Consider the following 56,250-nt stretch of genomic DNA (forward strand, 5'->3'; position numbering starts at 1 on the left):
CACCAGATTGTAGGCGGCGGCCGTGAAGGTGAAGGCCCATCCGACCCGGTCACGGCCGCGGAACTTCGTCTTGTCCTGGCCGGCGATGCTCTTGATCCAGCCGAACGCCTCCTCGATGCGCTTGCGGATGCGCTGGCTGACGGCATAGCGGCCGTGCCGGGTCGTGCGCCCATCGATCGCCGAACTTCGGCCGCTCGTGTTCTGCGCCACGTGCGGCGTCACCCTCATCGAGCGCAGTTCGTTGACGAAGTCCTCCACATCATATGCCTTGTCGGCGCCGAGCGTGATCGCCTGCGGCCGGTCGGCACGGGGCTCGATCATATGTAGCGCGGCCACCCGCTCGGCATGTCCGTAGGCCAGTGTCAGGCAGGCCTCGACCAGCAGGCCGTGACGGTTCTCCATTAGCCCGTGCCTCATGAAGCACAGCTTAGCCTCCTTGCCTTTGCCCTTGCGGTAGAGCCTGGCGTCGGGATCGGTGGTCGAGGCATGCGTCTCGTTCAATCGCTTCTGGCCGTGGAAGTCCGCTTCGGCGTTGCGCCCACCGCCTTCTGCCGGCGGCTCCTCCGGCCCGTCCTTTGGCCTGACGCTCTTCATCGAGGCCCAAGCCTCGATCAGCGTGCCGTCGATCGAGAAGTGGTCCGTAGATAGAAGCCTCTTCACCTTGGGCTGGGCGGCCAGCACCGCGCTCAGGAACTTCGCCGCGATGTCGCCTTCCAGCAGCCGGTCGCGGTTCTTCGAAAAAACCGAATGGTCTCAGGCCGCATTATCCATCCCGACGCCGACGAACCAGCGGAACAGGAGGTCGTATTCCAGCCGCTCCATCAAAAGCCGCTCCGAGCGGATCGAATAGAACGCCTGCAGCAGCATCGCCCTGAGCAGCTTCTCCGGCGGAATCGACGGCCTCCCGATCGGCGAATACATCGCCGCGAAATCCTGCTCCAGCGCCGACAGCGCCTCGTTCACGATCCTCCGGATCGCGTGCAACGGATGATCGCGCCGAACCCGCGCCTCAAGATCCACATAGCTGAACAACTCGCCCGTCCGATTGTCGTCGCCGCGCACCCACCACCCTCCGAATCTCCTTGGAGCCAATGAATCATGGTCTGAGATCGGCGGCGAACGACTTTTTCAACAGCCTGCTAGTCTTACTGTGTCATAAACCTGTTTTGGCAGCATGGACATCGTGGCAGCCGCCGCGCCACGGCGCGGGCGAGTCTAATCCGGATGGTGGCGATGGAATTGCCGACGTGGCGTTCGGGACGGAGCGGCGGCGCCACGGGGTCGATAATCTTCGGATAGCGCAGGTGCCTTGAGGAACGGCCTGGAGCGTGGGGCTGAGGGGGGAATCAGACTCCGTTCGGAGACCAGGAATCCGTAGGCGGCGATCGCGAGCGTGGCGTGATGATGGAAGCCGCGCCAACCTCGGCCTTCATAATGGCCAAGGCCGATCTCCTGCTTGAGCTCCTGATAATCCCGTTCGATCCGCCACCTCAGCTTGGCCTGATCGACGAGGTCGGCGAGCCCGGTATTTTCCGGCAAGGTCGAGAGCCAGTACTTGGTCGGCTCGACCTCGTCGTGCGGCCACTCGATCAGGAACCATTCCTCGGCTCGTGGCGCGGAGCGCCAGTAATCGCGATGCGCCGGCCGGACGCGGATGGCGGCAAAGCGCGAGGCGAGCGGCGCCTTGGAGCCCTCGCGCCAGGTGACGCGGCCCCAGGCGTCCTCGGGCAGGGTTTGCGCCAGTTCCTTGGCGGAAACCGGCGCGTGCCCGGGCTGGCGCCGGACGAGCGAGGGCGGGCGGCCGCGTCCGCTCCATGGCTTGGGTGGCAGCGGTTGCGTGTCCGGCGGCCACAAGCGGATCGAGGACTGGACGCCGACGACATAGGTCAAGCCCATCTCCGTCAGCCCGGTGCGGAAGGAGGTGTCGTTACCGTAACCGGCATCGGCCAGCACAACGCTCCGCGAGACGCCGGCATCCAGCGCCGCCCGGATCTGCGCGAGGGCGATTTCGGGTTTGGTGCGGAAGATGACATCCTCCGGCACACCTGCCTTGGCGCGCCGATCAGGGTCGTTCGCCCAGCTTTCCGGCAGATAGAGCTGATAGGCGACCGGCAGGCTCGCCTGTTCGGTGGCAACCGACAGACTGACCGCGACCTGGCAGTTGTCCTGCTTGCCGAGCTGGCCGCAATACTGCCGCGCCACGCCGACCGAATGCTTCCCCTTCTTGGGAAAGCCGGTGTCGTCGACGATCCAGGCGCGGATCGGCCCCTGACGCTCAAGCGCCGCCAGAGCCTGCGCCCGCACGACGCCAAGTACGGCATCGTCCGACCAATCCGCTTTCGCCACGAAGTGATGCAGCGACTGGTGTGCCGCCTGAACACGCCCAGGCTCCACCCGCGCCGCCATCGGCTCGACGCTCTTGCGCTCGCCCGGCAAAAGCAGCCCGGTGCAATAGGCCTTCAGCGGCGCCACCCGGTCAGCATGACCCAATGCCGAGGCCAGCGTCTCGACATAGGCCGCAAAACGCGATTCACTCGTTTCGATTCCGTCCTGGAGATCCATCGCTCCCTCCATTTGAAGCTTGAATCTCCATTCTCGCAATCAATCGTTAACAAAGTTTATGACACAGTAAGACTAGAGGGTCATCAGGCTGCAGGTCGACCACATAAAGATTGGTACTCTCGTCACATAGCAGCCTTAGCTCATTCGTGAGAGCAAGCACCTGCTGACTGTCGCCTGGTTTTCGGCTTTCCCATTGTTCAGATGCATGCTGGAACAGTGCGACTGATCGCTTCCGTGTCCCCTGATTTCCCAGGTGGATGGTATTAGTTGGGGATGGAAACGAAAGGCAAATATCACTCGCCGCAGCGCATAGAAGCCAGCGGATCGGCTGGAAATGACGGCCGCAACTTGGGTCCCGAATCTCTCCGGTCAGGACGTTCTGAGACGGTGGATTTCAGAAGCGAGACAGCAACGTTTGCCGCTTATCGCTCGGAGAAACTGCGCAGAAGTCTCGGCTCTAGCGGCATTTTAAGGGCTGCTTCCCACCTTATGCCCGGGTGCGCGAGGAACTGCTGGCAATTACGACAGGCTGCGCGAGGGCGGCGCGTCTGCCGAGTATCTCGACAAGATGGCCGTCGGGCTGGAAAACTGGGTCAAGGCCGCCGACGCCGGCCACCTCGCCTGGGGCATCCAGTTGTTCCGCAAACCGGAATAAGGTGATTCGCCCGGCGCCAGCAGCCAGCGTGCTTGATAGATACTTCTGTCCATTAGAGCCTCCTGAATTTGAAGGTCAACGAGCGGCGGTCTGACCGTGTTCCTTGACGGTTCGTGACAGGCTGCAATGAAACTCAGGAAGCGGGTCTCAAGCGCGTTCTGCTACAGCAAGTCCCAACCGCGGCCTGCGTAAGTGGCGCTTGGTAACCACGCTGTGGCTGCCCATCCCTTCATTCTGTAGTGCTGGAATCCGGGGTGAGTGGATTCTGCTTTCGCTCCTCGGCTTCCGCAGCTGCCTCGGCAATGAGCCGGCGGACATCATCGATGGAAACGCCCATCTTTTTGGCAAGGTTGCTGATTGCTTCCTCGGATAAGTCCGTGAGGTTTTCAGCGGGGCTGTCCTTGTCAGGATCATCTTGCATGGCTTAGCAAACGTCGCTGGCCTTTGCGGGTTCCGTGCTGGAAACCCGCGGCCTGACGCCCTTTGCCGGCACAAAAACCTCACTAATTTGGAACCAAACCAATTTGGGCACCATTCCAGACAATAAACGCAGGTCAAAATCGTCCGCCATGGCCAACGGCACGCTCCTATTTGCGCGCCATCCAACCCGCGGAAAGCGGGGAGCATTTTGGTTGAAGGCTTTCCCGATGCGAGAGCTTTTCAGGGACGACCACCTGCGCGCGGGTCTCCGAGCCAGGCGGCATTGGGGTCGGGGTGGCAAGGGAGCAGACAACGACAACTTAATCGTGTCGCACTTTGACTTGAACGATACTGGCGAGGCGCCAACTTCCGACCCACAACATGGCCGAACCTAGCATTAGAGAATTGCTACGAAGCTTGAAGGGGGTCCAGCTCATCCGTTTGAAACGGACCTGTCCGCCGGGCCCGCGGACCACCCCAATCCATATGCGTATACCGTCCTTATACCGTCCGCTGTTTTGTTGACAAGCTCAGATGTTTCTTAGCTTTGATTGTCCAGACCTGAACAAATTGGCGGCACAAAATGTTGACGAACTCGTTTGTTATCAACAGCTTGCTATATGGTTTCGTCGCTATGTCTACATCGGTCAACATATTGGTTCTGCGTCAATAAGTCAGACACTAGTAATCATAATCCTGGGGTCGGTGGTTCGAGTCCACTTCCCGCTACCATTCATTTTCACTGCCATATCTTTGTTGTCTAGCGGCACTGCCTGCGAGGTCCGCCGCCGTAAGGCTGGTAGCTGTTGTCTTCCGGGCGATACGAGCGATAGCGGCTGAAGCAGTAGTTCACATGTTCCTGCGTGACGTAGTCGCCTCCGCTCGTGTCGGCCGACACGTATTCCGGCTCGAATGAAGGCGCGCCCGCATCTTCCGCATAGCTGTCCTCCGCATCCGGCGGCGGCGAAACATCATCGGACGGGCCGGCGTCGGCCTCCATGTAGGGCGAGACACAGGTCCGCCGGCCCCCACTGTAGGGCGTATAGCTGTTGTCACGGGGACGGTAGGACCGATAGCGGTTCGCACACCATTCGACGTGGGCGGCAGTCAGCCCGGCCGATGGCATTGGGTACTCCTCGCTGCTGGTCGGTTGGACGGAACCGGTCACGGTCGTGTCCAAAGGCTGTGAAGGGAGATCCTCCGCCGCCTCGTTTTCCGCAACTTCCACTTCGAATTCGGTGGAACTGTTCGGATCGGGCGCGACAGGTCGGGCGGGAAGGCGCTCGAAGCCCTGTGCAGCCGTGTCCACCTCACGCGGCTGCACAGTCCAGATTTCCGCCTGATCCATCTTCAGCCCGGCCTCGGGCACCGGCTTGGCGGTGAGGAACCAGGCTGCCACGGCTGCCCCGCTCAGGAATATCGCAAGCGTCAGCACGAAGCCGCCAAGTATCGCCAACAGCGCTTTCATGTCGCCCTCCTTCCGTCGGTCTTACGGAGAATGCAGGGCTGGGGTATCGAGTTCCGATAGAAACGCGCCTTGGTCGTTTCAGAGTGACATTCGTGTCGACGCAGGCCTGCGAAGGCTGCGGCAATTTTGAACCGCTTGACCTACGGCAGGATCATCGCGATGGCGCCCGCCAGGCGATCCACATTCTCCATCCGGCAGGTCTCGCCCATCAAGCCGATGCGCCAGATGCGCCCGGCCAAAGGTCCGAGCCCGCCGCCGATCTCAATGCCGAACTCGTCGAGCAGCCGCCGGCGCGCCGACGCGTCGTCGAGCCCTTCCGGCACCCATACGGTGTTCAGCTGAGGCAGGCGATGCTCCCTGTCGACGACGAAGGCAAAGCCGAGTTCATCGAGCCGCTCAGCCAGCCGCTCATGGGCTGCCCGGTGGCGCGCCCAGGCCGTCTCCAGCCCCTCGTCGAGCAACCGGCGAAGGCTCTCGTGCAGACTGTAAAGCGCGTTGACCGGCGCGGTATGGTGGTAGGAGCGGCCATGCTCGCCGTCCCAATAGCCGAGCATGAGGCCGAGATCGAGAAACCAGCTCTGAATCGGCGTCCTGCGCGACTTTACCGCCGCGACCGCGCCTTCGGAAAAGGTGATCGGCGCCAGACCGGGCGGCGCGGACAGGCATTTCTGCGTGCCCGAATAGACCACGTCGGCCTGCCACTCATCGACGAGGACCGGGATCCCGCCGAGGCCTGTCACCGTGTCGACCACCGACAGCATCCCCGCCCCACGCGCGAGTCCGCACAGCGTGGCCGCATCGGAGCGCGCGCCCGTCGAGGTCTCCGCATGCACGAAGGCGACCAGCTTCGCCCGGGGCGCTTCCCTGATCGCGGCGCGGACCGCCTCGGGATCGACAGGCTTGCCCCATTCGCCGGAAACGAGGCGCACCTCCGCGCCCGCGCGTCTCGCAATCTCGGCCATGCGCCCGCCGAACACGCCGTTCTGCGCGACGATCGCCGTATCCCCACGTTCGAGCAGCGTCACCAGCGCCATTTCCATAGCGAGCGAAGCCGGCGCAGACAGTGGAAAGGTGACGCGGTTTTCCGTCCGCAAGGCGAGTCGGAGCTGGTCCTTGATGATCCCCATCAGCTTGACGAAACCCGGATCGAGATGGCCGATGGTCGGCTTGGCCTGCGCCGCAAGCACCTCTGGCGCAACATTGGAAGGGCCCGGTCCCATCAGCAGGCGTGGCGGCGGCGAAAAAGCGTTCATCCGGAGATTCCTTGGGAGTGAGCCGAGCAGGTGCCAAGGGCAGGATGGCGGGATTGAGGGTGATAAGTAAAGTTTAATGGTTTAACGATCGCAGTTAGTGGAATTTACTGCATGCCTGAACCACTGCCGACGGCGACACTTCCGCTGCGTAGGTCCTCTTGCCAGCCGCAGCGGCTTGGGAAAGAGTGCATTCATCGCGAAATGAGGGGATTGCGATGACCGTCTTGATCCTCGCGCTGCTGATCGGCGTCATAGCCGGCTTGCGGTCAATGACCGCGCCTGCCGCCGTAAGCTGGGCGGCCTATCTCGGCTGGCTGCCGCTCGACAACAGCTGGGCTGCTTTTCTCGGCTATCGCTTCACGCCGTGGATTTTCACTGTTCTCGCCGTAACCGAGCTGATCTCCGACCAGCTTCCGGGCACGCCGAGCCGCAAGGTTCCGCTGGCGTTCGGCACGCGCATCGTCAGCGGCGCGTTTTGCGGCGCGGCGATCGGAACGGCCGGCGGTGCGCTTGTCGGCGGCCTGATCGCTGGCGCGGTCGGCGCGGTGCTGGGCACGCTGGGCGGCTACGAGGCGCGCAAGCGGCTGGTCGCGGCGATTGACGGCAAGGATCTGCCGATCGCCCTTCTCGAAGACGCCGTGGCCATAGTTGGCGCATTTCTGATAGTATCGGCAGCAACATGACCCGAAAGTTCGACGCCATCATCATCGGCGCTGGCCAGGCGGGGCCGTCGCTTGCCGGCCGGCTCACCGCCGCCGGCATGACCGTCGCGCTCGTCGAGCGCAAGTTCATGGGCGGCACCTGCGTCAACACCGGTTGCACGCCGACCAAGGCGATGGTCGCCAGCGCCTACGCCGCCCACCTTTCCCGTCGCGCGGCCGATTACGGTGTGACCGTCGGCGGCCCTGTCGGCGTCGACATGAAGGCGGTCAAGGCCCGCAAGGACAGGATCACGCTCGACTCCCGCGGCAATCTTGAACGCTGGCTAAAAGGTATGGAGAAATGCACGGTTTTCGACGGCCATGCGCGGTTCGAGTCGCCGCGCCAGGTGCGCGTTGGCGACAAGCTGCTTGAGGCGGACCGCATCTTCGTGAATGTCGGCGGACGCGCGCTGGTGCCCGACATGCCGGGCGTCGACCGGATAACATACCTCACCAACAGCTCGATGATGGATGTGGACTTCCTGCCCAGGCACCTCGTGGTGATCGGAGGCAGCTATGTCGGCCTCGAATTCGCGCAGATGTTTCGCCGCTTCGGCAGCGAGGTGACGGTCATCGAAAAAAGTCCGCGCCTGATCGCACGCGAGGACGAGGACATTTCCGCCGCGGTGAAGGACATATTGGAGAAGGAGGGCATCGGAATCCGTCTCAATTCCGAATGCATCAGCTTCGAGCCGCGCGGCGACGATATCTGCGCCGGGGTGGATTGCAGCTCGGGCGACCGCCAGGTGCTCGGCTCGCACGTGCTGCTGGCAGTCGGCCGCCGGCCCAACACCGACGACCTCGGACTGGAGAGAGCCGGCGTCGAAACCGACCGGCACGGCTACATCACCGTCGATGATGAGCTACGCACCAGCGTCCCAGGTATCTGGGCGCTCGGCGACTGCAACGGCAAGGGCGCGTTCACCCACACCTCCTACAATGATTTCGAGATCGTGGCGGCGAACCTGCTCGACGACGACAAACGCCGCGTCAGCGACCGCCTGTCCGCATATGCGCTCTACATCGACCCGCCGCTCGGACGCGCCGGGATGAGCGAGTCCGAGGCCAAGAAATCAGGCCGGAATATCCTCGTCGGCGCGCGTCCGATGACGAGGGTCGCTCGCGCTGTCGAGAAAGGCGAGACGCAAGGCTTCATGAAGATCGTCGCCGACGCGGACAGCAAGGAAATCCTAGGCGCAGCGATCCTGGGAACCGGCGGCGACGAAGCCATCCACTGCATACTGGACACTATGTACGCGAAGGCGCCCTACACGACGCTGCAGAGGGCAGTGCATATCCATCCGACCGTCTCGGAGCTTATCCCGACCGTGCTCGGCGAGATGAAGCCGGCGAACTGACGCTGGCGCCTGACGACCGTCAGGCCTTGCCGTCGATCCAGCTGTCGTAGTCCGACACCAGCAGCCTGAGCGGTGGCTCGTCTTCCTCAATATTGGAGAACCGGCCGATCGGATCGGCGAAGATGTTGTCGGTCAGGTCGTCATTGACGGTCGAGACCTCGCCGATCAGGACGTCGCCGCCCTCGCCCCAGAACGCATGCCAGACGCCCGGAAGCAGGGTTACGCTTTCGCCCGGATCGAGCTTCAGCAGTCCGCCGGCCGGCAGCTTGCGTATGACGCCGTCGGTCGCCACCACGACCTCCGCCTCGCGGTCGATGCCGCCGTCGGCCGCGGGCATGAAGAGCTCAAGCACCAGCTTGCCGCCGCCGCGATTGATGATGTCCTCGGCCTTCACCACGTGCCGGTGCATCGGCGACAACTGGTCCTTGCGCGAGATCATGATCTTTTCGGCGTAGAGCATGCCGGTGCCCCGCGACAGATCCTCGGCGCGGCCATTGCGCACGGTGAACAGGAACAGGCCGAGCTCGTCGAACTTGCCCTGGCCGTAATCGGTGATGTCCCAGCCGAGGCGGGCGTCGACGATGCCTTCCGGCCGGCGCGCCTTCAGATCTTCCGGCGACCAGTAGGCAAAGGGCGGCATGACGTAGCCGAAAGAGCGGATGAAGGCGTCGCCCTCGCGGATGATCTCGTTGATGCGGGAACGTTTCATCAAATTGCTTCTCCCTGGCGGCTGTTCCGGCAATGCCGCGTAATGCCTCGCATGGCAAGGCCTATCGCCGCCCGCTGGACCGCAATTCGGGCGACCACACCCTATGGTTAAATTTTTAGCAATTTCCGGTTTGATGTCTGATTCGTCTGCGTTAGATTAGACCCGAATCAGCCGGTCCGTGGGGGGCTTGGCAACCACCAACAAGTCTGACGACCCGGAGTTTTTCCGGTGCAGGCGCGGCCGGTTTCGCGTGTTCCCCAAGGATTCGGCCGATGGCGCGGTCTCCGTGCCTGTGAAGTGTTTTCGTATCAGTTGATGCGTTTCGGGTTCGGCTGCCGGGCATCCGGCGACCGGCTATTATATCGATTCCGGCAATGAACTTGGAATAATGCCCAGCCTCGCAGAACAGATTCCGGAACCGAAGCCGCTCGCCGTCAGGCTGGCTTCGCGGGGCGATCTGACCAGCTTTCTGATGGAGCTGACCTGCGAGATCAACGCCGACAGCTATATGCTCCTCGCCATCGTCCACGACCGCGACAGGAACGATGCCCGCATCATTGCTTCCAACTGGATCTTCGACGCGATCGAGCTTGCCGGGCACAGGCTGATCGCCAGTCTCGCCCAGAGCCCGCTTGCCGTCGCGCCGGGAATACGGCCGCGCGGCATCGTCACCGCCGAAGCGCCCGCCCTTCCCGAAATCCTGAGCGCCGAAGAGGCAAAACTCCTTGACGTGCTCGGCCACGGCGAAATCTTCGCGCTCAGGCTGAATGTCGGCCGCCAGCGCCTCTTCCTGATGTTTTCGGCTACGGCAGCCGGCCGGATCGAGCCGGCCGACCTGATGCGGGCGCAAATGCAGTGCTGCTACGCCCTTTCGCAGGTGCCCGAACTGCTTGCCGCGGCGGCGCTCCAGGACCCGCTCTCGGACCGCGAGCGCGAATGCCTGTTCTGGGTTTCGGAGGGCAAGACAACCGACGAAGTGGCGGTGATCCTCGGCGTCTCCTCCAATACGGTCAACAGCTACATCACCCACGCCATCCAGAAGTTCTCCGCGCCCAACCGCGCCGCGGCGGTGGCCACCGCGATCAGGAGCGGCATCATTTGAAACCGGAAGAGGTCAAGAGCATCGCGCAGTCGCTGTTCGGCGAGCACCGCAATCCGTTCGGCGCCTTTTCGCTGAGTTCCGACAGCCATCAGGCAGTTACTATACCCGACGCAGTCCGCCGCTGCCGCTGGATCGCCATCGACCTCAACGCCGCCGCCTTCGGGCTGTTCTTCGTCAGCCCTTCCATGGAGCGGTCGCGCCTGGTTCCGTGCTTCGATTCCGACTATCCGCAGGTGTCGGTCCCGACCAAATTCGTGTCCGGAAGCAATGGCGAGGACATCGTCCGCCATGCGCGCATGTCGACGCTGCCCTGCTGGTGGAGCAGCGACGAATTCGCGGCTTCCGCCGACGTATTCAGGGCGCTGGACTGCGCGATCGAAACCGTCGAACTCGTCCCCGGCACGTCGGGCATCGCCTTTCCGGTCTATGCCGAGCGCGGACAGTGCGGCCTGGCCGTCTTCTACGGCCCGGAAATCGCCCTGCCGGCCGACCAGTTGCACGAGATCCACGCGCGCTGCTTTTCGTTGTTCAACGCCGTCTCGCGCATCAGGCCGGGCGAGTTCGGCAAGGCGCCCTCGATCTCCAAACGCGAATTGGAATGCCTGAAGCTGACCGCCAACGGCTACACCAGCGAGGACATCGCCCGGCTGCTGAAACTCTCGGTGCACACCGCCAACCAGTATCTCACCAACACGGCGCAGAAGCTGAACGCCATGAACCGCATGCACGCCGTCGCCAAGGCGCTGCGCATGGGGCTTATCGAGTAGCGGCTTTTATCCCCTTGCGGGGGGAGTTATGATATCGACATTGCCGCTGTCAGCGGTATTTCGAGTTTTCTAAGGCATCACTAGAAAATGGGGCTGTACCAAGTATTATTGCTAAAGCTGTAGTATTTGTCTATGTGATGTACTCTGCAAAACTGTGCTGGTCGCCATCGGGGCTCAGATATGTTTATATTGATGATTTGGCAGGCTTCTAAGTGGCCTACCTGTAGACGGGAAGAAAAACATGACCACGACGCCAACTCTTTGGCTTTCTGAGCAGCAAGCCAACACCGTCGATGCGGGCATTAATGGCAAACATCAGGACGATATCCAACTCGTCGGTCTTGCCAATGGAAACTTCATCGCGTTGTGGGAATCGAACACCGATGAGGGTGCCGGCGTTGATGAGGGGACCGACATTATCGGCCAGCTTTACAATGCCGAGGGCAACGCTATCGGCGGCGAGTTCCAGGCCAACGACTTCTTCGCAACTGATGCATCCAATCACGAAGCCGCAGCACTGCCCAACGGCAACTTTGTTGTCGTCTACGAAGACAGAACCATAGTCGGCGCTTCGCTTGAATACACCATTCGCGATGCCAATGGCGGCCTCGTCACGAGCGGCACAATCGCCCGCGATCGCGGCGACACCGGTCTCGGCGACCCGTCTGTGACTGTCAATGTCGACGGCAGCTTCCTTGTTGCCTATCAGGAGCGAAATTCGGAGGCCAACACCACCGGGACCCTCGGTGTCATAGTCCAGAGCGACGGCATCACGGTGGGCGAGCCGATCTTCGGCGCGGCTGATTCCACCGAAGTGGGTACACCGCAGGTGGATGTTGCAACACTGACCAACGGCAACTACGTCATCATCTCGCGGAGACGGGCGCGGACAATGGCCTGGCCATGCGCATCATCTCATCAACAGGAGCCGACGTGCTCGGCCTCACGAACGTCGCCAACACCATCACCAACGGCGACGATGACTCCGCACCGACGGTCGCTTCGCTCAGCGGCGGCGGCTATGTAGTCGCCTGGCAGAACACCGACGTTTCCGACACCGACATAGAGTACCAGATATTTTCCGCCACTGGCGTGACCGTTGGTAGCGTGCAAACAATCCAGCTTGGCGGCGCTACGGACAATAACACAACGCCCGAACTTGTCGGCTTGTCCGACGGCGGCTTCGCCATGGTATTCGATGACGATGAGGCCGGAAACATCGCCCTGCAGCGTTTTGATTCGACGGGTGCCTTTGTTGGTTCGGAAGTTATCGCGGCGCCCTTGACCGGCACAGATATAAACAGCTCGCCGACAGTCACTCTCTCCGACGACGGCCGCCTGCTTGTCGGCTGGACCGTTTTGGTCGGCGAACCCTCCTTTTTCGACGCCGATGTTCATTTCTCTATCCTCGATCCACGCGAGCGTATCATCAACGGCGATGGCACATCCGAAACAATCACCTCCCGTATCGACGGTGCAACAGTAAATGGCAATGGCGGCAACGATACACTGCTCGGCCAAAACGGCGAGGACACTCTGAACGGGGGCCCCGGCAACGATCTGCTCGACGGCGGGGCCGGCAACGACACGCTGATCGGTGGCACAGGCGACGACATCTACATCGTGGCTGCGGCGGGCGACATCACCACCGAGAACGCCAGCGAAGGCACCGATGCCGTTCGCTCCTACAGGGACTGGGTGCTGGCCGCAAACATCGAGCGGCTAGAACTGCAGGGCTCGAGCAATCTGAACGGCGTGGGCAATACGCTCGCCAACACGCTGATAGGCAATTCCGGTGCCAACAGCCTGAGCGGCGGCGACGGCAACGACATGCTCAACGGCGGCGCGGGCAACGACTCAATGGTGGGCGGCAGAGGCGACGACATCTTTGTAGTAGCGGCAGCCGGAGACACTACGGTCGAGGCGGCTGCCGGCGGCACTGACACGGTTCGTTCCTACATCGACTGGACGCTTGAGGCGGAGGTCGAGCGGCTCGAGCTAAAGGGTCCGACCAGTTTGACCGGAATCGGCAACGCGACGAACAACACGCTGGTTGGAAATTCAGGCAACAATATCCTGAGCGGCCGTGAGGGGAACGACTATATCGCAGCCGGCGCGGGCAACGACTCACTGCACGGCGGGAACGGCAACGACACGTTGATTGGCGGCGCCGGCAGCGATACGCTCCATGGCGTCGCGGGAAATGACCGGTTTGATTTCGACCTGGTTTCCGACAGCCCGGCCGGATCTGCGTCCCGCGACTCGATCCTGGGCGGCTTCAGTCACGGCTTCGATCGCATTGATCTTTCGACAATCGATGCCAATGCGCTTGCTGGCGGCAACCAGGCCTTCTCCTTCATCGGCAGCGCAGCTTTTTCGGGCGTGGCCGGCCAGCTTCGCTATACGAACTACAGCGGGACCGTGATCATCGACGCCGATGTGAACGGCGACTCTACGGCCGATATGCAGATACTGGTCGCCGGCACCAACTTCATGACCGGCACCGATTTCATCCTCTGAGGTCAATCTGGCTCCGCGCGAGGCTGGCAAGCTGGTCTCACGCTGAGTGACCGTCGCTCCCCGCAAAAGGCTGAGTCTGCAGCTGCCGTGGTGGTTCACATGGCAGTAGCCGTTTTCCGAATGCGCGCCGCATCCAGCGCCGCCTCCAGGAAAGCCGTGTTGCGCTCGGGGTCGGGATCGGGCGCGTCGAAGGCGACGTAGTTGACCTCGACGGAGGCGTGCAGCGCCGTCAGCGACAGCGCGAAATAGACGGTCGCACCGCGCGGCCTCAGTTCGAGGTCGAGCACGATGCGCGGATTCTCGGTCCAGCCGACATGCGCCTCGCCGCCATGGCCGAGCCGCAGCGTTTCCGGCATGAAGAACAGCTCCGCGGCGGAATCGACGATGTCGGAAATGCAGGCGAAATGCTCCAGCCTGATGAAGGCGATGTAGTCTGCGACATCGACGAGGCGAAGCTCGCTCACCACCTCCTCGATGGCCTTGGCGACGATGATCTCGCGGGTCGGTGCGTGCGGCTGTCTGTTCATCAGTTCGCTTTGCGCTTGTTGCCGTAGACGATCCGCACGAGTTCCGCGACCGCCTGGTAGAATTGGGCAGGGATGACGCTATCGACCGAAACTTGCTTGTACATGGATCGGGCGAGCGCCACGTCCTCGAAGATCGGGATGTCGTGGGCCACGGCGATTTCGCGGATTTTCAGCGCCACCAGATCCTGGCCCTTGGCGAGCACCACAGGCGCCGAATTCTCCTCGCGCACATAGCGCAGCGCGATCGAGAAGTGGGTCGGGTTGGCGATGATCAGCGTCGCGCGTGGCACCGCCGTCATCATGCGGCGGCGGGCGCGGTCGCGCGCCAGCGAGCGCAGGCGGCCCTTGACGATCGGATCGCCTTCGGACTGCTTCATCTCGTCCTTGACCTCCTGGCGGGTCATGCGGAGTTCCTGCCGCCAGTGGAACCGCGACCACACGAAGTCGATCGCCGCGATCAGCCCCATGACGAAGACGATGGCGACGAGGATGTCGATGGCGATGTCCCGGATCACCAGGCTGAAGGCCGCGGGCGGGGTCATCATGCCGGCCAGAAGCCGGTGGTGGCTTTCCCCGAGCGTGAAGACGAGGACCAGTACGGCCAAGCCGAGTTTGCCGAGCGATTTGAGGAATTCGACGAAACCCTGGATGCCGAACAGGCGCTTCCATCCCGAGCCGAGCGAGATGCGCGACGCCTGCGGCCGGATGCGCTCGCCGACAAATTGCGGCATGTTCTGCAACGCCGACGAACCGATGCCCGCCACCACGAGCAGCACCATCATGACGCCGAGCATCTTGGCGATCTGCATGATGACGCCGCTGTAGAGTTCGATCACGTCGCGCTCGGTGGTGAGCGGCCAGGCCTCCGGCTTCTCCAGGAACATGGCAAGGAAGACGCCGAGTTCGTTGACGCTCTCGCCGGCGAAGAAGACGACGAACACCAGTATCGCCACAAAGGATGCAAGGACCGTCGTTTCCTTCGAGCTGGGCGTCTTGCCCTTGTCGATGGTGTCGCGGATCTTCTTCTCGGTGGCTTCCTCGGTTTTGCTGTCCTTGTCGGCGCTCTCAGACATCTAATGATGGTCCGTTCAGCGCGGTCAGGCCGCGGCGGCTTGGGCGGCGGCCGTGGGCAGTTCGAAGGCTCCTTCATGCGACATGCGGATCGCGGTCGAAGCTACCGACCGGCGCGCCTTGAGAATGTCCGGCATCGCAATACCTTCCGACCCCTGCGAAAGCTCGGATTCGATCATGCGCCGCGAGCGGGCGCCGATCGCCGACAGCACCGCCTCGGTCATGTCCGGCGGCGCGCCCCTCAAACACAGCGTCACGAGTTCGGTCGACAGCCCGTCGAAAAGCGCCACCCGCGCCTTCTGCGTCATCAGCACGATGTCGTCGAACGAGAACAGCCGCGCCCGCACGCCTTCGAGATCGGTCGCGCCGGACTTCTCGAGGTCTTCCATCACCTCGTCCATCTGCGACTTTTCCATCTCGTTGAGCACGCTGGCGACGCGGCTCTGCCCGGCGGAAGTGTCCTTGGTCGTGCTTTCCGACAGCACGCGGCTGCGCAACTGGCCTTCCACGATCCTGGTTGCGGTTTCCGGGATGGAGGTCAGCGCCATCATCCGCTTGATAATCTCGCCGCGCAGGCCCTTTTCCAGCGTCAGAAGCACGTTGGCGGAGGCTTGAGGCGCGAGCTTGGAAAGGATCAGCGCCGATGTCTGCGGGTGCTCGGCGGCGATGAACGCGCCCAACCGCAGCGGATCGGCCTTTTCGAGCTGCGGCCAGATCGGCGGCGGCGCCTTGGCGGCATTGAGAGGCTTGGCGTCGCCCTTGAGCGCCTGCACTTCCTCCGGCGACAGGCCCTCGTTCAATATGTCGTCCATCTTGTCGGCTGAATCGAGCTGCCCCGCGCCCTCGGTGAACTCGGCCTCGAACTCGGCGACGATCTTTTCCAGGTCACTTTGCGGAATGGTCCGCAACTGCCTTGCACCTTCGATCAGCGCCCGCAATTCTTCCTGCTTGAAGAATTTGAGCAGACGGCTCGCCGACGGCTTGCCCATAGCCACCAATATGGCAGCAGCCTTCTGCGGCCGTGTCAGCGTGGCCAGGATCGTCGTCATGCGTCGGACCTTTCGCGGCCGGCGGAAAGCAGAGGCTTGCGCATCAGGCGGGTTTTCCGCTGATGATTTCGGTCAGGCGTATGCCGAAGCGCGACGGATCGTTTTCGAGCACCGTGATCTCTCCGCGCGCGATCTTGCGGCCGTTGACCACGACGTCGACCGGCTCCCCGATGCGCCGGTTGAGCGCGACGGTGGAGCCCTTCTGCAGCGCCATCAGGTCCGAAACCGGCATTTCGGTGCTGCCGAGGACGATCTGGACGTCGACCGGTATGTTCATGATGACGCCGGAATTGCGCATCGAAGCCTCGACCGTCGGGCCACCCTCCGGCTTCGGGTCGTCGTGCAGCACACCGCGCAGTTCCTCGATCGCCCGGTTCAGCTGCTCTTCGGGCAGGTCGGCTTCAGTCGCCGCAGCGTCGGTCTGTGTCATCATGCTCTCCAAGTCCTGGGCGTTCGCCCCGGCGCGACGCTTCGCGTCACCCGGTCATCAGCCCGTCGATAAATTCCTGGCCGGCATCGGACTGATGCCTGATCCTGACGGTGTAGTTCTGTCCGAGTTTGCCGAATTCGCAGACGAACAGCGTCTTCTTGCGCGCCGAAAGCCGGACCTGAGATTGCGCGCCCTCTTCCAGTTCGATCACCTGGCCTTCCTGGAATGCGGCGATATCGCCAAGCGTCATGCGGGCGAGCGGCATTGCCGCCTCGAGCGTCACCGTCGAACGCATGACCTCCTCGCTGAAGCGGGCGCGCCAGTCGGTGACCGCCGGGCCGCCACCAGCGGCATCGGACCCCGTCCGGTGCATCAGCACGCGCTGCGGCATCAGGAGGTGAAGAATTCCCGAGCTGGGGCCGAGCGTGAACTTGAACTCGATGCGCACCGCCGGCCCGTCGCGCAGCACCTTGCCTTTGCGCTTGGACCCGGCGATCGCGGTCGGCAGCGGGAAATGGATGTTGAGCGCGCGAGCGCCCCAGCCGTTCACGGAGGTCGCCACCTCCTGGCACATCATCGTCGCAACCTCGATCTCGGTCGGCGACAGTTCGCGCTCGATCGGCGCCACCGGCATGTCGGGATCGCCGCCGAACAGCGCGCTGACCACGACGGCGATGGCGTCGGGATCGACCAGCATGACCAGCGCGTCCGAAGACATCGGCGAGGAGGCGATCGTCATCGCCTGGTTGCCGGCGGCGTCGGCCTTCACGTCGCCGAGCCGCATCACGTCGATATTGCCGAGTTCGATGGTGAGTGGCGAGGCAAGCGTGGCGTTGAGGCTGTCGGACAGGATCGGCAGAGCGCGCGCACCGAGGCCGCGCGCGGCCTCGATGACGTGCAGGGTCTCGCCCCTGTCGCCGACGAGGCGTTCCAGTATGAAGGCGCGTGTTTCGGCGGGGCTGGCGGGGCTGGCCATCAGCCGATGCTCCGTTCAACCAGCGCCATCGGCTCAGGCCGCCTTCTTGGCGGCGTCGCCGGTAGCGGCGCCGGTGTTCATGGTGCTCTGCTCGACCGCGTCGATCGATGGCCGGTCATAGGAGGAGATGGTCTTCCGGCCGAACTCGATCGCCACCTGCGGCAGCGAACCGTTCATGTAGGCGAGCAGCGTCTGCTTGACGATCACATAGAGGCGGTTGTTCTTGTCCCTGACGATCTTGATCTTGGTGGCGATCGGCCCGACCACGGCATAGGACAGGAAAATGCCGAGAAAGGTGCCGACGAGCGCGGCGCCGATCAGCGCACCCAGGATTTCCGGCGACTGGTCGAGCGCGCCCATCGCCTTCACCACGCCGAGCACCGCTGCGACGATGCCGAGCGCCGGCAGGCCGTCGGCGACCGCGACCAGGGCGTGGTAGGATTTCAGCTTGTCGGAGCGGATGGTGTGGATCTCCTCGTCCATCAGCGCCTCTATCTCATGGCTTCGCGCATTGCCGATGATGATCAGCCGGCAGTAGTCGCAGATGAAATGCGTCAGGTCGTGCCGCTTCAGCACCGTCGGGAATGCCTGGAACACCGCGGACTCGCTCGGATTGTCGATATGCGCTTCGACCTCACTGCGCGACTTGGTGCGCAGCTCGCGCATCAGGCTGTGCAGCACGCCGAGCGTTTCGAGGTAGTCGCGCTCCTTCGGCGTCGCCTGGCGGAAGGCTTCCATGCACGCTTTGCCAGTGTCCTTCACGGTCGCCATCGGGTTGGCGACGAGAAAGGTTCCGAACGCGGCGCCGCCGATAATGACGAATTCCCAAGGCTGCATGAGCACGTCGACGTGACCACCCATGGCCATGAAGCCGCCAAGCACGCAGCCCATCGTCACCACAAGTCCGATCAGTATGCCCACAGTCAGTCCTTCCGCATTCCAACCTACCCGGAAGGCAATACAGCCCGTGCCTTGTGTGAGGCTTGAAAGGGCGGCGGCGATTCAGTTTCGCGCAAGCGTCGCCGCGTAGCTTCGCCGGATAGCTTCGGCCGGAGGCCTGCCCGTGATCAATACCTTCACCAGCTACCACCTTATCGCGAGGGATCTCCCGAAGGCGCTCAATCGCGTCGAAAACCAGCCAATGGTCGACCGCGAAACCAAGTACTACCTCGAGAACATCACCAAGGTGAAAACGATTGACGAGTTCGTCAAGAACGATCGCCTGTTTCGCTACGCGATGAAGGCGCACGGGCTTGAAGATATGGCCTACGCCAAGGCGTTCATGATCAAGGCCCTGAAGGAAGGCGTTTCCGACCCCGAAAGCTTCGCCAACAAGCTGACCGACAAGCGCTATGCCGAGTTCGTCAAGAGCTTCAACTTCGCCGCGCATGGCGAACTGGCGACCGTCTACAATCGCGCGCAGTCCGACGTACCGAAGAACTTCATATTTCAGACGGAGCTGACTACCGGTCAGGCCAACTACGCCCTGGTCGAGGAGGAGACCTCATACTTCCTCGAGAACATCGGCAATGTGAAGTCGGTGGACGACTTCATAGCCAATGAACGCCTGCTGCGATACGCGCTCACTGCCAACGGTCTCTATCTTGGCGACTACGCGACAGACGAAGATCCGAAAGGTGCGGGCTATGTACGCACCATGCTCGAAGGCGGTGTGACCGATCCGCAAAGTCCGGCCAACAAACTTGGCGACAAACGCTTCGCCAACTTTGTCAGCGCCTTCAACTTCGTCGAGTACGGCGCCGAGACAACCTCCCGTCTGGCCGTGCAGACGGGCACGCCGCAGTCTTACATCAATGAATCCGAACTGGTGCTATTCAAGGGAGTGCCGGAGACGCAGCGCGCGGAGGTCGCATACTTCACCGCCAATATCGGCAAGATCACCACGCCAGGCCAATTGATCTCGGACAAGCGCCTGCTCACCTTCGCCCTGGCCGCTTATGGCCTCGACGCTAAGACCGAGCCTCCGGAGCGTGTCTTGCAGATGCTGACCGGCGGTGTCAGCGATCCGCAAAGTCCGGCCAATCAGCTTGCAGACAGGCGCTACGCCGCCTTTGTTTCGGCCTTCAACTTCGCCGAATACGGGACAGCCGCCACGGCACGCGATGAGGCTACCCAAGTCACACCAAAGCGTTACCTGGAAGCGCAAACGGATCCGGAAAGCGCGTACTTCCGCGCCAATATTTCCACCGTGAAATCGGTCGGCGACCTGATAAGCAACGAACGGCTCATCACCTATGCCATGAAGGCGTACGGCCTCGATGCCAAGGTTGAGTCCCGCGTTCTCGTCCGCGACATGCTGCTGGGAGGGATTACCGACCCGCAGAGCCCAGCCAATACGTCGAGCGACAAACGCTGGGCCGCCTTCGTGTCAGCCTTTGACTTCGCCCAGCACGGCGCCGACGCAACGTCGCGCGCCGCCGTCACCGACCAGACGCCAAAGCTCTACGTCGAGAACCTCGACCCGGAGACCGCCTATTTCCGTGCCAACATCGGCAAGGCGACGACGGTCGACAAACTCCTCGCCGACGACCGGCTGCTCACCTATGCCATGGCAGCCTATGGCCTCGACGCTTCGACGCAGAGCAAGGACACGATCCGAAAAATGCTCGAGGGCGGCATAAGTGACCCGAACAGTCCTGCAAACAAGCTGACCGACAAGAGCTATGCCCGTTTCGTCACTGCGTTCGACTTCAAGACGCATGGCGCGAACACGACATCGCGTGCCGCCGTGCTCGAAGCCACGGCGACGCGCTACGACACCATGCGCGATCTTGGCCTCGTCAAATTGCCTGCCGGCTACGTCAAGGCGGAGACCGACTATTACAAGGCCAATGTCGGCAAGCTCGCATCGATCGATGACCTGATGGCCGACAAGCGGCTGTTGAACTACGCCTTGGCTTCCTATGGCTTCGATCCCGCTGACGAGAGCCCGGCAAAGATCCGCGATATGCTCGAGGGCGGCATCAAGGAAGAGGACAGTCCAGCCAACAAGTCCGGCGACAGCCGCTGGGTCGCCTTCGTGTCGGCGTTCAACTTCGTCGAACACGGAGAGCAGGCAACCAGCTTCAGCCTTGCACTGAAGCCGACCGTTGACAAATTTATGCGCCAGACGCTGGAGGAAGACGCCGGGAAGCAGAATGAAGGCGTGCGGCTGGCGCTCTATTTCGAGCGCAAGGCGGCAACCCTCACATCCTTCTATGAAGTCCTGGCCGACCCGGCGCTCGCCAGGGTCGTCCGCACGGCGCTATCGCTGCCGGATTCCTTCGCCTCGGCCGATATCGACAAGCAGGTGCAGCTTTTCGAGAGCAAGCTCAACATCGAGGACTTTTCCGATCCCAAGGAGCTTGGAAAATTCCTCACGCGCTTCACCAGCCTGTGGGAGGTCGACAACCCGACATCGACCGCGCAGACCTCGCTCAGCGTGCTGTTCAGCCAGCCGGTCGAATACGGCATCTCCACCAACACTCTGTTCGCCATCCAGGCGATGAAGCGCTGAGGGTACGGCTATGCAGGATGGTCTTTACGTCGCCCTTTCCTCCCAGATCGCTCTGGAACGCCGGCTGAACACGATCGCCGACAATGTCGCCAACGCTTCGACCGTCGGGTTCCGCGCCACCGGCGTCAAGTTCGAGGACGTGGTGTCCGGGCTCGGCCAGGACGCCGTGTCCTTCGCCTCGGCAGGCGACACCTATCTGTCGGCCAAGTCCGGCTCGTTGCGCGAGACCGGCAACCCGTTCGACTTCGCCATCCAGGGCGACGCCTGGTTCGGCATCGAAACGCCGGCCGGCACGGTGATGACGCGGGACGGTCGCTTCTCGATGCTCGATACCGGCCAACTGGTGACGATCGAGGGTTATCCGGTGCTCGACGCCGGCGGCGCGCCGCTGCAACTCGATCCGCGCAACGGCCCGCCGCAATCGGGCGCAGACGGCGTCCTGCGACAGAACGGCCAGCTCGTCGGCGCCATCGGGTTGTTCAATTTCGAACCCGGCATCAACTTCACCCGCTTCGGCAATTCCGGCATCGTGCCCGTCGGCCAGCCCGAGCCGGTGGTGGATCGCGTCGATGTCGGCGTGGCGCAGGGATTCCTCGAGGATTCCAACGTCAATCCGATGCTCGAAATGACGCGGCTGATAGCAGTGCAGCGCGCCTTCGAGAACATCGCGGCGGCAATGCGCAGCACCGAGCAGACATTCGGCAACGCCATCCAGACGCTCGGCTCCAAGACCTAGCACCGGATGACTGCGCACCCGCCCGCCACGATAGACCGGCCCGTCGCTGCCCACGACACTGCGCTTGCCGCGCTGGAGCGGACATGGCGACGCTTTGCCGACGACCGCACGTTCATCCGGCGCGGCGGGCGCATTACCGAGGTTTCGCAGACGCAGTACCGCGTGCGCGGAATTTCGGATGCTGCACGCCTGGGCGACATCGTCGAGCATCGCGGTAAAACAGGCGCGCGGCGCGGAGAGATCGTCCAGATCGGGCCGGAGGAAGTGCTGGTCGCGCCTTTCGAGCGATCGGCCGATGCGGGCGTCGGCGACGCCGTGTTCAGCCGTGGGCCTTTCACCGTGACGCCGCACGCCTCGTGGCGCGGCCGCGCCATAGATTCGCTCGGCAGGGCGATAGACGGCGGCGCAGCCCTCGCGACCGGCGAAATGCCCGATGCCACCGAAGCCATACCGCCCTCGGCGCTCGCCCGCCAACGTGTCGGCACCTCCTTCCTCACCGGTGTCCGCGTCGTCGACATCTTCACCCCGATCTGCTTCGGGCAGCGGCTGGGCATCTTCGCGGGGTCCGGCGTCGGCAAGTCGACGCTGCTTGCAATGCTCGCGGGAGCCGACGCTTTCGATACGGTCGTGGTGGCGCTGGTCGGCGAACGCGGCCGCGAGGTGCGTGAATTCCTCGAAGACACGGTCGGCGAAAAGAGCATGGCCAAGACGATCGCCGTGGTCGCCACCAGCGACGAGAGCGCGATGATGCGCAAGCGCGCGCCCGATACCGCGATGCGCGTCGCCGAGCATTTCCGCGATCGCGGCGACCGCGTGCTGCTGGTGCTCGATTCCATCACCCGCTTCGCCCATGCGCTGCGCGAAGTGGCGATCGGAGCGGGCGAGCCGCCGATCGCGCGCGGCTATCCGGCGTCGGTATTCACCGACCTGCCGAAGCTGCTCGAACGCGCCGGGCCAGGCCTCGACGGCTCCGGATCGATCACCGCCATCATCTCGGTGCTGGTCGACGGCGACGACCACAATGATCCGGTCGCGGATTCGGTGCGCGGCATTCTCGACGGTCATGTCGTGCTCGACCGCTCGATCGCCGAGCAGGGCCGCTATCCTCCCGTCAATCCGCTGTCGTCGATCTCGCGGCTGGCTTCCAAGGCGTGGAGCAACGAACAGCGCGCGCTGGTGACGCGGCTGAAGTCGATGATTTCGCGCTTCGAAGGCACACGCGACATCCGGCTGCTCGGCGCCTATCAGCCCGGAGCCGACGCCGAACTCGATATGGCCGTGCGCCAGGTTCCGCTGATCTACGAGGCGCTGACGCAATCGCCGGCCGACCGCCCCTCGCCCGATCCGTTCGCCGATCTCGCCCGCCATTTGAGAGCCAAGGACAAGCCCAATGCAGCTCAAGGAGATTGACAACGCCCTTCGCGGCAAGCTGCAGGCACAGGCGGCCGCCGAAAAGCCGGCGCGGCCTTCGCTCATATCGCGTGTCTTCCGCCGGCGCGCGGTCGTCGCGCCCGGACTGACGCCGCAGTCGAGGGATCGTCGCGGCGACCTCATCATCGCAGGCCTCGGGCTCGCGCTCGGCCTCGGTTGCGCGCTCTTTCCCTGGTACATCTTCTTCAACCAGGAGAAATTCGGCATTCGCGCCCTGAAATTCGAAGGCCAAGGCGAGCGCGAAGTGGGGCCGATCTTTCTCGGCTCGCAGCCCGACCGCGTCGGGGCGCCGATGACTGTCGAAGACATCCCGCCGATGAAGCTTGACCTGTTCGCAACAGGAACCCTGCCCGAAAACAATGGTGAGGGTGAAGGCGTGCCGGGCCTGAGTGAACAGCCCTTCCCGCCCGATATCGCCGCCTTCCGCCTGGTTCACGTCGCCAATGGCCGCGCCATGATCGAGGACGACACCGGCCTCTGGGTGGTGCAGCGCGGCTCGCGGCTGCCCGACAATAGCCGCGTCGCCGGCATCGAGCAGCGCGACGGCAAATGGGTTCTCGTCACCAGCGCCGACAAGGTGATCGAGCTGTCGAAATAGCCGCCCGCTGCGCAAGGCCCGCGCAAGACTGGCTGCCTATCGTGTGGAAATCTGCCCGGAGATTTCTATGCAGCCCGTCAACCTCTTCGATCTAGCCTCGCAGCAGTCGCAATGGCTGGCCGTGCGCCAAGCCGCGATCGCCGGCAACGTCGCCAATGTGAACACGCCCGGCTACAGCGCGTTCGATGTCGAGCCCTTCGAAAAGGTGCTCGACAACACCCGTGTGGCGCTGAGAGCAACCCATGAAGGACATCTCGGCGGCGGTGCCACCGATGCCGGCTATGCCGTGCGGCAGAACGAGCAACCCTTCTCGGCCATGCCGTCCGGCAACTCGGTGGTACTCGAAAACGAACTGATGAAGGCCGGCGAAGTCAGCCGCTCCTTCGAGCTCAACACGGCGATCGTCAAGGCGTTTCACCGCATGATGATGACGAGCGTGAGGAGCTGATTGTGGACCCGCTTTCGACAGCCCTGAAGGTTGCGGCTTCCGGCCTCGGCGCGCAGTCGGAGCGGCTGCGCGTCGTTTCTGAAAACCTCGCCAACGCCCAGTCGACCGGCGACACGCCGGGTGCCGAACCCTACCGCCGCAAGACCATCACCTTCGCCGCCGAACTCGACCGCGCCAGCGGCGGCTCGCTGGTCGATGTGACCGCGATCAACCGCGATCCGTCCGCCTTTCCGGTCGAATATGCGCCGGGCCACGAGGCCGCCGACGAGAACGGCTACGTCATGATGCCGAACGTCAATGTGCTGATCGAAATGGCCGACATGACCGAGGCGAACCGCTCTTATGAAGCGAACCTGCAGGTCATCAAGCAGGCGCGCTCGCTGATCTCGATGACCATCGACCTGATGAGGAGCCAGTAATGATAAGCGGCCTCAGTGCGGTCCTCCCGCAACTCCGGATCGGCGATACGGACGGAGATGGCGGCCTGTTCTCCAGCAGCGCAGCGCCGGCGGCGGCCGACGCCGGCTCGTCCTTCGCCGCAATGCTGACGCGGGCGGCCGGCGACGCGATCGGCACCCTCCAGCAGGCCGAACAGGTCTCCGTCCAGGCGCTGCAGGGCGAGGCCGACATACGCCAGGTGGTCGATGCGGTGATGAGCGCCGAGCAGTCGCTGCAGGCGGCGGTGGCGATCCGCGACAAAATCGTGACCGCTTATCTCGAAGTCAGCCGCATGGCGATCTGAGGAGAATGACACCATGAAGGCACTTGCAATCGCCGCGACGGGCATGAACGCCCAGCAGACCAATCTGGAAGTGATCGCCAACAACATCGCCAACATTAACACCACCGGCTTCAAGCGCGCGCGGGCCGAATTTTCCGACCTGCTCTACCAGGTCGACCGGCTGCAGGGCGTGCCCAACCGCGCCAATTCCAGCCTCGTGCCGGAAGGCGTGAGCATCGGGCTGGGCGTCAAGACCAGCGCTGTGCGCAACGTCCATGTCCAGGGCGGGCTGACCAGCACCGGCAACAAATTCGACCTCGCGCTGACCGGCAATGGCTGGTTCCAGATCGAAGGCGCGGACGGCGGGACGCTCTACACGCGCGCCGGCTCGTTCAACACGAACGCCACCGGGCAGTTGGTGACGGTCGACGGCTTTCCGGTCCAGCCGGCCATCAACGTTCCGCCCGACGCGGTCGAGGTCATCGTCAACAAAACCGGCCAGGTTTTCGCCCGCCTGGAGGGCCAGGTCGAGCTTCAGGACCTCGGCCAGCTGACGCTGGCGAGCTTCGCCAACGAGGCGGGGTTGGCTCCGCTGGGTGACAACCTTTTCCAGGAAACGCCGGCCTCCGGAGCGGCCAATATCGGCGTACCCGGCGATCTCGGCTACGCCACTATCCAGCAGGGCTACCTCGAAAACTCCAATGTCGATCCGGTCAAGGAAATCACCGAACTGATCTCGGCGCAGCGCGCCTACGAGATGAACTCCAAGGTCATCCAGGCCGCCGACGAGATGGCGGCCGTCGTCTCCAAGAACATAAGGTAGGCAGATGTCGGCTCGGTCGATGCGCGCTCTGGTTCACGCCGCGGCTGCCGGCCTCGCGCTGTGCTGCGCGCTGCCTGCGCTGGCGCAGGAGACCGTGCTCATCCCCAACCGGGTCATCTATCCCGGCGAGACGGTTTCGGCCGACGCGCTGAAGGAAGTCACGCTGAAGCCCGGCAAGCAGGCGCCGGAAGCAGTCGCAGTTACGCTCGCCGAGCTCGACGGCAAAGTCGCCAGGCGCACCCTGCTGACCGGCCGCTACATTCCATTGAGCTCGCTGCGCGAGGCGTACCTGGTCGAACGAGGCGCGGCCGTCGAGGTGGTCTTCGTCTCCGGCGCGCTGACGATCTCGGCGAGCGCCGTCACCCTCGAGCCCGGCTCGGCCGGCGATCTGGTCAAGGTCCGCAACATCGACAGCGGCAAGATCCTGTCCGGCACGGTCATGGCCGACGGCTCGATCCGGGTCGGAGCGACATGATCTGCCGCCTGCTCATTCTAGCCGTCGCTGCCATTTTCGGCGCTCAGGCTGCGCTTGCCGACGGCCTGATCCGCAAGGACGGCGGCGGCGGCGCCGGAGGCGACGGCAGCTACGAGCAGCGCGACCTCTACCCCGGCCAGAACCTCGTTCCGTCGCGCATCAAGGACATCGCCCAGCTCCAGAGCGCGCGCGACAACCAGCTCGTCGGCTACGGCCTCGTTATCGGCCTGCAAGGCTCCGGCGACAGCCTGCGCAATTCGCCTTTCACCGAACAGTCTATCCGTGCCATGCTGGAAAACCTCGGCATCGCCAGCGAAGGCGGCCGGGCGCGTGCGAAGAACGTCGCAGCGGTGATCGTCACTGCCAACCTGCCGCCCTTCGTCCAGTCCGGCGCGCGTATCGACGTCAGCGTCTCGTCGCTGGGCGACGCGGTATCGCTCGCCGGCGGCGTCCTGGTGATGACGCCGCTGAAGGCTGCCGACGGCGATATCTATGCGGTCGCGCAGGGGCCGGTATTCATCTCCGGGTTCAACGCCCAGGGCGACGCCGAAAAAGTCACGCAAGGCGTGCCAACCTCCGGCCGCGTCCCCAACGGCGCAATCATCGAGCGCCAGGTCGAGGCCGAATTCGGCGATGCCGGCACGCTGACGCTGCAGCTCCGCAACGCCGATTTCTCGACCGCCGTTAGGATCACCGACGTTATCAACGATTACGCGCTGGAGCGCTTCGGCAAGCGCGTGGCGCGCGAGCAGGATTCGCGCACCGTCCTCATCCAGAAGCCGCAGAAAATATCGGCCGCCCGCTTCTACGCCGAGCTGGAAAACCTCGTGGTCGAATCCGATATGCCGGCGCGGGTCGTGGTCGACGAGCGCACCGGCACCATCGTCATCGGCAACGAGGTCAGGATATCGCGCGTCGCCATCAGCCACGGCACGCTGACGGTACGCATCACCGAAATGCCGAGGATCGTCCAGCCTGAACCGTTCTCCAAAGGTCGGACCGCGGTGGAGCCGTTCACCGCCATCGAGGCGGATCAGCCGGACGGCCGCGTCGCCATACTCGACGGTCCTAATCTCGAAACGCTGGTTTCCGGACTGAACCGGCTCGGCGTCAAGCCCGACGGCATCATCGCCATCCTCCAGGGCATCAAATCCGCCGGCGCCCTGCAGGCCGAACTCGTACTTCAATAGGTGACGCGATGCCGGCCAAATTTCATCTCCTGACCCCGCCAAGACGCATCGTCCGCAAGACGCTTGCCGCCGCGACGCTTGCTGCGCTGCTGGCTGCCGGCGGTCCCGCCGCGACTGAATCCATCCCGGCCGCCGTGCCCGCGGCCGAGACTGAGAGCGAGATCCAGCGCTTCTGCTCGAGCATTGCCGATGCGGCTCGCGACCGCCGTTACGCCCTGCAAAAGATGGAACTGGAGACGCTGCAGAAGGAAGTCGACAAGCGTATCGCGCTGCTCGAGGAGAAGCGCGCCGAATATGAGAGCTGGATGAAGCGGCGCGAGGATTTTCTCGCTCAGGCCGAAGGCAACGTTGTCGACATATACGCCACGATGAAGCCGGACGCCGCAGCCGAGCGGCTTGCCATGCTCAATGTAGAGCTTGCCGCCGGCATATTGATGAAGCTCGATTCGCGCCGCGCCGGCGTCATCCTCAATGAAATGGAGAGCAAGGCTGCCGCCGCGCTCACCGGCATCATGGCGAGCGCCGCGCGCAGGGAAGACCCGACATGATCCGCAAGCTTTTGCTGGCCATCGCCGCGGCAGCACTCGCTGGCTGCGGCTCCAATCTGAAAGAGATCGGCCAGCCGCCGGCCCTGTCGGCCGTCGGCTCCGGCGTCGCCGCGGGCACGCAATCGGTCTATCAGTATCCCGAAACGCCGGCCCAGCCGGTCAAGCGCTTTTCGCTGTGGAACGACCGTCAGAGTCGGCTCTTCACCGACCCGCGCGCGCTGTCGCCCGGCGACATCCTGACGGTCGAGATCGAGATCAACGACCGGGCGAAATTCAAGAACGAATCCGACCGCAGCCGCACGTCGACCAAATCCCTCGGCGGCGCGCTGGAGTATGAATGGGACGGGATCGGCTCCGGCGGCACTGCCGACGCCAATATCGGCTCGAGGTCCGCGTCGGCCGGCGCCGGCGAAACCACCCGCTCGGAGACGATCCAACTTTCCGTCGCCGCCATCGTCACCGATGTCATGCCGAACGGCAATCTGGTGATCAACGGCTCGCAGGAAGTACGGGTCAATGCCGAACTCCGGATCCTGACTATTGCGGGCATTGTGCGTCCGGTCGATATCGGGCCGAACAACACGATCTCCTACAAGCGCATCGCCGAGGCCCGTATTTCCTATGGCGGCCGAGGACGTCTGACCGAGGTGCAGCAGCCGCCTTACGGGCAGCAGTTCCTCGACCAGGTTCTTCCCTTCTAGGCCGGGGCAAGCGATGGCGATCACCGAACAAGCCCCCTCCCCGAAAGGACCATCCCTGATGGTCCAAATGGCAGTGTTGCTCGTCATGACTGGCGCTGCGATCGGCCTCGGCTGGGTTTCGGGCGTCTACCTGAACGATCGCAGCAAGCCGGCCGAGCCGGCGGCGCATGCGTCGGACAGCCACGGCGGCGGAGCCGCCAGCGGCCACGGAGAAGAACCCGCGCAAGCAAGAACCGTAATCCCGCTCGCGGCCATCACCACCAACCTGGCCGCGCCCGAGCAGGTGTGGGTCCGTCTCGAAGCGTCAGTCGTGCTGGACAAACCGCAATCGCTTGACCTGATAGAGACTATTCACCAGGACCTGCTCGCCTATCTCCGCACGGTGAAGCTGCACCAGATCGAGGGGGCGAGCGGCTTCCAGCATCTGAAGGCCGATCTTGAGGAGCGCGCAAAAATCCGCAGCGGCGGCCACGTCAAACAGTTCCTGATCAGGACGCTGCTGTTCGAATGAGAAAACTTTTCGCTACCCTCGCCTGGCTAGCAGCGTCGGCTTCGCTGGCCGATGCGCAACAGCTCGACCTCGGCGCCATAGGCCAGGCCGACGGCACGACCGTCGGCTACATAATCCAGATGTTCGGCCTTCTGACGGTCCTTTCCGTCGCACCCGGTCTGCTCATCATGGTCACGAGCTTCACGCGTTTCGTCATCGCCTTCTCGATCCTGAGGGCTGGCATCGGGCTGCAGACGACGCCGGCCAATCTGATCCTGATCAGCCTTTCGCTGTTCATGACCTTCTACGTCATGGCGCCGACTTTCGACCAGGCATGGAACAACGGCGTCCGGCCGCTGATGGACAATGAGATCACCCAGGCCGAGGCGCTGGAGCGGATTTCCGATCCGTTCCGGACCTTCATGGTCGCCCATGTCCGCGACAAGGATTTTGACCTTTTCGCTGATCTCGCGCGCGAGCGCGGCCAGACGGTGGCCGAGGAAGCAGTGGATTTGCGCATCCTTGTCCCGGCCTTCATGATCTCCGAGATCAGGCGCGGCTTCGAGATCGGCTTCCTCATCGTGCTGCCCTTCCTCGTCATCGACCTGATTGTGGCGACCATCACCATGGCCATGGGCATGATGATGCTGCCGCCAACTGTGGTTTCGCTGCCCTTCAAGCTCCTGTTCTTCGTCCTGATCGACGGCTGGAACCTGCTCGTCGGCTCGCTGGTGCGCTCCTTCACGTAATCGCGCACAATTACCCTTCATTAACCATAACGCTTATCCCTTTTGAAGGGAGTGGCGGTTCATGGTGCCGGGCATGGCGGGTGGTCCTGTCTCAGGCGACCATTGGCATGATGCCGCACCGTCATACCGGCCGATCCGGTATGTCAAAAAGTTTCCGTGTAAAAGGTACGAGTACCCATGGCCAGCATCATGACCAACGCTTCGGCGTTGACCGCTCTTCAGAGCCTGAACGCCACCAACAAATCCCTCGAAACCACCCAGTCGCGCATCTCGACCGGCTATCGCGTCGCCGACGCTTCGGACAACGCCGCCTACTGGTCGATTGCCACGACGATGCGGTCCGACAACGCAGCGCTCTCGACCGTGCAGGATTCGCTCGGCCTCGGCGCGTCGAAGGTCGACACCGCCTACACCGGCATGAACAAGGCGATCGACACCGTCAACCAGATCAAGACCAAGCTGGTCGCGGCCAGCGGCTCGACGGATGCCGACAAAGCCAAGTACCAGATCGAGATCAAGGCCCTGCAGGATCAGCTGAAGGCCTATGCGGACGCAGCGACCTTCTCCGGCACCAATATGCTGTCGGTCACCACCGATGCCGCTGCCACCACGGCCAGCGACGTCAAGGTCGTTTCCGCCTTCAACCGGACCGCTGCCGGCGCGGCTTCGATCTCGACCATCGACATCAAGGTCGAGGACATCAAGCTTTACGAAGCCGGCACCAACGCCGGCGTTAACAAGGGCATCCTCGACTCCAACCGCACATCCGCGGGAGCAGAAGTTGGAACAGCCGCTCCGCCGACCCTGGGTGCTGCTGCTGTAGCTGGCGACACCTATACGGTTTCGACGATGCAGCTGACCAACGGCACTCTTTTTGCTAGCGACACCCAGATCGGCGCTATGCTCGGCGTTGTCGAAAGCGCGCTTAAGGACATGACCACGGCCGCCACCAATCTCGGCGCCGCCAAGAGCCGCATCGACCTGCAGAAGACGTTCACGTCCAGCCTGATGGACTCGATCGACCGTGGCGTCGGCCAGCTCGTCGATGCCGACATGAACAAGGAATCGACCCGCCTCCAGGCCCTGCAGGTTCAGCAGCAGCTTGGCATCCAGGCGCTGTCGATCGCCAACGGCAACTCGCAGTCGATCCTGTCGCTCTTCCGTTAATCTTCCTTCCCGGGTTACCGGGAACCGGAACCACTGACGACAATCGGGCCGCGCTTCTTCGGGATCGCGGCCCGATCCGTTTCGGACGTTTGCTCCAACCTTGATTAACCCCTCACCGATTGGCTTAACACAGCGTTAACCATAGCTCTGTATCTATCGTTAACCATACGCTATGGCGGAGGACCGTTTCGGTCTCAGGCATGACGCCGATCCGCCGGGCCGGTCAGATCGGGCATGTGCAAGCGTGCCAATTCAAAGGGGATGAGTTTCGTGGCAAGCATAATGACCAACGCCTCGGCACTGACGGCATTGCAGAGCCTGAGCGCCACCAACCGCGCGCTAGAAACCACGCAGGCGCGCATCTCGACCGGCTACCGCGTCGCCGAGGCGAGCGACAACGCCGCCTACTGGTCGATCGCGACCACGATGCGCTCCGACAATGCGGCTCTCTCGACCGTGCAGGACGCTCTCGGTCTCGGGGCCTCGAAGGTCGACACCGCCTACACCGCAATGAGCAAGGCGGTAGCAACCGTCGACCAGCTCAAGGTTAAGGTCGTTGCCGCTTATGGCGCCAGCCCGGCCGACAAGGAAAAGATCCAGACGGAAATCGCGGCGCTACAGATCCAGCTCAAGAGCTACGCCGATTCGGCCACGTTCAGCGGCGCGAACTGGATGTCGGTCAATGCGACCGTCGCCGGCGGGCATTCCGCAGCCGGCGTGCACAATTCCGCGAAGATAGTATCATCGTTCAACCGCGATGCCTCCGGCACGGTGACGCTCGGCACGATCGACATCGACGTCCAGTCAATCAAACTCTACGACGCCGGGGCCACGACAAACGTGACCAAGGGCATTCTCGAAGGTATCCGCCTGGGTACCACCGGCGTTCGCGACAATACCGCCACCACGCCGGCCGCCGGCGCCGCGATCGCGGCAACAGACGGCTATGCGATCTCGACGCTGTCCGTGAAGGGCTACAGCGACGACCAGATCACCCAGATGCTGAAGGTCGTCGATATCGCCCTGGCTGAACTGACCACGGCTGCGACCAATCTAGGCTCTGCCAAGAAGCAGGTCGACCTGCAGAAGCAGTTCACCACCAGCCTGATGGACTCGATCGATCGCGGTGTCGGCCAGCTCGTCGATGCCGACATGAACAAGGAATCAACCCGCCTCCAGGCGCTGCAGGTGCAACAGCAGCTCGGCATTCAATCGCTTTCGATTGCCAACAGCAATTCGCAAAGCATCCTGGCGCTGTTCAAGGGCTGACGCCGGCCACGAGTTTTCCGTTTCAACCGGGCCGCGCTCCATAGGGAACGCGGCCCGGTTTCATTTTCGCACAAGCTTCGGCGTCTAGGGTTCCTGCGGACCATCATGCGGGAGCGCTCGATCCGTGCCGGAGCAGATCCAGAACATCATTTCCAACCTGCAGGACTTCGGGCCGCGCCGGCTGTCGATCATGGCCGGCGTCGCGGCGCTCGTCCTTGCCATCATCGGCGTCGCCTCCGTCTATTTGAACCGCCCCGCCTATGAGACTCTCTATGTCGGGCTGGAACGCTCCGACGTGAACCAGATCGGCCTGGTGCTCGGCGAGGCGGGCATTGGCTTCGACGTCGCCGCCGACGGCACGACTGTGCTGGTGCCGGCCGGAAACACCGCCGCGGCGCGTATGCTGCTCGCCGAAAAGGGCCTGCCGACCAGCGCCAACGCCGGCTACGAGCTGTTCGATAATGTCGGCTCGCTCGGCCTCACCTCCTTCATGCAGCAGGTGACCCGCGTGCGCGCGCTCGAAGGCGAGATCGCCCGCACCATCCAGTCGATCAACGGCATCAAGGCGGCGCGCGTCCATCTGGTCATGTCTGAGCGCGCCAATTTCCGCCGCGACGAGCAGCAGCCTTCCGCCTCGGTGATTATTCGCGCTTCGGGCGTCGACGCTGTGAAGAGCGCCATGTCGATCCGCTATCTGGTGGCGGCCGCCGTTCCCGGATTGGATGTCGGCAAGGTCACGGTGCTCGATTCCTCCGGCACGCTCCTTGCCGCCGGCGACGACCCCGCCAACACCAGCGCCAGCCGCTCCTTCGGCGTGGAACGCACTGTCGAGACCGAGATCGAGGAAAACATCCGCCGGGCGCTGACGCCCTATCTCGGCCCGGAGAATTTCCGCGCCAGCGTCAGGGCCGAGGTCAACACCGACACCAGGCAGACCGAAGAGACGATCTTCGACCCGGAATCGCGGGTCGAGCGCTCGGTCCAGATCGTGCGCGCCAATGAGAACGCCAATCGCCAATCCGCCGCGGCTCCGGCGACCGTCGAGCAGAACCTGCCCGAGGCCGCGGACGCGCCGGCCGAGGGTGGCCCGCAATCTTCCCAGCAGAGCGAGCGCAAGGAGGAAACCACCAACTACGAAATGAACTCCAAGCGCATCGCCACCGTCAGCAACGGTTATACGCTGACCAAAATGTCCATCGCCGTCGTCGTCAACCAGCAGCGACTCGCAGCCATCCTCGGCGAAGGCGCGACGCCCGAGCAGATGACCGCGCGCATCGAGGAGATCCGGAAGGTGGTCGCCTCCGCGACCGGGCTCAACGAGACGCGCGGCGACGTGATCAATGTGTCGGCGGTGGAGTTCATCGACGGCCTCGACGGGGTCGAGGTCGCCATGCCCGGCCTGCTCGACAAAGCCGGCCAGCATGTCGGCACCATGATCAACGCCAGCGCCTTCGTGATCGTCGTCTTCCTCGTAATCTTCTTCGGATTGCGTCCGCTCGCCGCCTCGCTCGGCCAGCCCGCCCAGGCGGCGATCGCCGGGCCGAGCTTCGAGGAGGTGCAGCGTTCGCTGCCGGTGCCGGAGGGTGAGCAGACGGCCCAGGCGGCGCCGGTGAGCGCCCTGCCCGGCGGTCGTGGGCAAAACCCGCTCGACGATCTTCGCCAGAAGATCCGTCCTGCGCCGCAGGAGCGGCTTGCTCGCATGGTCGACCTGAATGAGGAGCGCACCGCCCAGATACTGCGGAAGTGGGCGCATCAGGAAGCGGTAGGCTGATGGCAGCGTTGGCCCTCTTCGACGTTCTCACCGATTTCGGCAAGCGCCCGCAGCGGACGGGCGCGCCGCAGCCCGCCAGTGCCGAACCAGGTGCCTCGCAAGCGCCGTTCTCGGCTCCTGCCGCACCGCCGCCCGATCTTTCCGAGATCATCGCCACCGAAGTCGCCCGCGCCGAACTCGCCCTCGAACAGCGGCTTTCGCTGGCGCATGAGGCCGCGCTTGAAGCAGAGCGCCAGGCGCATGCCGCCGAGATCGAAACGCTGATGCGCCGCTTCGGCGAGGAGGCAGGCCAGGCCATCACGACAAAGATCGCCGAGATGGAAGGCCGCCTCGGCGATCTGGCGACATCGGCCACCGCGCGCATGCTCGGCGGGTTCCTCAGCGAGGAACTCGCCAGGCGCTCGCTGGACGCGCTTGCCCGCGCGGTCCGCGCCGCGATCGGCGACGCCGAGGCGGTGCGCATCCAGGTGCGCGGCCCGCAATCGCTGTTCGAGACGCTGCAGGCGGCGCTCGGCGACCGCGCCGCCTGCTTCGATTACATCGAAGCCCCTGGCCTCGACTTGACCGTCTCGATCGACGGCAACCTCTTCGAGACGCGGCTTTCCGAATGGTCCGGCGCGATGCAGGAGATATTGTCTTGAGTTCGGTGGAAATCGGCGACGTCAAGCACGAGATCGTCATCGTCAGGCGCATGCACAGCGACGACGAGGACGCGCATCACGGCGGCGTCTGGAAGATCGCCTTCGCCGATTTCATGACCGCAATGATGTGCTTCTTCCTGGTCATGTGGCTGATCAACGCCTCCAACGAGCAGATCAGAGCCTCCGTCGCCAGCTATTTCAATCCCGTGAAGCTGATCGACCGCAATTCCAGCCGCAAAGGGCTGGAGGATATCGGCGACGGACCGCATTTTTCCGGCAACGCGCCGGAGACTCCGGAAGTCTCCGCCGAAAAGGCCGGCAATGGCGGCCAGGCGACGGCCGGGCAGAACGACAAGCTCCACTCCGCCAAGGAACAGGAAGAGACTGCGGCCCATTCCGACCAGAATCTCTTCGCCGATCCATACGCCGTGCTGGCCGAGATCGCGACCAACACCGATGCCAGGCAGAACATCAGCAACAAGGGCAACGGCGGCGCGGAGCAAGCCGGGCCGGCGACCGGCGCCTCGGGCGGCGAATCCTACCGCGATCCGTTCGCGCCTGATTTCTGGTCGCAGCAGATGGCGACGCCCACCCCCGCCGAAGCCAGCGCCGAGCGCGCGAAGGCGAAAGGCGAGGGCGAGACATCCGATCCTGCCGCCGAGTTGACTGCGCCGAGCGTCAACGCGCCGCTGGCGCCCGATGCTGGTGAGAATGCGGCGGCAGCGCTTCAGGAGAAAGCCGAGCCGGAACCCGCGCCCGCCCTGCCGAGCGAAGCCGCCGAGAAGGCGGCCGACGCGATCAGGCAGGAGCTTGCGGCAGCCTTCGAACCCGGCGATCCCTTGCTGGAAGGCATTTCGGTCACCGCGACCGACGAGGGCATCGTGATCTCGGTCACCGACCAGCTCGAATTCGGTATGTTCGAGATCGGCTCGGCCGTGCCCCGGCGCGAACTGGTGCTGGCCATGGAAAAGATCAGCAAAGCTATCAGCGCCCAGAAGGGTTCGCTTGTCATCAGCGGCCATACCGACGGCAGGCCCTTCAAGAGCGAAACCTACGACAATTGGCGACTTTCGACGGCTCGCGCCCACTCCGCCTATTACATGCTGGTCCGCGGCGGGCTGGACGAGCGCCGGGTGACGGAAGTCGCCGGCTATGCCGACCGCAAGCTGAAAGAGCCCGCCGAGCCGCTGGCGGCCGCCAACCGGCGCATCGAGATCCTGCTGAAAGGCGGCGAATGAGACTGACTGCCGCAGTCGGCGTTGTCGGGCTGGCGCTCGTTGCGGGCTTGCCGCCTGCGATTTCGCATGGTGCCGGCGGCAGCGGTTTGCAACCGTTCCAGATGGTGCGCTCGCTTCAACTCGTCCAGGACCGCATCGCCAGTGGCGACCACGCCGCTCTTCCCATGCAGCGCAAACTGCTCGAGATGATCGACGCCAAGCTGCGCGAGGGCGATAGCAAAGAACTCGGCGAGCCGCGAAACTACCGGGCCATGCTGGTCTACGCTATGAGCGGCGGCAACCCGACGACGATCGAGGCCGCTATGGCGCGCCTCGATATCGACGCGAAAAACAGAGGCATCGGCGCCGGCATACTGAACTATCTGACCGGCCGGCCGAAGGAGGCGCAGACCGCGCTTGCAACCGTCGACCCGATGCTGGCCCCGCCGGAGCTGGGCGCGTTCCTGGCCCTTGTCAAAGGCTCGCTGGTGGCGCTCGAATCTCCGAAATCGGCGCTGACTTTGTTCGACCAGGCCCGGCTGCTCGGCCCCGGCACGCTGGTCGAGGAGGCGGCTCTGCGCCGCATCGTCGGCATCTGCGGCACGACCGGCGACGCCGAGCGTTTCGTGGCCGCCTCGTCGCAATATGTCAGGAACTATCTCCGCTCGCCCTATGCCAGCCAGTTCGCCGATTCCTTCGTATCCGGCATCGTCGCGCTCAATGCCTCGCTCGGGCTGGACCGGATCGAGAAGATCGTGGACATGATGCACGCCGAGCAGCAGCAGGTGATCTACCTGCGTGTCGCGCGCCGCGCGGCAATTGACGGGTTGAAGGAGCTTTCGGCCTTTGCTTCCGAAAAGGCGGAGCGCAAGGCGCCTGGCCCCAGGCAGGAGGAAGATCCGCGCGCCCTGCTCTATTCCAGCCTGGCGTCTGTAACCTCGGGTTCGATCGAGGAGGTGCAAGCCAAGATCGGGAGGATCGACCGCTCCAGACTGTCGGAAAGTGACCGCAGGCTGCTCGACGCAGTACGCGCGGTCGCGGCCGAAGTCACCGCCGAGCCGCCCGTGCCTAATATCAAGGCCGTTGCGCTGCCGGTGGACGGACCCGCCAGGCCGGCAATTGCGCCTGTCGCGGGAGCCGATCCCGCCCGCGCTGGCGGAGTGTTGGTCGCGGCGCCGCGTGAGAGCCCGGCCATCGAAACCGCCAAGGCCGACGAAACGACCGCACCGCCCGATCCCGCCACGGCCCTCGCCGCGGAAACGCGCAAGAAACTCGAAGCGATCGATAAACTTCTCGGAGAAGCCGCCAAATGACCACCAGCGTCAAGCAAGCTTGGGCGGCGCTGTTGCCGGACCGGGCGAAAGCCGACGCGCCGCGCCAGAACGGCAAAGGCGACGACACCGCATTTTCCGAAGCGGTCAAGTTCGGCGCGCCCGGCAAACAGTCGCGCTCCTCCACTGCGGACGCGGCCGGCGAGCTTCGTCGGCCCGGCTGGAATGTCGAGCTCAACCTCCCGGACCGGAACGTCGGCGAGCCGCATGTGGCCGGAGCAAACAACACGTACCTCCCGCGCATTGCTGCCGAACACGGAGATGCTGATGGTCATGAAGACCCCAAAGCCGCGGAAGAACATCCAGCTTTGGAAGAGCGTACCGCGAACGCATCGGAGACGATGCCGATCGCGTTCAGACCGCCGCTTCCGCCAATGATTTTGCTGGGCGGCTTTGGTAGGCCTGATGCCGGAGCGGCGTCCGAGGGCGATCTCGCCTCATCGACCGCACCTGCCTCGTTGCAGACGGACATTGCATCGGTCAAAGCAGACGCCACACTGGCCAAAATAGCGGTTGTGGCGTTGCCGGCCGTGGCAGCCGCGGCGCTTAACGTGCCGCTGCAAGGCAGCGCCAAAACCGTGTCCACCGAAAGTGCTGTCGCGCAACACGCGGCTGAACAGTCGGCAAAGGCCTCCGGCAAGGCAGCGGAGCCCAGGCCTGTACCGGCATCGTCCGGCGAACTCGCCATGAAGTCGCCGGCCGGCGCCGCCTCGACCAACGAGACCATCAAGCCGGTGGCTGCCAAATCCGCTCTGCGGCCGGACGCTGCTGCAAGCACCACGATCACCCGCGATTCGTCGCACGAAAAAAGTGCTTCTGATAGGCCGGGCCAGGCAGCCCCCGTCACTGTTCTTATCCGGCAAAACGCCCCCGCCCCCGCGACGCCCTTCCCCGGCCTGACGGCCGCGCCTCTGCTGACCGTCATCACGGCAGACGGGTCATGGCAGCATCTCGCTGCTGCCGATTTGCGTGCCTTGCCCGCGCAAAACTCAGTTGCCTCGGCGCATTCCCTGAAGGTGCAACTGCATCCGGCCGAGCTTGGAATGGTCACCGCCAGCCTGCGCTTCTCCGGCGAGCAGCTTACGGTCGAACTGCAAGTGGAATCCATCGAGGCGCAGCAGCGGCTGAGTGCAGACAGCGACACGATCGTCAAGTCGCTGCGCGCGCTCGGACTGGAGGTCGATCGTGTCACCATTCAGCAATCTACGGTTGCACAAACGTCGAATCCTCGCACCGACACAAACGCCGGCCAGAACGGTCAGCCAGCCTCCGATCGTCAGTCGTTCAACGCGGCGGGTTCCGGCGGCGGCAACGGCCAGGCCGGCGGCCAGCAATCCGGAAGGAACACCTCGGATGGCGCTCAAGCCTCCCAGAACAGCGTTCGTGGCAGCGCGGATCGCGCTGGCGGCGGGCTTTATATCTAGTGCCGCAAACGTTTTGCCGGCTGCCGCCCAGAACCCCTGCGAATCCGAGATCCTGCGCGCCGCCGACCGCTACGGCGTGCCCGCCGGCATCCTCTATGCCGTCGGGCTGACGGAGACCGGACGGAAAGGCAGCCTTCAGCCTAACGCCTTGAACATAGAAGGAAAAGCGGTTTTCCCGGCCAGCGCCGGCGAAGCCGTCGCTACCTTCGAGAGCGCTCGCCGAAGTGGCGTAAAGCTCATCGATTTAGGCTGCATGCAGATCAATCACCACTATCATTCGGAGCATTTCCGGAGCGTTGAGGAGATGCTCGACCCGCGCCGCAATGTCGATTATGCGGCCCGTTTTCTGTCGCGGCTGCATGCGCGCCACCAGACCTGGTCGATGGCGGTAGCGCGCTATCACGCAGGCCCCGACAACGACCCTGCGCAGAAGCGCTACGTCTGCCGCGTCATCGCCAACATGGTCGCGACCGGCTTCGGCAAATGGACCGAAAACGCCAGAAGTTTCTGCAACCGGTGACCGATTGCGAGCCTTGCTGGCGAGAATCAACCGAAAGGCCGCCGCCACTACCGGCGCAACCTCTGGCTGCTCCAGACTCCCAAGAAACTAGCTACAAGAAATGACGGTTGTTCAGGAATAACATCAACCGCTACCCCTTTCCTCACTGAAATTGCAGATGATTCGGAGGGCGGGCCGATGATCGTTATCGTGGACGAGCGAAAGCTCGTCACTGACGGATACAACTCACTTTTCGACCGGGAAGGCGTCGCAAGCGCAGGCTTTGCGTCGGGCGAATTCGACGAGTGGGTCGAAAGCGCGGCCGACGAGGACGTCAAATCAGTCAGGGCGTTTCTGATCGGAGATTGTGGCGAAGATACGGTCTCTCCGCGCAAAATTCGTGGCAGAACCGGGGCGCCTGTCATCGCGCTCAGCGAACACCACTCGCTTGAAAACACGCTCAGGCTGTTCGAAGCCGGTGTCGACGACGTTATCCGCAAGCCGGTCCACATCCGCGAGATCCTGGCGCGCATCTCGGCGATCAGCCGCCGCGCGCAGGAAGAAACGAGCTTCACCGAAATCGGCGCGATGCGCATTTTCCTCGACGGCCGCGACCCCGAGATCGAGGGTCAGCCATTGCCGCTGCCGCGCCGCGAGCGCCGCATCCTTGAATATCTGGCGAGCAATCGCGGACGACGCGTCACCAAGACCCAGGTGTTCAACGCCATCTACGGCATCTTCGACGAAGAGGTCGAGGAGAACGTCGTCGAGAGCCACATCAGCAAGCTGCGCAAGAAACTGCGCGAGAAGCTCGGCTTCGATCCGATCGATTCGAAGCGCTTCCTCGGCTATCGGCTGATCGGCTGATGCCGCTTCCGGACGCGGCCTCGAGCCGCGCCAGCCTCGCGCAAGTCATAAGCGCTAGCATCATGACCTGCGGCCTGGAAATCGAGGAGATGGTTCGATGAGCCTTTACGGAATGATGCGCACCGGCGTTTCGGGCATGAACGCCCAGGCCAACCGGCTCTCAGCCGTCGCCGACAACATCGCCAATTCGAGCACCACCGGCTACAAGCGCGCCACCACCGAATTCGCGTCGCTGGTCCTGCCGAGCACCAACGGCAATTATGCCTCCGGCGGCGTCACCACCTCGATCCGCAACTCGATCAGCCAGCAGGGCGACCTGAAATTCACCACCTCGGGCAGCGACCTGGCGATTAACGGCGCCGGCTTCTTCGTCGTCCAGGGTCCCGGCGGTGCGCCTGTACTGACGCGTGCGGGCTCCTTCGTTCCGGACGGCGAAGGCCGTCTCGTCAACGCCGCCGGTTACCAGCTCCTCGGCTACAGCTTCGCCAATGGCGTGCCGAGTGCTGCCGCCAACGGCTTCGGCGGTCTTGAACCGGTGACTCTCGTCCAGAATGAGCTCGTCGCCACTCCGACCACCACCGGCGTCTTCACCGCCAATCTTCCGGCTAGCGCCGATATCGTTCCGGCCGCCAACCGTCCTTCGGCCAATGCGGCGACCGCCACCTACTCGGCCAAATCCTCGTTGATCACTTATGACAATCTCGGCGGCGAGGTCCTGCTCGATGTCTATTTCACCAAGACCGGCACAAACACCTGGGAAGTCGCGGTCTACAATCAGGCGAACGCCGCTCCCAACACCTCGTTTCCCTATACCGCGCCGGCGCTGGCCACCCAGACGCTGAGCTTCAACGCCACCGATGGCAAGCTGACCGGCCTCAGCGCCACCGACATCACCATTCCGATCCCCGGCGGCCTGTCGCTCGACCTCGACCTCGCCAAGACCACGCAATTGGCGGAAACCTACACGCTGCTCGACGCCAAGGTGAACGGCAACGCGCCGAGTTCCATCGAGGGCATCGAGATCAGCAAGGACGGCACTGTCTTCGCGAATTACCAGAACGGTTCGTCGCGCGCGCTCTACCGTATTCCGATCGCCAATGTCGCCAGCCCCGACCAGCTCCTGATCATGCCGGGCAACGTCTTCACCGAAAGCCCCGAATCCGGCGCGGTGCAGATCGGCTTCGCCAACGAGGCGGGTCGTGGCAGCGTCATGTCGGGCGCTCTGGAAAATTCCAACGTCGACATCGCGGAAGAGCTGACCAGCATGATCGAGTCGCAGCGCAACTACACCGCCAACTCGAAGGTCTTCCAGACCGGCGCCGATTTGATGGACGTCCTGGTGAACCTGAAGAGGTAAGCCGCAAGGCGAGAGCCTGATTGAGATAAAGCATGTCGCTGTCTACCGCACTGAGCATCGCACAATCGTCGATTCTGAATACCGGGCGTCAGACCAGCGTCGTTTCCCGCAATGTCCTGGAGAGCCAGAACCCCGACTACGCGCGCCGCTCGGCAGTGGTGTCGAGCTCGGCGCCCGGCGTCCGCGTCGTCGAAATCCATCGCGCCACCAACGAGCAGCTTTTCCGCCAGAATCTTTCGGCCCAATCCGCCTGGAGCGGTCAGGGCGCGCTCTACTACGGCATGAACCAACTCGGCCTGGCGGTGAACGGCGTCGACAATGCCACCTCGCCGGCCAACGCCATCGGCGAGTTGCAGAAGGCGCTGCAGCTTTATTCCGCCACGCCGTCCAACGGCAATCTCGCCGCCAACGCCGTCAATGCCGCCCGCCAGGTCGTACGCGGCCTGAACGACGCCTCCACCTCGATCCAGACCTTCCGTGTCCAGACCGACCAGGAGATCTCTACCGCCGTCAACGAGCTGAATACGCTGCTCGCCAACTTCCAGGCTGCCAACAACAACGTCATCAACGGCACGCGCGCCGGCCGCGACACCTCGGACGCGCTGGACCAGCGCGACGCCATCCTGAAGAAGATCGCCGACTACGTTCCGGTCTCCAGCTTCACGCGCGGCGACAACGACATGGTGCTGATGACCATGGACGGCACGACCCTGTTCGAGGCCGGGCCGCGCACCGTCAGCTTCCAGCCTTCCACGGCCTATGCCGCGGGCATGGCCGGCAATTCCGTCTATGTCGACGGCGTGCCGATTGCTACCGCCACCGGCGGCAACACCAATGCATCGGGCAAAATCGCCGGCCTGGTCCAGTTGCGCGACAGCGTCTCTGCGACCATGCAGAGCCAGCTCGACGAGATCGCACGCGGCCTGATCGCCGCCTTCGCCGAGACCGACCAGACGGGCGGTGGCGCCCCCGACCGGCCGGGGCTCTTCACCTGGCCAGGCGCGCCGGGCATGCCGCCTGCCGGGACGCTGGTCAACGGCCTTGCGGCCACCATCAGCCTCAACGCCGCGATGGACCCGAGCGCCGGCGGCAATCCGCAATTGCTGCGCGACGGCGGCGCCAATGGCGCTGCCTACGTCGCCAACACCACCGGCGGCGCCTCCTATGCCGAGTTGCTGATCGCCTATGGCGACCGCCTGGAACAGCCCATGGCCTTCGACAATGCCGCCGGCAATGGCGCGAACTCCAGCCTGGTCAACTACTCCACCAGCGCCATCGGCTGGTTCGAGGGCCTGCGCCAGGAGGCCTTCAGGGCGGCGGAATCCAAGGAAGCGCTGGCGGTGCGCACCGCCGAGGCGCTGTCCAACGAGACCGGCGTCAATGTCGACATGGAAATGTCTCTGCTGCTCGATCTCGAGCATTCCTACGAGGCCTCCGCCCGCCTGATCAAGGCAGTCGACGAGATGCTGGCCGCGCTGCTGGCGGCGGTGAGGTAGCGCCATGAAGACCTCCTTCGTCTCCTCCGCCGCCGTATCGCAGGCGATGCGCTACTCGCTGGTCCGCTCGCAGGGCGAACTCGTCAAGGCGCAAAAGGAAGTCTCGACCGGCAAGGTCGCCGACGCCGGCCTGGCGCTCGGCGCACGCACCGCTTCGTCCATCTCGTTTACCCGCGACATCGAGCGGCTGAAGGGCATCGTCGATTCCAACGGGCTGGTTTCGTCGCGCCTTTCGGCCACGCAAAAGGCGCTCGACCAGATCACCTTGACCGCGCAGGATTTCCTCGCCACGCTCACCTCGGCTTCGTCGGGGGACGCGCTGGCAGACGTCACCCAGGCCAGCGGCGAGGCGACGCTCAAGGCGCTGACCTCGCTGCTCAACAGCAGCTTCAACGGCGAGCATCTCTTCGCCGGCACAAACACCGACGTGAAGCCGCTCGACGATTTCACAGCCGCCGGCTCGTCCGCCAAGGCCGCATTCGACGCGGCTTTCCTCGCCCATTTCGGCTTCGCGCAGAGCGACCCGGCGGCCGCCGCCATTGCCAAGCCGGACATGGAAGCCTTCCTCACCTCTGTCGAGCCGCAATTCCTCGGCGCCGGCTGGCAGGCCAACTGGTCCAACGCCACCGACCAGGCGATCGTCAGCCGCATCGCGCTCAACGAGACGGCGGTCACCTCGGTCAGCGCCAACAATGACGGCGTGCGCAAGCTGGCCATGGCCGCCGCCACGATCAGCGATCTCCTGTCGAGCGAAGTCAGTATCGCCGGCCAATCGGCCGCGATCGCGCGGGCGGTCACCCTAGTCGGCGAGGCGATCGCCGATCTCGGCACGCTGCGGGCCGAGACCGGCATCACCGAAAAGCGCGTCACCGACGCCAGCCAGCGCATAAAACTGCAGTCGGATCTCTTCGAGCGGCAGATCCTCGACCTTGAGGGCGTCGATCCCTACGAGGCGTCGACCCGGGTCGCCGACCTGCTCTCGCATATCGAGACCTCATACGCGCTCACCGCGCGCATACAGCAACTGAGCTTCCTGAGATTCCTGGGGTAAGGGGCAAATGTACCAATTTTCCTATGCCGACATTCAGACCGACTCCGTGGCCGACGCCAAGGATCGGGAAAGGCAGCTGCTCACCCGCTCGATCGATCTCCTGACCACCGCAAGCTCGGTCGGCACCAACTCCATGGAGGCCATCGAGGCGCTCCACTTCACCAACCGCGTCTGGACCTCCTTCGTGGAAGACCTCGGCAATCCCGAAAACGCCCTGCCCAAGGAGTTGCGCGCCAACCTGATCTCCATCGGCCTGTGGCTGCTGCGCGAGGCCGAGGAGGTCCGCCAGGGCCGCTCCGACAATTTCGAGGGGCTGATCGAGGTCTCGCAGATCATCCGGGACGGCATTCAATGAAGAACACGCTGAAAATCTCGCTGAAGCCCAATGAGAAGATCTATCTGAACGGCGCGGTCATCAGCGTCGACCGCAAGGTGACGATCGAGCTCCTCAATGACGTGCAGTTCCTGCTGCAGAACCATGTGCTGCAGCCCAGCGAGGCGTCGACGCCGCTGCGCCAACTCTATTTCATGCTGCAGGTCATGCTGATGGACCCGAACGGCGCGGCCGAGGCGCGCGCCATGTTCCGCCGGTCGCTGCCGCTGCTGCTTGCCAGCTTCGACGACGCCCATATCTGCACCACGCTGAAGCAGGTCGACCGCCTGGTCGGCGAAGGCCATGTCTACGACGCGCTGAAGGCAATCCGCGGGCTCTATCCGCTCGAGGCCCAGGCGCTTGGCTTCCCGCAGGCTGCGCCAGAGCAGCCCCGCCCGATCGCGGTTGGAGAGAACTGATGAACGTCCAGATGAATACGACGCAGACGTCGACTGCCAATTCGACGGACCAGACTTCGAAGACGGCGGTCGATTACCAGTCCTTCCTGAAGCTGCTGGTCGCCGAGATGAAGAACCAGGATCCGACCAACCCGATGGATTCGACACAATACGTGGCGCAGCTCGCCGCATTCTCGCAGGTCGAGCAGTCGGTGCAGATCAACACCAAGCTCGACCAGCTCCTGCAATCCTCGTCGCTGGCGCAGGCCGACGCTCTGATCGGGCGCACCATCACCTCTGCCGACGGCAAGGTGACGGGCAAGGTCGCCGAGGTGCGGCTCCTCTCCGACGGCATCGTCGCGGTGCTGGAAGGCGGCAAGGAGGTCACCGTCGGCCCGGGCATCAAAATCGCGCCCAGCGCGTCATGAGCGGCTTATCGGCCAGAACCTTTCCGCTGTCGGTTGTTGATGGCCCTCACCTCCCACCCGCAAGGACGTCGAGAACCGCATCTGGATTTACCCGCGTGATCCCATCCGAAGCGGCTCCATCTTTTCGGAAACGCACGCCATGAATGAGGCCGACGCCCTCGACATAGTCCAGTTCGCCATCTGGACGGTGCTGACCGCGTCGGGTCCGGCGGTCGCCGTCGCGATGTTGGTCGGCGTCGGCATCGCGCTGGTCCAGGCGCTGACACAGATCCAGGAAATCACGCTGACCTTCGTCCCGAAGATCGTCGCCATCATGCTGGTGGTGGCGTTCACCGGCCCGTTCATCGGCAGCCAGATCTCGGCCTTCACCAATATCATCTTCGAGCGGGTGGAGACCGGGTTTTAGGGACTTCTTCCTGCAAGCAGCTGATGTCCGCCTCGCGCCATGAGACGGCATTCGTCGATTTCTGACAACGCCGTCAATCCAAGTCTCCCTTGAAGTACGACGGCCGCTGCAATCGTATGCAGGCGCTATGATGGTGGATGGCGAGCTGTACCTCTTCACCCCCAGAACAATAAGGTTGCCGGGACGGCGACCGCGATGGTCAGCATCTCCAGCGGCACGCCAATGCGCCAGTAGTCGCCGAAGCGGTAGCCGCCCGGTCCCATGATGATGGTGTTGTTCTTGTGGCCGATCGGGGTGAGGAAGCCGCAGGTGGCGGCGATTGCGACGCCCATTAGGAAGGCGTCGGGCGATGCCCCGACCGCCTGCGCCACGCCGACGCCGATTGGCGCGGCGATGAGCGATGTGGCGATACTGTTCAGGAAGTCTGAAAGCACCATCGTAACCGCCATAACCACGGCCAGAATTGCCCAGACCGGGAAGCCTCCAGTCTGGCCGACGATGGCGTTGGCGATGAGCTCCGTGCCGCCCGCTTCCTCGAAGGCGGTTCCAAGCGGGATGAGCGAGCCCAGAAGCACGATCACCGGCCATTCGACCGAATCGTAGATCTCGCGCGGGCCGACAATGTTGAGCACTGCATAGGCCGCGACGACGATCGCCAGTGCAATCGACAGGGGGATCAGCCCGGCGACCGAGGCTCCGACGCTCGCGACGAAGACGCTGATAGTGAGCATCGCCTTGCGGCGCTGGATGACTGCATGCTCCTTCTGCGCCAACGGCAGCACCCCCAGCCATTCGGTTGCCAGGGAAAGGCGCTTTTCAGGTCCCAGCAGGAGGAGAACGTCGCCCGGCCGCATCGTCAGCTTTCTCACGCGCTCGCGGAAGCGCTTGCCCTTGCGCGAGACGCCGAGAAGCGTCACGCCGTAATTGACCATCAGCCCCAGCCCGAAAGCCGAACGGCCGTCGGCGCGCGAATTTTCAGGCACAATCGCCTCGATCAGTTTGGTCGACTTGTCCGTGAGGCCGAGTTCCTTCTCACGGTGGGTCAGGTCGAGCTTGGCAGCACCCGCAAAGGCTTCGACGGAGGCAGGCTCACCCTCAAGCACCAGGAAGTCGCCTTTACGGATGACTTCGCGGCGGGCGAAGCCGGGCAGCCTTTTGCCGCTCCTGATCAACCCCAGAACGATCACGTCATGCTCGTCGCTGAGTTCAACGAGATCGGCCGGCGTCTTTCCGATCACATCGGATTTTTCCGGCACCTTGGCCTCGGCCACGAAAAGCCCGGCATCGCCCTGCACAGAAGTCGCCCCTTCGGCCTGGCGCTGCGGAATGAAGCGCCAGCCGGCGATCGCGACAAAGGCAATGCCGACCGTAGCCACCACGAGGCCGACCGGAGCGAAGTCGAACATGGAATATGGTTCGCCCAACGCACGCCCCCTGAACTGGGCGATGACGATGTTGGAGGGCGTGCCTATCATGGTCACCATGCCGCCTAGGATGGTTGCATAAGACAGCGGCATGAGTGAAAGCGACGGCGATCGTCCGGCCTTCTTCGCCGCTTCGATATCGAGCGACATCAAGATCGCGATCGCCGCTACATTGTTGATAATGGCCGAAAGGGCCGCCCCGATCATCGCCATCACCCCGATATGGGCGGGCAGCGGGCGCGAGGCCGAAACGACGTAGCGTGCGATCATCTCCACCACGCCGGCGTTGACCATGGCCCGCGAGATGACCAGCACGAAGGCGATGATGAGCGTCGTCTCGTGGCCGAAACCGGCAAATGCCTGCTCTGCCGACACCGCGCCGCCGATCACGCCTATGATGAGCGCGGAGAAGGCGACAAGATCGAATCGGATACGGCCCCAGACCAGCATGGCGAACACCGCGCCGAGGAGGGCGAAGATGAATATCTGGTCGAAGGTCATGCGCGTTTGGGCTTCATGGCGCCTGCTCGAATGCAAATACGTGAAGGGTTGGTGTGAAGCAGTTGTTCCTCGAATGTGGCGTTGTCAGAACCAGCTTAAGCCTTACCAACGATGCTGGCTAAAATCGACCGTCGGCTGCGCGTGAGCGTACGCCCCGCGAGCTAGTGCTTGGTAGCGGCCAAATGTGCGTTCTCCGGATTTCGGAAACTGTCCCTGCGGGAGCACGCCCAGCGTCCTACCTCCCCTCGATGGAGAGGTCGGCGAGCAAAGCGAGCCGGATCTGGCGATTCAGATGACAGACACTCACCCGCGTCCGTCGCATCGCTCCGGAACGCGACCTCCCATCTCCGAGCTAAGACGCCACGGCGCGCTTCACTCCGCAAGCGCAAACACCGCGCATGGCTCGGCGATGCCGCGCAGTCTGTGTTCGCCGAGCGGGATCAGCGGCTGCGTCGTTTCCGCCGCGAAGGCGTCGGAAAGCAGCACCGTCCGGCCAAGCGGCCGGCACAGGCTCTCCAGCCGGCTCACCAGGTTCACCGCGCGGCCGATCGCGGTGAAATCCAGCCGGTCGGCGGTGCCGATATTGCCCCACAGCATCTCGCCGACATGCAGCGCCGTGCCGAACGGCAGCGGCGGCAGGCCTTGCGCGGCGCGGCTGCGGTCGAGGTGGTCCATGCCGGCGCGCGCCGCCGCGACCGCCCGCAGCGCCGCTTCGCATGCGGCGGCTGCTTCACGTTCGCCGATCGGGAAGATCGCCAGCACGCCGTCGCCGATGAACTTCAGCACCTCGCCGCCAAAGGCATGGACGGCGCCGGCGATGCGGTCGAACCAAGCGTCGAGCGCTGCGACCACCTCCTGAGGTGCGCTGGACTCCGACAGTTCGGTGAAGCCGCGCAAATCGGCAAAGAGCAGCGCCGCCTGAATGGTCTCGCCGGGTTCGCGCCGCAGCCGGCCTGCCTGCACCTGCGCCGCGCTGCGCCGGCCGAGATAGGTCTCCAGCAGCGCGTTGAGCGTCGAGCGCGCGGCGAGCACGGCAAGCGGCGCGGCCGCATATCGCGCCACCTCATGCAGCAACTCAGATTCGGCCCCGCTGAGCGGCCGGGTCGCAGCCCAGCCGAGCACTGCGCTTTCCGGGGCGTCGCCGCCGGCCGAGGCCGGAGCGCCGACCAGATCCTCCTGTACGGCAGCGGCGCCGAGGCCTGCCAGCCAGTCGCGACCGACATTGGCATGCCCGGGACCGGCGGGACCGGCGAAGCCGAAGCCCAGCGCCTCGATCACCCGATTGGTATCGGTGCGCCACAGCCAGGTGCGCCGCGCGATGATCGGGTGCGGCGCGGCCTGGGTGAGCGCGCCGCCGGCGAGCGGCAGACCGTCCGCGACGAGCTTCGCGCCGAGTGCCGTCAGGAAGGCGTCGGCGCCAGGCGAGTCGATTGCCTCGTCGAGCAGGAAGGAGAGGGAGGAGGGCAGCCGCATGCCCGCGATCATGCAATGGCCTCACGCGCCTGTCATGAGGATGGCGGCAGTTTTCTTGCGTCGAACGGCGATCGGCCTACATTGTGGCTCGTGCGGAATGACATTGCCAACAGGAGGAGGCCGCCCATGACCGAGACGCTTCGCAGCGAGATCGAGATATCAGCCCCGCAGGCGACGGTTTTTGCTTTCCTGACCGACCCCGACAAGATCATGCGCTGGATGGGTTCGGAGGCGAATGTGGAGGCGCATCCCGGCGGCATCTATCTCGTCAGTGTCGGCGACAAGTACGTCGCCCGCGGCCAGTTCACGGAAGTGATCCCCGTCCACCGCCTCGCCTACAGTTTCGGCTGGGAAGGGCGCGACGACATGCCGCCCGGATCGAGCCTGATCGAGATCGACCTGGAGGAGAAGGCCGGCGGCACTCTGGTACGCTTCACCCATAGCGGGCTGCCGGACGAGAAGGAGCGCGCCAGCCATGAAAAGGGCTGGAACCATTACCTGCGCAGGCTGGCGATAGCCGCGGCCGGCGGCGATCCGGGACCGGATACCCAACTCTAAAGAGTGAGGGTGCCGGAACTGAAAGAATAGCTGCGTCTCCCTCAACAGGAAGGGAGACGCAGCTCAGCACCCTACGGAAGGCAATACTTGCCGATATCGCGCGCGGTGAATGCAGCCGCCCGCCGCCATGCCTCGTCTGTGTCGCCCCGGTAGGTCAGATAGCGGTCGCAGACGGGCTTGTTTTCGCTCAGATCGAGCACAGCGAACTTCACCCAGCCGACCAGCGTGCTCATCTTGTGGACCTCGCCGACCAGCAGGTATCTCGCGCTCGCGGCCTTGGCCTGCGTTGCGATCGCGCCGAGGTCGCCGCATCGGCCGGCTTCGCACGGCAGGGCGACGAGTTCGAGCTTCGGGCTCGCCGACAGGTCGTCCTGCAGCACCGCGCCGAATTCCTTAAGCCGCGCCGCGTGTTCGGCCGTCTGGTCCCGGACCTCGCCCGACGTATCCTTGAAGGCGAAACCGGCGACTGCGAGCGTCGATGACTCGGCGGCGCTGGCCGATGCGGCGAATGCAACAGCCAGCGCGCCTGACGCCAGTGCGGCGAGCGGGCTGCGGTTCAGGCGGGATCGGGCTTGCGTGGAACACGTTGCGGGCATGGCGTCTCCTCCAAAGCCGGCACGATAAGCCCGATGAGGGCATTTAGCCAATCGCCTTCGTCATCTGCGCTGGCCTCCCCCACTTTCGCGCAAGCTTGGCCGCCTACCCTGACAACGCCGGGCCGCGCATTTGCCGCCCTGCTGCCGGACGGACGTGGACAGAAAAATGGCGATTTCGGAGACGTTTCCCGCAGGCAGCCCGGCCAGGAACGGCCGCGACGTTTTCTTCGCGCTCGGCATAGTCGTCATCCTGGCGGTTCTGTTCCTGCCGATCCCGGCCTTCATGATCGACATCGGGCTTGCCTTCTCGATCGCGCTGTCGGTGCTGATCCTGATGGTGGCGCTGTGGATCCAGCGGCCGCTCGACTTCTCGTCGTTCCCGACGATCCTGCTGATCGCGACGATGCTGCGCCTGTCGCTCAACCTAGCCACGACGCGGCAGATCCTGTCGGAAGGCAATGAGGGAACGCATGCCGCCGGCTATGTCATCAGCGGCTTCGCGCGCCTGGTGATGTCGGGCGATTTCGTCATCGGGCTGATCGTCTTCATGATCCTGATCGTGGTGAATTTCATCGTCATCACCAAGGGCGCAACGCGCATCGCCGAGGTCGGTGCACGCTTCACCCTCGACGCCATCCCGGGCAAGCAGATGTCGATCGACGCAGACCTTTCGGCCGGCATGATCGACGACAAGACCGCGCAGCTTCGCCGCCGCGAACTGGAGGAGGAGAGCTCCTTCTTCGGCTCCATGGACGGCGCCTCGAAATTCGTGCGCGGCGACGCCATCGCCGGCATCATCATCACGGCAATCAACATCGTCGGCGGCATCGCCATCGGCTATTTCCGCCACGACATGGGCATGGCTGAAGCCTCCGACGTTTTCATAAAGCTTTCGGTCGGCGACGGCCTCGTCACCCAGATCCCGGCGCTGATCGTCTCGCTCGCCGCCGGCCTGCTGGTGTCGAAGGGCGGCACGCGCGGCTCCACCAATCAGGCGGTGTTCGGCCAGCTCGGCGCCTATCCGCGCGCTCTCTATGTCGCGGCGGTGCTGCTCGTCGTGCTCGCGCTGATGCCCGGCCTGCCGATGTTCCCGTTCGTGGCGCTCGCCGCTTCGATGGCCGCGGTCGGTTACATCATCCCGATGCAGCACAACCGCCGCGTCGCCGAGGCCAAGGCGGCAGACGAACAGGAGAAGGCGACGAAGGAGCACGAGGAAAAGAACTCGGTCAAGGCGTCGCTGAAGACGGCCGAGATCGAGCTCCTGATCGGCAAGCAACTGTCGACCAAGCTGCTCGTCTCGCATCAGGAACTCGCCTTCCGCATGGGCAAGATGCGCAGGAAATTCGCGTCGCAATACGGCTTCGTCGTGCCCGAAGTGCGCCTGACCGACGATCTGACCATCCCGTCGAAGAGCTACCAGATCAAGATCCACGGCACGGTCGTCGCCGAGTACCAGATGCGCGTCGGTGAGATCATGGTGCTGCTCGGCACGCGCGATGTGCCCGCCATCCCGGGCGAGGAAGTTCGCGAACCGGCCTTCGGCATGCGCGCCTATTCCGTCCCCGAAATGTTCGGCGAGGATCTGAAGCGCGAGCAGTTCACCTTCGCCGACAACATGTCGGTGCTGCTTACCCACCTCTCGGAAGTGATCCGCAACAACCTGCCGCAGCTTCTCTCCTACAAGGACATGAAGGCGCTGCTCGAGCGCCAGGACGCCGAATACCGCAAGCTCGCCGACGAAATCTGCACCTCGCACATCTCCTATCCCGGCCTGCAGGCGGTGCTGAAGCTGCTCTTGGCCGAGCGCGTCTCGATCCGCAATCTGCATCTGATCATCGAGGCGATCGCCGAGATCGCGCCGCATGTGCGCCGCACCGAGCAGATCGTCGAGCATGTCCGCATCCGCATGGCGCAGCAGATCTGCGGCGATCTTTCGGAGGGCGGCGTGCTGAAGGTGCTGCGCCTCGGCAACCGCTGGGATCTCGCCTTCCACCAGAGCCTCAAGCGCGACGCCAAGGGCGAAATCCGCGAATTCGACATCGACCCGCGCCAGCTCGAGGAATTCGGCCAGGAGGCCACCAAGGCGATCCGAAACTATCTCGACGCCGGAGAGCGCTTCGTCATCGTCACCGCGCCCGACGCCCGCCCCTATGTTCGCATGATCATCGAGCGGCTGTTCTCGACACTGCCGGTGCTCAGCCATGTCGAGATCGCCAAAGGTGTCGAAATCCGCGTCCTCGGGACGATTTCGTGAGCGCTACGGCCGAGGCGATCGTACTCGCCGCCTTCGTCGCCTTCTGCCGCGTTGGCGGCTGCTTTCTCTTGATGCCGGGGCTCGCCAGCGTCCGCGTTCCGGTGCAGATCAGGCTGTTCGTCGCCATCGCCGCGACCGGTGCCCTGCTCGTCCACCTCTGGGACCAGATCCTGCCGCTCATCGACCGCCGGCCGCAGATCCTCGCCCCGATGATCGTCTCCGAACTGATGATCGGCGCGCTGATCGGCCTGATGGCGCGGCTCTATATGATGGCGCTGCAGTTCATCGGAGCCGGCGTCGCCATGCTGATCGGCTATGGCGGCATGGCCGGGCCTGGCATCGAGGAGGCGGAGCCGCAGGCCGCCCTCGCCTCGATCATATCGTTCTCGGCGCTGCTCCTGCTTTTCGTCTTCGATTTCCACCACGGGATCGTACGCGCGCTCGTCGCCTCCTATTCGGTGGCGCCGCTCAACGTCTTCTTCAATCCGCAGGCCGCCCTCGTCGACGTCGCCGACACGCTGTCGGAGGCGTTCTTCATGGTGCTGAGGCTCGGCAGCCCGTTCGTAGCCTATGCGATCCTGGTCAATCTGACGATCGGCTTCGTCAACAAGCTGGTGCCGCAGATTCCGGTCTATTTCATCTCGCTGCCCTTCGTCATCGCCGGCGGGCTGATCATCATCTATTTCGGAGCCGGATCCATGCTCGCTCTGTTTGCCGATGGCTTCATGGCAACCGCACTGGGGCGCTGAGCATGACCACCCGCAAGGAACGGCTGCGCAAGCTGGTGACGGTGCAGGAGCAGCTGAAGGCGCTGCACGAGACCCGCCATGCCGGCTTTGTCTCCGCCGCGGCGGCTGCCGGTCACGAGGCGGCGGAACTAGCCGCCCGCTTCGATGCGCAGGAGTCGATGTCCGTCCTGTTTCCGGAAGTCTACAACCGCCGCATCGGCCAGGCGCTCGCCCGCCAGGAGCAGAACCTCTTGCTCGCCCGCGAGGAAGTCGACCGCATCGCAACCGCTACCGCCCGCACCAACATGGTCGAGCGCGCCTATCGCGACGTCCGCCGCCAGGACGACCGCGACAGCGCCGACCGCGAGCGGCTCGAAGTGATCGAGCGCAAGCGGCCAGGCGAGTAGAAGGGCAGATTGGCCCGCCATCGTTTCGCAAGCGCTCCGGAATTCCCCTTCGAGCGTTGCTGATCCATGTTTCGATGACGGCGAGAAGGTCGCCAACTCTTGATGCGCTCCTGCAGCGCTGCAGCGCTGCGGCGCTGCACATTATTTAGGCAAACAGCGGTCGCGATAGACAACCAGGCGCAAACGCCCGCGCAGCGGTCGGGCTTTGCCCGCGAATGCCTGACCGGCGCGCGTTTGGCATGGCTGTTGCATCCGTCCGGTGGAACCGTGAACGGTAAATAAGCAAAAGGAAATCATATGAACCGCAGAGCCTTAGTCGCGACCCTGGGCGCGGCCATCGTCGGACTGGCGCTGTCCGACGCCACCGTTGCCCGCGCCGACGCCCTGGCCGACATAGCCGCACGAGGCACTGTCCGCATCGCGGTGCCGCAGGACTTTCCGCCCTTTGGGAGCGTCGGCACAGACATGGCCCCGCGCGGCTACGACATCGACATGGCCAATCTGATCGGCGAGAAGCTGGGCGCCAAGGTCGAGATCGTGCCGGTCACCAGCGCCAACCGCATTCCCTACCTCCAGACCAGCAAGGTCGATCTCGTCATCTCCAGCCTCGGCAAGAACGCCGAGCGCGAGGCGGTGATCGACTTCTCGGACGCCTACGCGCCCTTCTTCAATGGCGTCTTTGCGCCCGCCGACGTCGCGGTCGCAAAGGCCGAGGATCTCAGCGGCAAGACGGTCGGCGTCACCCGCGGCGCGATCGAGGATCTGGAGCTGACCAAGATCGCGCCAGCCGACGCCGACATCAAGCGCTACGAGGACAACAACGGCACCATCTCCGCCTTCCTGTCGGGCCAAGTCGAGGTTGTCGCGACCGGCAATGTCGTCGCTGCAGCGATCCTCGAGAAGAACCCGCCCAAGCGCCCGGAGATGAAGTTCCTCATCAAGAACTCGCCTTGCTACATCGGCATGAACAAGAACGAGCCGGCGCTGATGGCCAAGGTCAACGAGATCATCGCGGCCGCCAAGGCCGACGGCAGCCTCAATGCGATCTCGCAGGAATGGCTGAAGCTCGACCTGCCGGCGGAGATGTAGGACGGGGCGGCAGGAACTGCGCCCGGTGACATACCAGTTCGATTTCGGCTGGCTTCTTCCGTATATGCCGGTGCTTCTGAAGGGCATCGGCATAACGCTGCAGCTCATCCTCGTCGGCGCGGTGCTTGGCGTTGGGCTCGGCACGGCCTGCGCCTGGGTCAGGGCGCTCGGTCCCGTCTGGCTGAAACCGGCCGTGGCGGGCTATGTCGAACTGATCCGCAACACGCCTTTTCTGATCCAGCTCTTCTTCATCTTCTTCGGCCTGCCCTCGCTCGGCGTCCAGATGTCGGAGCTGACCGCCGCCAATCTTGCCATGATCGTCAATCTCGGCGCCTATAGCTGTGAGATCATCCGCGCCGGCATCCAGGCCACCCCGCGCGGCCAGTTCGAGGCCGGCGCCAGCCTCGCCATGACGCCGTTCCAGACCTTCTGGTATGTGGTGCTGATCCCGGCGCTGCAGCGCATCTGGCCGGCGCTATCCTCGCAGATCGTCATCGTCATGCTGGGCTCGGCAGTCGTGTCGCAGATCGCGGCGGAGGATTTGACGTTCGCGGCCAACTTCATCCAGTCGCGCAACTTCCGCGCCTTCGAGACCTATTTCGTCTCTACGCTGATCTATCTAGTCCTCGCCATCCTGCTGCGCCAGGCGCTGTCCGGCCTCGGTTGGGCGCTGTTCCCGAAAAAGAGTGCCTGATCGATGGTCGAGTTCACGCTCTGGGACATATTGCGCAACCTGCTTCTGGCCACCCGCTGGACGATCGCGCTTTCGCTGGTCTCATTCATCGGCGGCGGCATCGTCGGTGCGCTGCTTTTGTTCGTCCGGATCGGCGGCAACCGTGTCGCCCGCCTGCTCGCCAAGGGCTATATCGAGCTGTTCCAGGGCACACCGCTCTTGATGCAGCTTTTCCTCGCTTTCTTCGGCCTCGGCCTGTTCGGCATCAACGTTCCCGCCTGGCTCGCCGCCGGCGTGGCGCTGGTGCTCTGGACAGCGGCCTTTCTGGCCGAAATCTGGCGCGGCTGTGTCGAATCGATCGCCAAGGGCCAGTGGGAGGCGTCGTCTTCGCTCGGCATGGGCTATGTCCAGCAGATGCGCTGGGTGATCCTGCCGCAGGCGCTCAAGGTCGCCGTGCCGCCAACCGTCGGCTTCTCCGTCCAGGTGGTGAAGGGTACCGCGCTCACGTCCATCATCGGCTTCGTCGAGCTCTCCAAGGCTGGCTCGGTCGTCACCAACGCCACCTTCCAGCCATTCACCGTCTACGGCCTCGTCGCCCTGATCTATTTCGCGCTTTGCTGGCCGTTATCGAAATCCAGCCAGGTGCTGGAAAGGAGGCTCAATGTCGCTCATCGCAATCACTGAGGTGAAGAAGCGTTTCGGCGACAACGAGGTGCTGAAGGGCATTTCGATCGACGTCGAGCCGGGCGAAGTCATCGCCATCATCGGCAAATCGGGATCCGGCAAGTCGACGCTGCTGCGCTGCATCAACGGGCTGGAGACTATCGATGATGGGTCGATCGTCGTTGCCGGCGCGC

At 63.8% G+C, this 56,250-nt stretch carries 58 protein-coding genes and 1 pseudogene (2 of these 59 only partly in view); 44 read left to right on the forward strand and 15 right to left on the reverse strand.

Annotation, left to right across the window (positions count from 1 at the left end; translation table 11 throughout):
* From ABVK50_RS20355 to ABVK50_RS20375, 5 genes and pseudogenes are all read right to left on the reverse strand, one after another.
* A pseudogene (locus ABVK50_RS20355) lies at positions 1–1,062 on the reverse strand (IS5 family transposase); it reaches 33 nt to the left of the window's first position.
* Between the two features lie 153 nt (positions 1,063–1,215).
* On the reverse strand, positions 1,216–2,562 hold the full coding sequence (locus ABVK50_RS20360; protein WP_353641446.1) for an IS701 family transposase: 1,347 nt from the start codon (positions 2,560–2,562) through the stop codon (positions 1,216–1,218).
* A gap of 884 nt (positions 2,563–3,446) precedes the next feature.
* Positions 3,447–3,638 carry a hypothetical protein gene (locus ABVK50_RS20365; protein ID WP_353644862.1) on the reverse strand — a complete coding sequence of 64 codons (192 nt, stop codon included), beginning with the start codon at positions 3,636–3,638 and terminating at the stop codon, positions 3,447–3,449.
* Between the two features lie 759 nt (positions 3,639–4,397).
* On the reverse strand, positions 4,398–5,105 hold the full coding sequence (locus tag ABVK50_RS20370) for a BA14K family protein (RefSeq protein ID WP_353644861.1): 708 nt from the start codon (positions 5,103–5,105) through the stop codon (positions 4,398–4,400).
* A 140-nt stretch (positions 5,106–5,245) separates the two neighbouring features.
* Positions 5,246–6,358 carry an alanine--glyoxylate aminotransferase family protein gene (locus ABVK50_RS20375; protein ID WP_353644860.1) on the reverse strand — a complete coding sequence of 371 codons (1,113 nt, stop codon included), beginning with the start codon at positions 6,356–6,358 and terminating at the stop codon, positions 5,246–5,248.
* Between the two features lie 215 nt (positions 6,359–6,573).
* On the opposite strand from ABVK50_RS20375, the gene ABVK50_RS20380 reads away from it, so the two are divergent.
* Together ABVK50_RS20380 and ABVK50_RS20385 are read left to right on the forward strand one after the other, a co-directional pair.
* Positions 6,574–7,041 carry a DUF4126 domain-containing protein gene (locus ABVK50_RS20380; protein ID WP_353644859.1) on the forward strand — a complete coding sequence of 156 codons (468 nt, stop codon included), beginning with the start codon at positions 6,574–6,576 and terminating at the stop codon, positions 7,039–7,041.
* The gene (locus ABVK50_RS20385) at positions 7,038–8,417 is read left to right on the forward strand and encodes an FAD-containing oxidoreductase (protein WP_353644858.1); all 1,380 of its coding nucleotides are present in this window, start codon (positions 7,038–7,040) and stop codon (positions 8,415–8,417) included. The genes ABVK50_RS20380 and ABVK50_RS20385 overlap by 4 nt, the downstream gene beginning before the upstream one ends.
* A gap of 19 nt (positions 8,418–8,436) precedes the next feature.
* Here the strand turns inward: ABVK50_RS20385 and ABVK50_RS20390 are convergent, their stop codons facing one another.
* The gene (locus tag ABVK50_RS20390) at positions 8,437–9,126 is read right to left on the reverse strand and encodes a D-lyxose/D-mannose family sugar isomerase (protein WP_353644857.1); all 690 of its coding nucleotides are present in this window, start codon (positions 9,124–9,126) and stop codon (positions 8,437–8,439) included.
* A 388-nt stretch (positions 9,127–9,514) separates the two neighbouring features.
* On the opposite strand from ABVK50_RS20390, the gene ABVK50_RS20395 reads away from it, so the two are divergent.
* From ABVK50_RS20395 to ABVK50_RS20410, 4 genes are all read left to right on the forward strand, one after another.
* Positions 9,515–10,228 (forward strand): LuxR C-terminal-related transcriptional regulator, encoded by a 714-nt coding sequence (locus ABVK50_RS20395; RefSeq protein ID WP_353644856.1) that lies wholly within the window; start codon positions 9,515–9,517, stop codon positions 10,226–10,228.
* Positions 10,225–10,995 (forward strand): helix-turn-helix transcriptional regulator, encoded by a 771-nt coding sequence (locus ABVK50_RS20400; protein WP_353644855.1) that lies wholly within the window; start codon positions 10,225–10,227, stop codon positions 10,993–10,995. Before ABVK50_RS20395 ends, ABVK50_RS20400 begins: the two co-directional genes overlap by 4 nt.
* A 241-nt stretch (positions 10,996–11,236) precedes the next feature.
* On the forward strand, positions 11,237–12,022 hold the full coding sequence (locus tag ABVK50_RS20405; RefSeq protein ID WP_353644854.1) for a hypothetical protein: 786 nt from the start codon (positions 11,237–11,239) through the stop codon (positions 12,020–12,022).
* Positions 12,023–12,162: 140 nt separating this feature from the next.
* Entirely contained in the window at positions 12,163–13,515 is a 1,353-nt protein-coding gene (locus ABVK50_RS20410) for a calcium-binding protein (RefSeq protein WP_353644853.1), read from the forward strand.
* 95 nt (positions 13,516–13,610) lie between these two features.
* Here ABVK50_RS20410 and ABVK50_RS20415 read toward each other — a convergent pair whose 3' ends face one another.
* Genes ABVK50_RS20415 through motA form a run of 6 tightly spaced genes read right to left on the reverse strand, consistent with a single transcriptional unit; the run spans position 13,611 to position 18,489 of the window.
* Entirely contained in the window at positions 13,611–14,042 is a 432-nt protein-coding gene (locus ABVK50_RS20415; protein ID WP_353644852.1) for a hypothetical protein, read from the reverse strand.
* Positions 14,042–15,115 (reverse strand): flagellar biosynthesis protein FlhB, encoded by a 1,074-nt coding sequence (flhB, locus tag ABVK50_RS20420; RefSeq protein WP_353644851.1) that lies wholly within the window; start codon positions 15,113–15,115, stop codon positions 14,042–14,044. Before flhB ends, ABVK50_RS20415 begins: the two co-directional genes overlap by 1 nt.
* Before the next feature lie 24 nt (positions 15,116–15,139).
* The gene (locus tag ABVK50_RS20425) at positions 15,140–16,162 is read right to left on the reverse strand and encodes a flagellar motor switch protein FliG (RefSeq protein WP_353644850.1); all 1,023 of its coding nucleotides are present in this window, start codon (positions 16,160–16,162) and stop codon (positions 15,140–15,142) included.
* Between the two features lie 43 nt (positions 16,163–16,205).
* Complete coding sequence (gene fliN / locus ABVK50_RS20430) at positions 16,206–16,592, reverse strand: flagellar motor switch protein FliN (protein WP_353644849.1); 387 nt, start codon at positions 16,590–16,592, stop codon at positions 16,206–16,208.
* Positions 16,593–16,638: 46 nt separating this feature from the next.
* Positions 16,639–17,568 carry a FliM/FliN family flagellar motor switch protein gene (locus ABVK50_RS20435; RefSeq protein WP_353644848.1) on the reverse strand — a complete coding sequence of 310 codons (930 nt, stop codon included), beginning with the start codon at positions 17,566–17,568 and terminating at the stop codon, positions 16,639–16,641.
* Between the two features lie 33 nt (positions 17,569–17,601).
* Positions 17,602–18,489: a flagellar motor stator protein MotA gene (motA, locus tag ABVK50_RS20440; RefSeq protein ID WP_353644847.1), complete on the reverse strand. Its 888-nt coding sequence runs from the start codon at positions 18,487–18,489 to the stop codon at positions 17,602–17,604.
* 142 nt (positions 18,490–18,631) lie between these two features.
* Between motA and ABVK50_RS20445 the strand changes: the two genes are divergently transcribed.
* The 30 genes from ABVK50_RS20445 (at position 18,632) to fliQ (ending at position 45,690) form a co-directional block, all read left to right on the forward strand.
* Positions 18,632–21,085, forward strand: coding sequence for a DUF1217 domain-containing protein (locus ABVK50_RS20445; RefSeq protein WP_353644846.1), 2,454 nt, complete (start codon positions 18,632–18,634; stop codon positions 21,083–21,085).
* A gap of 10 nt (positions 21,086–21,095) precedes the next feature.
* Positions 21,096–21,821, forward strand: coding sequence for a flagellar basal-body rod protein FlgF (flgF, locus tag ABVK50_RS20450; RefSeq protein WP_353644845.1), 726 nt, complete (start codon positions 21,096–21,098; stop codon positions 21,819–21,821).
* A 6-nt stretch (positions 21,822–21,827) separates the two neighbouring features.
* Entirely contained in the window at positions 21,828–23,231 is a 1,404-nt protein-coding gene (gene fliI, locus ABVK50_RS20455; RefSeq protein WP_353644844.1) for a flagellar protein export ATPase FliI, read from the forward strand.
* The gene (locus ABVK50_RS20460; protein ID WP_353644843.1) at positions 23,212–23,850 is read left to right on the forward strand and encodes a hypothetical protein; all 639 of its coding nucleotides are present in this window, start codon (positions 23,212–23,214) and stop codon (positions 23,848–23,850) included. The genes fliI and ABVK50_RS20460 overlap by 20 nt, the downstream gene beginning before the upstream one ends.
* A 67-nt stretch (positions 23,851–23,917) precedes the next feature.
* Positions 23,918–24,298: a flagellar basal body rod protein FlgB gene (flgB, locus tag ABVK50_RS20465; protein ID WP_353644842.1), complete on the forward strand. Its 381-nt coding sequence runs from the start codon at positions 23,918–23,920 to the stop codon at positions 24,296–24,298.
* A gap of 2 nt (positions 24,299–24,300) precedes the next feature.
* Positions 24,301–24,717: a flagellar basal body rod protein FlgC gene (gene flgC, locus ABVK50_RS20470; RefSeq protein ID WP_353644841.1), complete on the forward strand. Its 417-nt coding sequence runs from the start codon at positions 24,301–24,303 to the stop codon at positions 24,715–24,717.
* Positions 24,717–25,040, forward strand: coding sequence for a flagellar hook-basal body complex protein FliE (locus tag ABVK50_RS20475; RefSeq protein WP_353644840.1), 324 nt, complete (start codon positions 24,717–24,719; stop codon positions 25,038–25,040). The genes flgC and ABVK50_RS20475 overlap by 1 nt, the downstream gene beginning before the upstream one ends.
* A 13-nt stretch (positions 25,041–25,053) precedes the next feature.
* Positions 25,054–25,842: a flagellar basal-body rod protein FlgG gene (gene flgG / locus ABVK50_RS20480; protein ID WP_353644839.1), complete on the forward strand. Its 789-nt coding sequence runs from the start codon at positions 25,054–25,056 to the stop codon at positions 25,840–25,842.
* Positions 25,843–25,846: 4 nt separating this feature from the next.
* Positions 25,847–26,317 carry a flagellar basal body P-ring formation chaperone FlgA gene (gene flgA, locus ABVK50_RS20485; protein ID WP_353644838.1) on the forward strand — a complete coding sequence of 157 codons (471 nt, stop codon included), beginning with the start codon at positions 25,847–25,849 and terminating at the stop codon, positions 26,315–26,317.
* The gene (locus tag ABVK50_RS20490; protein WP_353644837.1) at positions 26,314–27,507 is read left to right on the forward strand and encodes a flagellar basal body P-ring protein FlgI; all 1,194 of its coding nucleotides are present in this window, start codon (positions 26,314–26,316) and stop codon (positions 27,505–27,507) included. The genes flgA and ABVK50_RS20490 overlap by 4 nt, the downstream gene beginning before the upstream one ends.
* Positions 27,508–27,515: 8 nt before the next feature.
* The gene (locus ABVK50_RS20495) at positions 27,516–28,055 is read left to right on the forward strand and encodes a MotE family protein (protein WP_353644836.1); all 540 of its coding nucleotides are present in this window, start codon (positions 27,516–27,518) and stop codon (positions 28,053–28,055) included.
* A complete protein-coding gene (gene flgH, locus ABVK50_RS20500; protein WP_353644835.1) occupies positions 28,052–28,756 on the forward strand; it encodes a flagellar basal body L-ring protein FlgH in 705 nt (234 codons plus the stop codon). Before ABVK50_RS20495 ends, flgH begins: the two co-directional genes overlap by 4 nt.
* A gap of 58 nt (positions 28,757–28,814) precedes the next feature.
* Positions 28,815–29,267 carry a flagellar basal body-associated FliL family protein gene (locus ABVK50_RS20505; protein WP_353644834.1) on the forward strand — a complete coding sequence of 151 codons (453 nt, stop codon included), beginning with the start codon at positions 28,815–28,817 and terminating at the stop codon, positions 29,265–29,267.
* Entirely contained in the window at positions 29,264–29,995 is a 732-nt protein-coding gene (gene fliP, locus ABVK50_RS20510) for a flagellar type III secretion system pore protein FliP (protein ID WP_353644833.1), read from the forward strand. The genes ABVK50_RS20505 and fliP overlap by 4 nt, the downstream gene beginning before the upstream one ends.
* Positions 29,996–30,172: 177 nt before the next feature.
* Positions 30,173–31,162: a flagellin gene (locus ABVK50_RS20515; RefSeq protein ID WP_353644832.1), complete on the forward strand. Its 990-nt coding sequence runs from the start codon at positions 30,173–30,175 to the stop codon at positions 31,160–31,162.
* Positions 31,163–31,432: 270 nt separating this feature from the next.
* Positions 31,433–32,431, forward strand: coding sequence for a flagellin (locus ABVK50_RS20520; protein WP_353644831.1), 999 nt, complete (start codon positions 31,433–31,435; stop codon positions 32,429–32,431).
* Positions 32,432–32,555: 124 nt separating this feature from the next.
* The gene (gene fliF / locus ABVK50_RS20525; protein WP_353644830.1) at positions 32,556–34,202 is read left to right on the forward strand and encodes a flagellar basal-body MS-ring/collar protein FliF; all 1,647 of its coding nucleotides are present in this window, start codon (positions 32,556–32,558) and stop codon (positions 34,200–34,202) included.
* Positions 34,202–34,843 (forward strand): hypothetical protein, encoded by a 642-nt coding sequence (locus ABVK50_RS20530; RefSeq protein WP_353644829.1) that lies wholly within the window; start codon positions 34,202–34,204, stop codon positions 34,841–34,843. The genes fliF and ABVK50_RS20530 overlap by 1 nt, the downstream gene beginning before the upstream one ends.
* On the forward strand, positions 34,840–36,081 hold the full coding sequence (locus ABVK50_RS20535) for a MotB family protein (RefSeq protein WP_353644828.1): 1,242 nt from the start codon (positions 34,840–34,842) through the stop codon (positions 36,079–36,081). Before ABVK50_RS20530 ends, ABVK50_RS20535 begins: the two co-directional genes overlap by 4 nt.
* Positions 36,078–37,373, forward strand: coding sequence for a chemotaxis protein MotC (locus ABVK50_RS20540; RefSeq protein WP_353644827.1), 1,296 nt, complete (start codon positions 36,078–36,080; stop codon positions 37,371–37,373). The genes ABVK50_RS20535 and ABVK50_RS20540 overlap by 4 nt, the downstream gene beginning before the upstream one ends.
* A gap of 227 nt (positions 37,374–37,600) precedes the next feature.
* Positions 37,601–38,815 carry a flagellar hook-length control protein FliK gene (locus ABVK50_RS20545; protein ID WP_353644826.1) on the forward strand — a complete coding sequence of 405 codons (1,215 nt, stop codon included), beginning with the start codon at positions 37,601–37,603 and terminating at the stop codon, positions 38,813–38,815.
* Entirely contained in the window at positions 38,745–39,335 is a 591-nt protein-coding gene (locus tag ABVK50_RS20550; RefSeq protein WP_353644825.1) for a transglycosylase SLT domain-containing protein, read from the forward strand. Before ABVK50_RS20545 ends, ABVK50_RS20550 begins: the two co-directional genes overlap by 71 nt.
* 177 nt (positions 39,336–39,512) lie before the next feature.
* Entirely contained in the window at positions 39,513–40,181 is a 669-nt protein-coding gene (locus ABVK50_RS20555) for a response regulator transcription factor (protein WP_353644824.1), read from the forward strand.
* A 97-nt stretch (positions 40,182–40,278) separates the two neighbouring features.
* Positions 40,279–41,538, forward strand: coding sequence for a flagellar hook protein FlgE (locus ABVK50_RS20560; protein WP_353644823.1), 1,260 nt, complete (start codon positions 40,279–40,281; stop codon positions 41,536–41,538).
* A 32-nt stretch (positions 41,539–41,570) separates the two neighbouring features.
* Positions 41,571–43,034: a flagellar hook-associated protein FlgK gene (flgK, locus tag ABVK50_RS20565; RefSeq protein WP_353644822.1), complete on the forward strand. Its 1,464-nt coding sequence runs from the start codon at positions 41,571–41,573 to the stop codon at positions 43,032–43,034.
* A 4-nt stretch (positions 43,035–43,038) separates the two neighbouring features.
* A complete protein-coding gene (locus tag ABVK50_RS20570) occupies positions 43,039–44,085 on the forward strand; it encodes a flagellar hook-associated family protein (RefSeq protein ID WP_353644821.1) in 1,047 nt (348 codons plus the stop codon).
* Positions 44,086–44,092: 7 nt separating this feature from the next.
* Positions 44,093–44,440 carry a flagellar biosynthesis regulator FlaF gene (gene flaF / locus ABVK50_RS20575; RefSeq protein ID WP_165027509.1) on the forward strand — a complete coding sequence of 116 codons (348 nt, stop codon included), beginning with the start codon at positions 44,093–44,095 and terminating at the stop codon, positions 44,438–44,440.
* Positions 44,437–44,877 carry a flagellar biosynthesis repressor FlbT gene (gene flbT, locus ABVK50_RS20580; RefSeq protein ID WP_353644820.1) on the forward strand — a complete coding sequence of 147 codons (441 nt, stop codon included), beginning with the start codon at positions 44,437–44,439 and terminating at the stop codon, positions 44,875–44,877. Before flaF ends, flbT begins: the two co-directional genes overlap by 4 nt.
* On the forward strand, positions 44,877–45,284 hold the full coding sequence (flgD, locus tag ABVK50_RS20585) for a flagellar hook assembly protein FlgD (protein ID WP_353644819.1): 408 nt from the start codon (positions 44,877–44,879) through the stop codon (positions 45,282–45,284). The genes flbT and flgD overlap by 1 nt, the downstream gene beginning before the upstream one ends.
* 139 nt (positions 45,285–45,423) lie before the next feature.
* The gene (gene fliQ / locus ABVK50_RS20590; RefSeq protein WP_353644818.1) at positions 45,424–45,690 is read left to right on the forward strand and encodes a flagellar biosynthesis protein FliQ; all 267 of its coding nucleotides are present in this window, start codon (positions 45,424–45,426) and stop codon (positions 45,688–45,690) included.
* A gap of 155 nt (positions 45,691–45,845) precedes the next feature.
* Here fliQ and ABVK50_RS20595 read toward each other — a convergent pair whose 3' ends face one another.
* Both ABVK50_RS20595 and ABVK50_RS20600 read right to left on the reverse strand, forming a co-directional pair.
* Positions 45,846–47,615, reverse strand: coding sequence for an SLC13 family permease (locus ABVK50_RS20595; protein ID WP_353644817.1), 1,770 nt, complete (start codon positions 47,613–47,615; stop codon positions 45,846–45,848).
* A gap of 372 nt (positions 47,616–47,987) precedes the next feature.
* A complete protein-coding gene (locus tag ABVK50_RS20600) occupies positions 47,988–49,088 on the reverse strand; it encodes an adenylate/guanylate cyclase domain-containing protein (protein ID WP_353645862.1) in 1,101 nt (366 codons plus the stop codon).
* A 126-nt stretch (positions 49,089–49,214) separates the two neighbouring features.
* Between ABVK50_RS20600 and ABVK50_RS20605 the strand changes: the two genes are divergently transcribed.
* Complete coding sequence (locus ABVK50_RS20605) at positions 49,215–49,646, forward strand: SRPBCC domain-containing protein (protein ID WP_353644816.1); 432 nt, start codon at positions 49,215–49,217, stop codon at positions 49,644–49,646.
* Between the two features lie 71 nt (positions 49,647–49,717).
* Here the strand turns inward: ABVK50_RS20605 and ABVK50_RS20610 are convergent, their stop codons facing one another.
* Positions 49,718–50,242, reverse strand: coding sequence for a DUF2380 domain-containing protein (locus ABVK50_RS20610; RefSeq protein ID WP_353644815.1), 525 nt, complete (start codon positions 50,240–50,242; stop codon positions 49,718–49,720).
* A gap of 166 nt (positions 50,243–50,408) precedes the next feature.
* Between ABVK50_RS20610 and flhA the strand changes: the two genes are divergently transcribed.
* From flhA to ABVK50_RS20645, 7 genes are all read left to right on the forward strand, one after another.
* The gene (flhA, locus tag ABVK50_RS20615) at positions 50,409–52,496 is read left to right on the forward strand and encodes a flagellar biosynthesis protein FlhA (RefSeq protein ID WP_353644814.1); all 2,088 of its coding nucleotides are present in this window, start codon (positions 50,409–50,411) and stop codon (positions 52,494–52,496) included.
* Entirely contained in the window at positions 52,493–53,245 is a 753-nt protein-coding gene (gene fliR, locus ABVK50_RS20620; RefSeq protein WP_353644813.1) for a flagellar biosynthetic protein FliR, read from the forward strand. The genes flhA and fliR overlap by 4 nt, the downstream gene beginning before the upstream one ends.
* Before the next feature lie 2 nt (positions 53,246–53,247).
* Positions 53,248–53,631: a hypothetical protein gene (locus ABVK50_RS20625; RefSeq protein WP_353644812.1), complete on the forward strand. Its 384-nt coding sequence runs from the start codon at positions 53,248–53,250 to the stop codon at positions 53,629–53,631.
* 297 nt (positions 53,632–53,928) lie between these two features.
* Positions 53,929–54,720, forward strand: a complete 792-nt coding sequence (locus tag ABVK50_RS20630) for a transporter substrate-binding domain-containing protein (protein ID WP_353644811.1) — start codon at positions 53,929–53,931, stop codon at positions 54,718–54,720.
* Between the two features lie 25 nt (positions 54,721–54,745).
* Positions 54,746–55,414, forward strand: a complete 669-nt coding sequence (locus tag ABVK50_RS20635) for an amino acid ABC transporter permease (protein ID WP_353644810.1) — start codon at positions 54,746–54,748, stop codon at positions 55,412–55,414.
* Positions 55,415–55,417: 3 nt separating this feature from the next.
* Entirely contained in the window at positions 55,418–56,077 is a 660-nt protein-coding gene (locus tag ABVK50_RS20640; protein ID WP_353644809.1) for an amino acid ABC transporter permease, read from the forward strand.
* Positions 56,055–56,250 carry the 5' portion of an amino acid ABC transporter ATP-binding protein gene (locus ABVK50_RS20645; protein ID WP_353644808.1) on the forward strand. The gene runs 530 nt beyond the window's last position, so only the first 196 of its 726 coding nucleotides appear in the window; the start codon lies at positions 56,055–56,057; its stop codon lies beyond the right edge, outside the window. Before ABVK50_RS20640 ends, ABVK50_RS20645 begins: the two co-directional genes overlap by 23 nt.

It is taken from the genome of Mesorhizobium sp. WSM2240 (assembly GCF_040438645.1).
Taxonomy (GTDB): domain Bacteria; phylum Pseudomonadota; class Alphaproteobacteria; order Rhizobiales; family Rhizobiaceae; genus Allomesorhizobium.

Coding starts and splice junctions, on each gene's coding strand:
- ABVK50_RS20360 (WP_353641446.1), bottom strand. CDS start 2,562: ATGGATCTCCAGGACGGAATCGAAACGAGTGAATCGCGTTTTGCGGCC.
- ABVK50_RS20365 (WP_353644862.1), bottom strand. CDS start 3,638: ATGCAAGATGATCCTGACAAGGACAGCCCCGCTGAAAACCTCACGGAC.
- ABVK50_RS20370 (WP_353644861.1), bottom strand. CDS start 5,105: ATGAAAGCGCTGTTGGCGATACTTGGCGGCTTCGTGCTGACGCTTGCG.
- ABVK50_RS20375 (WP_353644860.1), bottom strand. CDS start 6,358: ATGAACGCTTTTTCGCCGCCGCCACGCCTGCTGATGGGACCGGGCCCT.
- ABVK50_RS20380 (WP_353644859.1), top strand. CDS start 6,574: ATGACCGTCTTGATCCTCGCGCTGCTGATCGGCGTCATAGCCGGCTTG.
- ABVK50_RS20385 (WP_353644858.1), top strand. CDS start 7,038: ATGACCCGAAAGTTCGACGCCATCATCATCGGCGCTGGCCAGGCGGGG.
- ABVK50_RS20390 (WP_353644857.1), bottom strand. CDS start 9,126: ATGAAACGTTCCCGCATCAACGAGATCATCCGCGAGGGCGACGCCTTC.
- ABVK50_RS20395 (WP_353644856.1), top strand. CDS start 9,515: ATGCCCAGCCTCGCAGAACAGATTCCGGAACCGAAGCCGCTCGCCGTC.
- ABVK50_RS20405 (WP_353644854.1), top strand. CDS start 11,237: ATGACCACGACGCCAACTCTTTGGCTTTCTGAGCAGCAAGCCAACACC.
- ABVK50_RS20415 (WP_353644852.1), bottom strand. CDS start 14,042: ATGAACAGACAGCCGCACGCACCGACCCGCGAGATCATCGTCGCCAAG.
- flhB (WP_353644851.1), bottom strand. CDS start 15,115: ATGTCTGAGAGCGCCGACAAGGACAGCAAAACCGAGGAAGCCACCGAG.
- ABVK50_RS20425 (WP_353644850.1), bottom strand. CDS start 16,162: ATGACGACGATCCTGGCCACGCTGACACGGCCGCAGAAGGCTGCTGCC.
- fliN (WP_353644849.1), bottom strand. CDS start 16,592: ATGACACAGACCGACGCTGCGGCGACTGAAGCCGACCTGCCCGAAGAG.
- ABVK50_RS20435 (WP_353644848.1), bottom strand. CDS start 17,568: ATGGCCAGCCCCGCCAGCCCCGCCGAAACACGCGCCTTCATACTGGAA.
- flgF (WP_353644845.1), top strand. CDS start 21,096: ATGCAGGATGGTCTTTACGTCGCCCTTTCCTCCCAGATCGCTCTGGAA.
- fliI (WP_353644844.1), top strand. CDS start 21,828: ATGACTGCGCACCCGCCCGCCACGATAGACCGGCCCGTCGCTGCCCAC.
- ABVK50_RS20460 (WP_353644843.1), top strand. CDS start 23,212: ATGCAGCTCAAGGAGATTGACAACGCCCTTCGCGGCAAGCTGCAGGCA.
- flgB (WP_353644842.1), top strand. CDS start 23,918: ATGCAGCCCGTCAACCTCTTCGATCTAGCCTCGCAGCAGTCGCAATGG.
- ABVK50_RS20475 (WP_353644840.1), top strand. CDS start 24,717: ATGATAAGCGGCCTCAGTGCGGTCCTCCCGCAACTCCGGATCGGCGAT.
- flgG (WP_353644839.1), top strand. CDS start 25,054: ATGAAGGCACTTGCAATCGCCGCGACGGGCATGAACGCCCAGCAGACC.
- flgA (WP_353644838.1), top strand. CDS start 25,847: ATGTCGGCTCGGTCGATGCGCGCTCTGGTTCACGCCGCGGCTGCCGGC.
- ABVK50_RS20490 (WP_353644837.1), top strand. CDS start 26,314: ATGATCTGCCGCCTGCTCATTCTAGCCGTCGCTGCCATTTTCGGCGCT.
- ABVK50_RS20495 (WP_353644836.1), top strand. CDS start 27,516: ATGCCGGCCAAATTTCATCTCCTGACCCCGCCAAGACGCATCGTCCGC.
- flgH (WP_353644835.1), top strand. CDS start 28,052: ATGATCCGCAAGCTTTTGCTGGCCATCGCCGCGGCAGCACTCGCTGGC.
- ABVK50_RS20505 (WP_353644834.1), top strand. CDS start 28,815: ATGGTCCAAATGGCAGTGTTGCTCGTCATGACTGGCGCTGCGATCGGC.
- fliP (WP_353644833.1), top strand. CDS start 29,264: ATGAGAAAACTTTTCGCTACCCTCGCCTGGCTAGCAGCGTCGGCTTCG.
- ABVK50_RS20515 (WP_353644832.1), top strand. CDS start 30,173: ATGGCCAGCATCATGACCAACGCTTCGGCGTTGACCGCTCTTCAGAGC.
- ABVK50_RS20530 (WP_353644829.1), top strand. CDS start 34,202: ATGGCAGCGTTGGCCCTCTTCGACGTTCTCACCGATTTCGGCAAGCGC.
- ABVK50_RS20540 (WP_353644827.1), top strand. CDS start 36,078: ATGAGACTGACTGCCGCAGTCGGCGTTGTCGGGCTGGCGCTCGTTGCG.
- ABVK50_RS20550 (WP_353644825.1), top strand. CDS start 38,745: ATGGCGCTCAAGCCTCCCAGAACAGCGTTCGTGGCAGCGCGGATCGCG.
- ABVK50_RS20555 (WP_353644824.1), top strand. CDS start 39,513: ATGATCGTTATCGTGGACGAGCGAAAGCTCGTCACTGACGGATACAAC.
- ABVK50_RS20560 (WP_353644823.1), top strand. CDS start 40,279: ATGAGCCTTTACGGAATGATGCGCACCGGCGTTTCGGGCATGAACGCC.
- flgK (WP_353644822.1), top strand. CDS start 41,571: ATGTCGCTGTCTACCGCACTGAGCATCGCACAATCGTCGATTCTGAAT.
- ABVK50_RS20570 (WP_353644821.1), top strand. CDS start 43,039: ATGAAGACCTCCTTCGTCTCCTCCGCCGCCGTATCGCAGGCGATGCGC.
- flaF (WP_165027509.1), top strand. CDS start 44,093: ATGTACCAATTTTCCTATGCCGACATTCAGACCGACTCCGTGGCCGAC.
- flbT (WP_353644820.1), top strand. CDS start 44,437: ATGAAGAACACGCTGAAAATCTCGCTGAAGCCCAATGAGAAGATCTAT.
- flgD (WP_353644819.1), top strand. CDS start 44,877: ATGAACGTCCAGATGAATACGACGCAGACGTCGACTGCCAATTCGACG.
- fliQ (WP_353644818.1), top strand. CDS start 45,424: ATGAATGAGGCCGACGCCCTCGACATAGTCCAGTTCGCCATCTGGACG.
- ABVK50_RS20595 (WP_353644817.1), bottom strand. CDS start 47,615: ATGACCTTCGACCAGATATTCATCTTCGCCCTCCTCGGCGCGGTGTTC.
- ABVK50_RS20600 (WP_353645862.1), bottom strand. CDS start 49,088: ATGCGGCTGCCCTCCTCCCTCTCCTTCCTGCTCGACGAGGCAATCGAC.
- ABVK50_RS20605 (WP_353644816.1), top strand. CDS start 49,215: ATGACCGAGACGCTTCGCAGCGAGATCGAGATATCAGCCCCGCAGGCG.
- ABVK50_RS20610 (WP_353644815.1), bottom strand. CDS start 50,242: ATGCCCGCAACGTGTTCCACGCAAGCCCGATCCCGCCTGAACCGCAGC.
- flhA (WP_353644814.1), top strand. CDS start 50,409: ATGGCGATTTCGGAGACGTTTCCCGCAGGCAGCCCGGCCAGGAACGGC.
- ABVK50_RS20625 (WP_353644812.1), top strand. CDS start 53,248: ATGACCACCCGCAAGGAACGGCTGCGCAAGCTGGTGACGGTGCAGGAG.
- ABVK50_RS20630 (WP_353644811.1), top strand. CDS start 53,929: ATGAACCGCAGAGCCTTAGTCGCGACCCTGGGCGCGGCCATCGTCGGA.
- ABVK50_RS20640 (WP_353644809.1), top strand. CDS start 55,418: ATGGTCGAGTTCACGCTCTGGGACATATTGCGCAACCTGCTTCTGGCC.